At 52.7% G+C, this 56,855-nt stretch carries 54 protein-coding genes and 3 pseudogenes (1 of these 57 running past the window's edge); 30 read left to right on the top strand and 27 right to left on the bottom strand.

Annotated features, from left to right (window positions below; genetic code table 11):
• Both zwf and BL249_RS04070 read left to right on the top strand, forming a co-directional pair.
• Window positions 1-989 carry the 3' portion of a glucose-6-phosphate dehydrogenase gene (zwf, locus tag BL249_RS04075; RefSeq protein ID WP_099705360.1) on the top strand. Its footprint begins 487 nt before the window's first position, so only the last 989 of its 1,476 coding nucleotides appear in the window; its start codon lies off the left edge, out of view; it ends in the stop codon at window positions 987-989.
• 323 nt (window positions 990-1,312) lie between these two features.
• Window positions 1,313-1,954: a bifunctional 4-hydroxy-2-oxoglutarate aldolase/2-dehydro-3-deoxy-phosphogluconate aldolase gene (locus BL249_RS04070; RefSeq protein WP_099705359.1), complete on the top strand. Its 642-nt coding sequence runs from the start codon at window positions 1,313-1,315 to the stop codon at window positions 1,952-1,954.
• Between the two features lie 32 nt (window positions 1,955-1,986).
• Here the strand turns inward: BL249_RS04070 and purT are convergent, their stop codons facing one another.
• Window positions 1,987-3,165 (bottom strand): formate-dependent phosphoribosylglycinamide formyltransferase, encoded by a 1,179-nt coding sequence (purT, locus tag BL249_RS04065; RefSeq protein WP_099705358.1) that lies wholly within the window; start codon window positions 3,163-3,165, stop codon window positions 1,987-1,989.
• Between the two features lie 134 nt (window positions 3,166-3,299).
• On the opposite strand from purT, the gene BL249_RS04060 reads away from it, so the two are divergent.
• On the top strand, window positions 3,300-3,623 hold the full coding sequence (locus BL249_RS04060; protein WP_099705357.1) for a YebG family protein: 324 nt from the start codon (window positions 3,300-3,302) through the stop codon (window positions 3,621-3,623).
• Window positions 3,624-3,716: 93 nt separating this feature from the next.
• On the opposite strand, the gene exoX is transcribed toward BL249_RS04060, so the two are convergent.
• The 3 genes from exoX to BL249_RS04045 all read right to left on the bottom strand — a co-directional run bounded on the left by exoX (window position 3,717) and on the right by BL249_RS04045 (window position 5,470).
• Window positions 3,717-4,400: an exodeoxyribonuclease X gene (gene exoX / locus BL249_RS04055; protein WP_099705356.1), complete on the bottom strand. Its 684-nt coding sequence runs from the start codon at window positions 4,398-4,400 to the stop codon at window positions 3,717-3,719.
• A gap of 1 nt (window position 4,401) precedes the next feature.
• Window positions 4,402-5,160: a carbon-nitrogen hydrolase family protein gene (locus tag BL249_RS04050; RefSeq protein WP_099705355.1), complete on the bottom strand. Its 759-nt coding sequence runs from the start codon at window positions 5,158-5,160 to the stop codon at window positions 4,402-4,404.
• Between the two features lie 79 nt (window positions 5,161-5,239).
• The gene (locus BL249_RS04045; protein WP_099705354.1) at window positions 5,240-5,470 is read right to left on the bottom strand and encodes a DNA polymerase III subunit theta; all 231 of its coding nucleotides are present in this window, start codon (window positions 5,468-5,470) and stop codon (window positions 5,240-5,242) included.
• Window positions 5,471-5,640: 170 nt separating this feature from the next.
• Between BL249_RS04045 and copD the strand changes: the two genes are divergently transcribed.
• The 3 genes from copD to BL249_RS04030 all read left to right on the top strand — a co-directional run bounded on the left by copD (window position 5,641) and on the right by BL249_RS04030 (window position 7,893).
• Window positions 5,641-6,519, top strand: coding sequence for a copper homeostasis membrane protein CopD (gene copD / locus BL249_RS04040; RefSeq protein ID WP_099705374.1), 879 nt, complete (start codon window positions 5,641-5,643; stop codon window positions 6,517-6,519).
• A 43-nt stretch (window positions 6,520-6,562) separates the two neighbouring features.
• Entirely contained in the window at window positions 6,563-6,907 is a 345-nt protein-coding gene (locus BL249_RS04035) for a YebY family protein (RefSeq protein ID WP_099705373.1), read from the top strand.
• 62 nt (window positions 6,908-6,969) lie between these two features.
• Window positions 6,970-7,893 (top strand): alpha/beta hydrolase, encoded by a 924-nt coding sequence (locus BL249_RS04030; RefSeq protein WP_342633893.1) that lies wholly within the window; start codon window positions 6,970-6,972, stop codon window positions 7,891-7,893.
• A gap of 586 nt (window positions 7,894-8,479) precedes the next feature.
• Here the strand turns inward: BL249_RS04030 and rsmF are convergent.
• From rsmF to yebS, 3 genes and pseudogenes are all read right to left on the bottom strand, one after another.
• Window positions 8,480-9,931 carry a 16S rRNA (cytosine(1407)-C(5))-methyltransferase RsmF gene (gene rsmF / locus BL249_RS04025; RefSeq protein WP_099705352.1) on the bottom strand — a complete coding sequence of 484 codons (1,452 nt, stop codon included), beginning with the start codon at window positions 9,929-9,931 and terminating at the stop codon, window positions 8,480-8,482.
• A 91-nt stretch (window positions 9,932-10,022) separates the two neighbouring features.
• Window positions 10,023-12,656, bottom strand: coding sequence for a PqiB family protein (locus BL249_RS04020; RefSeq protein ID WP_099705351.1), 2,634 nt, complete (start codon window positions 12,654-12,656; stop codon window positions 10,023-10,025).
• A pseudogene (gene yebS / locus BL249_RS04015) lies at window positions 12,625-13,869 on the bottom strand (membrane integrity lipid transport subunit YebS). The gene BL249_RS04020 and the pseudogene yebS overlap by 32 nt, the downstream one beginning before the upstream one ends.
• 195 nt (window positions 13,870-14,064) lie before the next feature.
• On the opposite strand from yebS, the gene BL249_RS04010 reads away from it, so the two are divergent.
• From BL249_RS04010 to htpX, 4 genes are all read left to right on the top strand, one after another.
• Window positions 14,065-14,565 (top strand): GAF domain-containing protein, encoded by a 501-nt coding sequence (locus BL249_RS04010; RefSeq protein ID WP_099705350.1) that lies wholly within the window; start codon window positions 14,065-14,067, stop codon window positions 14,563-14,565.
• A 96-nt stretch (window positions 14,566-14,661) separates the two neighbouring features.
• Window positions 14,662-15,348 carry an RNA chaperone ProQ gene (proQ, locus tag BL249_RS04005; protein ID WP_099705349.1) on the top strand — a complete coding sequence of 229 codons (687 nt, stop codon included), beginning with the start codon at window positions 14,662-14,664 and terminating at the stop codon, window positions 15,346-15,348.
• Between the two features lie 20 nt (window positions 15,349-15,368).
• On the top strand, window positions 15,369-17,423 hold the full coding sequence (prc, locus tag BL249_RS04000; RefSeq protein ID WP_099705348.1) for a carboxy terminal-processing peptidase: 2,055 nt from the start codon (window positions 15,369-15,371) through the stop codon (window positions 17,421-17,423).
• Between the two features lie 250 nt (window positions 17,424-17,673).
• Entirely contained in the window at window positions 17,674-18,555 is an 882-nt protein-coding gene (htpX, locus tag BL249_RS03995; RefSeq protein WP_099705347.1) for a protease HtpX, read from the top strand.
• A 40-nt stretch (window positions 18,556-18,595) separates the two neighbouring features.
• On the opposite strand, the gene BL249_RS03990 is transcribed toward htpX, so the two are convergent.
• Complete coding sequence (locus tag BL249_RS03990; protein ID WP_099705346.1) at window positions 18,596-19,972, bottom strand: MFS transporter; 1,377 nt, start codon at window positions 19,970-19,972, stop codon at window positions 18,596-18,598.
• 188 nt (window positions 19,973-20,160) lie between these two features.
• On the opposite strand from BL249_RS03990, the gene kdgR reads away from it, so the two are divergent.
• Window positions 20,161-20,952: a DNA-binding transcriptional regulator KdgR gene (gene kdgR / locus BL249_RS03985; RefSeq protein ID WP_099705345.1), complete on the top strand. Its 792-nt coding sequence runs from the start codon at window positions 20,161-20,163 to the stop codon at window positions 20,950-20,952.
• A gap of 40 nt (window positions 20,953-20,992) precedes the next feature.
• On the opposite strand, the gene BL249_RS03980 is transcribed toward kdgR, so the two are convergent.
• Window positions 20,993-21,232: a YobH family protein gene (locus tag BL249_RS03980; protein WP_099705344.1), complete on the bottom strand. Its 240-nt coding sequence runs from the start codon at window positions 21,230-21,232 to the stop codon at window positions 20,993-20,995.
• Between the two features lie 260 nt (window positions 21,233-21,492).
• Here BL249_RS03980 and BL249_RS03975 point away from each other — a divergent pair, with 260 nt between their 5' ends.
• From BL249_RS03975 to rlmA, 5 genes are all read left to right on the top strand, one after another.
• Entirely contained in the window at window positions 21,493-21,762 is a 270-nt protein-coding gene (locus tag BL249_RS03975; protein WP_099705343.1) for a YebO family protein, read from the top strand.
• A 27-nt stretch (window positions 21,763-21,789) separates the two neighbouring features.
• Complete coding sequence (locus BL249_RS03970) at window positions 21,790-22,785, top strand: MBL fold metallo-hydrolase (RefSeq protein ID WP_099705342.1); 996 nt, start codon at window positions 21,790-21,792, stop codon at window positions 22,783-22,785.
• Between the two features lie 470 nt (window positions 22,786-23,255).
• Complete coding sequence (locus BL249_RS03965; protein ID WP_241898832.1) at window positions 23,256-23,369, top strand: DUF2627 domain-containing protein; 114 nt, start codon at window positions 23,256-23,258, stop codon at window positions 23,367-23,369.
• Between the two features lie 82 nt (window positions 23,370-23,451).
• Entirely contained in the window at window positions 23,452-23,661 is a 210-nt protein-coding gene (gene cspE, locus BL249_RS03960; RefSeq protein WP_001062678.1) for a transcription antiterminator/RNA stability regulator CspE, read from the top strand.
• Between the two features lie 126 nt (window positions 23,662-23,787).
• Window positions 23,788-24,609, top strand: coding sequence for a 23S rRNA (guanine(745)-N(1))-methyltransferase (gene rlmA / locus BL249_RS03955; protein WP_099705341.1), 822 nt, complete (start codon window positions 23,788-23,790; stop codon window positions 24,607-24,609).
• On the opposite strand, the gene BL249_RS03950 is transcribed toward rlmA, so the two are convergent.
• From BL249_RS03950 to manX, 4 genes are all read right to left on the bottom strand, one after another.
• A complete protein-coding gene (locus BL249_RS03950) occupies window positions 24,600-25,076 on the bottom strand; it encodes a DUF986 family protein (RefSeq protein WP_099705340.1) in 477 nt (158 codons plus the stop codon). The two genes, rlmA and BL249_RS03950, sit on opposite strands and share 10 nt — an antisense overlap.
• 91 nt (window positions 25,077-25,167) lie before the next feature.
• Window positions 25,168-26,013: a PTS mannose transporter subunit IID gene (locus BL249_RS03945; RefSeq protein ID WP_099705339.1), complete on the bottom strand. Its 846-nt coding sequence runs from the start codon at window positions 26,011-26,013 to the stop codon at window positions 25,168-25,170.
• Window positions 26,014-26,028: 15 nt separating this feature from the next.
• Complete coding sequence (locus BL249_RS03940) at window positions 26,029-26,832, bottom strand: PTS mannose/fructose/sorbose transporter subunit IIC (protein WP_099705338.1); 804 nt, start codon at window positions 26,830-26,832, stop codon at window positions 26,029-26,031.
• A 68-nt stretch (window positions 26,833-26,900) separates the two neighbouring features.
• Window positions 26,901-27,863, bottom strand: coding sequence for a PTS mannose transporter subunit IIAB (gene manX / locus BL249_RS03935; RefSeq protein WP_099705337.1), 963 nt, complete (start codon window positions 27,861-27,863; stop codon window positions 26,901-26,903).
• 516 nt (window positions 27,864-28,379) lie between these two features.
• Here manX and BL249_RS03930 point away from each other — a divergent pair.
• A complete protein-coding gene (locus BL249_RS03930) occupies window positions 28,380-29,957 on the top strand; it encodes a TerC family protein (protein ID WP_099705336.1) in 1,578 nt (525 codons plus the stop codon).
• Between the two features lie 45 nt (window positions 29,958-30,002).
• On the opposite strand, the pseudogene BL249_RS03925 reads toward BL249_RS03930, so the two are convergent.
• The 4 genes and pseudogenes from BL249_RS03925 to pabB all read right to left on the bottom strand — a co-directional run bounded on the left by BL249_RS03925 (window position 30,003) and on the right by pabB (window position 35,212).
• Window positions 30,003-31,569, bottom strand: a pseudogene (locus BL249_RS03925) (EAL domain-containing protein).
• Between the two features lie 211 nt (window positions 31,570-31,780).
• Complete coding sequence (locus tag BL249_RS03920) at window positions 31,781-33,145, bottom strand: L-serine ammonia-lyase (protein WP_099705335.1); 1,365 nt, start codon at window positions 33,143-33,145, stop codon at window positions 31,781-31,783.
• A 122-nt stretch (window positions 33,146-33,267) separates the two neighbouring features.
• Window positions 33,268-33,852 (bottom strand): CoA pyrophosphatase, encoded by a 585-nt coding sequence (locus tag BL249_RS03915; RefSeq protein WP_099705334.1) that lies wholly within the window; start codon window positions 33,850-33,852, stop codon window positions 33,268-33,270.
• A complete protein-coding gene (gene pabB, locus BL249_RS03910; RefSeq protein ID WP_099705333.1) occupies window positions 33,842-35,212 on the bottom strand; it encodes an aminodeoxychorismate synthase component 1 in 1,371 nt (456 codons plus the stop codon). The genes BL249_RS03915 and pabB overlap by 11 nt, the downstream gene beginning before the upstream one ends.
• Window positions 35,213-35,327: 115 nt before the next feature.
• Here pabB and BL249_RS03905 point away from each other — a divergent pair, with 115 nt between their 5' ends.
• Window positions 35,328-35,510, top strand: coding sequence for a YoaH family protein (locus BL249_RS03905; protein WP_099705332.1), 183 nt, complete (start codon window positions 35,328-35,330; stop codon window positions 35,508-35,510).
• A 42-nt stretch (window positions 35,511-35,552) separates the two neighbouring features.
• On the opposite strand, the gene BL249_RS03900 is transcribed toward BL249_RS03905, so the two are convergent.
• Window positions 35,553-35,897 carry a RidA family protein gene (locus tag BL249_RS03900; protein ID WP_099705331.1) on the bottom strand — a complete coding sequence of 115 codons (345 nt, stop codon included), beginning with the start codon at window positions 35,895-35,897 and terminating at the stop codon, window positions 35,553-35,555.
• Between the two features lie 166 nt (window positions 35,898-36,063).
• On the opposite strand from BL249_RS03900, the gene BL249_RS03895 reads away from it, so the two are divergent.
• From BL249_RS03895 to rnd, 5 genes are all read left to right on the top strand, one after another.
• Window positions 36,064-37,971 (top strand): ATP-dependent DNA helicase, encoded by a 1,908-nt coding sequence (locus tag BL249_RS03895; protein WP_099705372.1) that lies wholly within the window; start codon window positions 36,064-36,066, stop codon window positions 37,969-37,971.
• Window positions 37,972-38,023: 52 nt separating this feature from the next.
• Complete coding sequence (gene tsaB / locus BL249_RS03890; protein WP_099705330.1) at window positions 38,024-38,725, top strand: tRNA (adenosine(37)-N6)-threonylcarbamoyltransferase complex dimerization subunit type 1 TsaB; 702 nt, start codon at window positions 38,024-38,026, stop codon at window positions 38,723-38,725.
• 56 nt (window positions 38,726-38,781) lie between these two features.
• A complete protein-coding gene (locus BL249_RS03885) occupies window positions 38,782-39,372 on the top strand; it encodes a Slp family lipoprotein (RefSeq protein ID WP_099705329.1) in 591 nt (196 codons plus the stop codon).
• Window positions 39,373-39,572: 200 nt separating this feature from the next.
• Window positions 39,573-41,258, top strand: a complete 1,686-nt coding sequence (gene fadD, locus BL249_RS03880) for a long-chain-fatty-acid--CoA ligase FadD (RefSeq protein ID WP_143354779.1) — start codon at window positions 39,573-39,575, stop codon at window positions 41,256-41,258.
• 105 nt (window positions 41,259-41,363) lie between these two features.
• Entirely contained in the window at window positions 41,364-42,479 is a 1,116-nt protein-coding gene (rnd, locus tag BL249_RS03875; RefSeq protein WP_099705371.1) for a ribonuclease D, read from the top strand.
• A gap of 51 nt (window positions 42,480-42,530) precedes the next feature.
• Here rnd and minE read toward each other — a convergent pair whose 3' ends face one another.
• Genes minE through minC form a run of 3 tightly spaced genes read right to left on the bottom strand, consistent with a single transcriptional unit; the run spans window position 42,531 to window position 44,350 of the window.
• The gene (gene minE / locus BL249_RS03870; protein ID WP_099705327.1) at window positions 42,531-42,800 is read right to left on the bottom strand and encodes a cell division topological specificity factor MinE; all 270 of its coding nucleotides are present in this window, start codon (window positions 42,798-42,800) and stop codon (window positions 42,531-42,533) included.
• A 3-nt stretch (window positions 42,801-42,803) separates the two neighbouring features.
• A complete protein-coding gene (minD, locus tag BL249_RS03865) occupies window positions 42,804-43,616 on the bottom strand; it encodes a septum site-determining protein MinD (RefSeq protein WP_099705326.1) in 813 nt (270 codons plus the stop codon).
• Between the two features lie 38 nt (window positions 43,617-43,654).
• The gene (gene minC, locus BL249_RS03860) at window positions 43,655-44,350 is read right to left on the bottom strand and encodes a septum site-determining protein MinC (protein WP_099705325.1); all 696 of its coding nucleotides are present in this window, start codon (window positions 44,348-44,350) and stop codon (window positions 43,655-43,657) included.
• Window positions 44,351-44,507: 157 nt separating this feature from the next.
• On the opposite strand from minC, the gene BL249_RS03855 reads away from it, so the two are divergent.
• The 4 genes from BL249_RS03855 (at window position 44,508) to BL249_RS03840 (ending at window position 47,139) form a co-directional block, all read left to right on the top strand.
• A complete protein-coding gene (locus BL249_RS03855; protein WP_099705324.1) occupies window positions 44,508-44,786 on the top strand; it encodes a YcgL domain-containing protein in 279 nt (92 codons plus the stop codon).
• An 83-nt stretch (window positions 44,787-44,869) separates the two neighbouring features.
• A complete protein-coding gene (locus BL249_RS03850; RefSeq protein WP_099705323.1) occupies window positions 44,870-45,955 on the top strand; it encodes a lytic murein transglycosylase in 1,086 nt (361 codons plus the stop codon).
• A 15-nt stretch (window positions 45,956-45,970) separates the two neighbouring features.
• Window positions 45,971-46,630: a fumarylacetoacetate hydrolase family protein gene (locus BL249_RS03845; RefSeq protein WP_099705322.1), complete on the top strand. Its 660-nt coding sequence runs from the start codon at window positions 45,971-45,973 to the stop codon at window positions 46,628-46,630.
• 71 nt (window positions 46,631-46,701) lie between these two features.
• Window positions 46,702-47,139 (top strand): YcgN family cysteine cluster protein, encoded by a 438-nt coding sequence (locus tag BL249_RS03840; RefSeq protein ID WP_099705321.1) that lies wholly within the window; start codon window positions 46,702-46,704, stop codon window positions 47,137-47,139.
• Window positions 47,140-47,182: 43 nt separating this feature from the next.
• Here BL249_RS03840 and BL249_RS18930 read toward each other — a convergent pair whose 3' ends face one another.
• The gene (locus BL249_RS18930; protein ID WP_158233065.1) at window positions 47,183-47,359 is read right to left on the bottom strand and encodes a lipoprotein; all 177 of its coding nucleotides are present in this window, start codon (window positions 47,357-47,359) and stop codon (window positions 47,183-47,185) included.
• A 101-nt stretch (window positions 47,360-47,460) separates the two neighbouring features.
• Window positions 47,461-47,991, bottom strand: coding sequence for a disulfide bond formation protein DsbB (dsbB, locus tag BL249_RS03835; protein ID WP_099705320.1), 531 nt, complete (start codon window positions 47,989-47,991; stop codon window positions 47,461-47,463).
• A 279-nt stretch (window positions 47,992-48,270) separates the two neighbouring features.
• Between dsbB and fadR the strand changes: the two genes are divergently transcribed.
• Entirely contained in the window at window positions 48,271-48,996 is a 726-nt protein-coding gene (fadR, locus tag BL249_RS03830) for a fatty acid metabolism transcriptional regulator FadR (protein WP_099705319.1), read from the top strand.
• A gap of 84 nt (window positions 48,997-49,080) precedes the next feature.
• Here fadR and BL249_RS03825 read toward each other — a convergent pair whose 3' ends face one another.
• A complete protein-coding gene (locus tag BL249_RS03825; RefSeq protein WP_099705370.1) occupies window positions 49,081-50,604 on the bottom strand; it encodes a SpoVR family protein in 1,524 nt (507 codons plus the stop codon).
• A gap of 508 nt (window positions 50,605-51,112) precedes the next feature.
• On the opposite strand from BL249_RS03825, the gene BL249_RS03820 reads away from it, so the two are divergent.
• Together BL249_RS03820 and dadX are read left to right on the top strand one after the other, a co-directional pair.
• Window positions 51,113-52,417: a D-amino acid dehydrogenase gene (locus tag BL249_RS03820; RefSeq protein ID WP_099705318.1), complete on the top strand. Its 1,305-nt coding sequence runs from the start codon at window positions 51,113-51,115 to the stop codon at window positions 52,415-52,417.
• A gap of 29 nt (window positions 52,418-52,446) precedes the next feature.
• The gene (gene dadX, locus BL249_RS03815) at window positions 52,447-53,520 is read left to right on the top strand and encodes a catabolic alanine racemase DadX (RefSeq protein ID WP_099705317.1); all 1,074 of its coding nucleotides are present in this window, start codon (window positions 52,447-52,449) and stop codon (window positions 53,518-53,520) included.
• 3 nt (window positions 53,521-53,523) lie between these two features.
• Here the strand turns inward: dadX and BL249_RS03810 are convergent, their stop codons facing one another.
• The 3 genes and pseudogenes from BL249_RS03810 to BL249_RS03800 all read right to left on the bottom strand — a co-directional run.
• Window positions 53,524-54,714 (bottom strand): multidrug effflux MFS transporter, encoded by a 1,191-nt coding sequence (locus BL249_RS03810; protein ID WP_099705316.1) that lies wholly within the window; start codon window positions 54,712-54,714, stop codon window positions 53,524-53,526.
• Window positions 54,715-54,829: 115 nt separating this feature from the next.
• Window positions 54,830-56,296: pseudogene (gene wbaP, locus BL249_RS03805) on the bottom strand (undecaprenyl-phosphate galactose phosphotransferase WbaP).
• Between the two features lie 395 nt (window positions 56,297-56,691).
• Window positions 56,692-56,855, bottom strand: a 164-nt coding sequence (locus tag BL249_RS03800; protein ID WP_241898819.1) for an IS1 family transposase, incomplete at its 5' end; no start/stop codon positions are given.

Below are 56,855 nucleotides of genomic sequence, written 5' to 3'. Positions count from 1 at the left end.
TTGGGGAGTACTTTGATGAAAGTCAGGTATTCCGCATTGACCATTATCTGGGTAAAGAAACGGTGCTTAACCTGCTGGCGCTGCGTTTCGCCAATTCACTGTTTGCCAATAACTGGGACAATCGCACCATCGATCACGTGCAGATAACCGTAGCCGAAGAGGTGGGAATAGAAGGTCGCTGGGGCTATTTCGATAAAGCAGGCCAGATGCGCGATATGATCCAGAATCACCTGTTGCAGGTGCTGACCATGATTGCCATGTCGCCACCGGCGGATTTAAGTGCTGATAGCATCCGTGATGAAAAAGTGCGGGTGCTGCGGTCACTGCGTATGATTGATCATGCCAATGTGCGGGAAAAAACCGTTCGCGGTCAGTATACCGCAGGCTTCGTGCAGGGTAAAAAGGTACCGGGATATCTGGAAGAAGAGGGGGCAAATAAACATAGCAATACCGAGACCTTCGTGGCTATAAGAGTGGATATCGACAACTGGCGTTGGGCCGGCGTGCCGTTTTATCTGCGTACCGGCAAGCGCTTACCCACCAAATGCTCTGAGGTAGTGGTTTATTTCAAGAACCCGGAAATGAACCTGTTTAAAGAATCCTGGCAGGAACTGCCACAGAACAAATTAACCATCCGCCTGCAGCCAGACGAGGGGGTGGATATTGAAATCCTCAATAAGGTGCCCGGGTTAGATCATAAACATAATCTGCAAACAACAAAGCTCGACCTCAGCTATTCAGAAACCTTTAATCAGTCACATCTGGCCGATGCTTATGAGCGTCTGCTGCTGGAAGCGATGCGGGGTATTCAGGCGCTGTTTGTTCGTCGTGACGAAGTAGAAGCCGCCTGGAAATGGGTGGATTCCATTATCGACGCTTGGTCGGCGGATAAGGAATCACCGAAACCTTATCAGGCAGGGACCTGGGGACCGGTTGCTTCAGTGGCAATGATTACCCGTGACGGTCGTTCCTGGAACGAGTTTGAATAAGCCGTTGACTGACACCTGCCGCTAGCGCTGCGATCGCGACCTGCAGAATAAGGCGCTTTCAGGCGCTGAACCGCCAGCTGTTCACCTGCATGGTGTACAGTTGGCGGTTGTTATGATGTCGGTATTATCCGGTTATAGCCGTGATGGCGACCGTTAAAATACGCGCCAGCCGGTTGCTAAATCCCCCTCAGCGTAATTTTTGAAACCCTGTTTTAAAATTCATCTTTTCTTGTAGACCGGTGGTCGGATACTACGTTAAGGTAAACCTTCGTTTGCGTTTCATCCGCGCCACAGAATTTGAATGGCGTCAGGAGTCCGACAGAATGAAAAACTGGAATAACAGCGCTGAAAAGATTCTTACCACCGGCCCGGTTGTACCGGTGATTGTGGTGAACAAACTGGAGCATGCCGTGCCGATGGCACAGGCACTGGTGGCAGGAGGTATCAGGGTACTGGAGGTGACGCTGCGCACACCCTGTGCGCTGGAAGCCATTAAGGCGATTATTAAAGCGGTGCCGGATGCCATTGTGGGGGCCGGCACGGTGATCAATGTCCAGCAGTTGCAGGAGGTCACCCGCGCCGGGGTGCAGTTTATGATCAGTCCGGGTATCAGTGAAAATCTTCTGAAGGCGGCTACAGCGGGTTCTGTGCCGCTAATCCCCGGCATCAGTACCGTCTCTGAACTGATGCTGGGGCTGGAATATGGTCTGGGTGAATTCAAATTTTTCCCGGCAGAGGCCAATGGTGGGGTAAAAGCCTTACAGGCGATTGCCGGGCCTTTTCCACAGGTGCGATTCTGTCCTACCGGCGGCATCACCGTGGAGAATTACCGTGATTATCTGGCACTAAACAGCGTGCATTGTATTGGGGGTAGCTGGCTGGTGCCGGCCGCCGCGCTGGAAAGCGGTGACTACGCACGGATTACCCGTCTGGCCAGGGAAGCGCTGGCCACCTTGCACGGCTGACTGACCGTCAGCGGCCAGCGCAGTATTAAGGCTTAGCCGCTGACAATCACGCCGCTGGCACAGGTTACCGCACGACTGATGGCTTCCTCAACCGTGTGACCCGTTGCCAGCGCGACGCCGAGACGACGCTGCCCGTCAATTTGCGGTTTGCCGAACAACCGCAGCTGAAGGCCGCTGCCCAGTGCCGCCGCAAGGTTACTGAAGGTAACGTTGTGGCTGGTGAGCTGCGGTAAAATTACCGCTGAGGCGGCCGGACCGAACTGGCGAATTTCGCCAACAGGCAAGCCGAGAAAGGCGCGTACATGCAGCGCGAATTCTGACAGATCCTGCGAGATAAGCGTCACCATGCCGGTATCATGCGGACGTGGCGAAACTTCGCTGAAAAATACATCATCACCACATATAAACAGTTCGACGCCAAACAGACCGTAGCCGCCCAGCGCACGCACGACTTTCTCTGCTATCTGTTGCGCCCGTTGCTGTGCCAGCTGGCTCATCTGCTGGGGCTGCCAGGATTCACGGTAATCGCCATTTTGCTGGCGATGCCCCACCGGTTGACAATAATGAATGCCATCCACCGCACTGACGGTTAGCAGAGTAATTTCAAAATCAAAGCGGATAACGCCTTCAACAATCACCCGGCCGGCACCGGCACGTCCACCCTGCTGCGCATATTGCCAGGCGTTATCAAGGTCAGCCTCACTGGCTATAAAGCTTTGTCCTTTGCCTGATGAACTCATCACTGGTTTGACAATACAGGGAAAGCCAATTTCATTAGCGGCCTGAACAAAGGCTTGCTGGTTGTCAGCAAAGCGATATGGCGAAGTGGGTAAACCCAGGGTTTCGGCGGCCAGCCGGCGAATTCCCTCGCGATTCATCGTCAGTTGCGCCGCCTGAGCACAGGGCACTACGCGCTGCCCCTGCTTTTCAAGAGTCACCAGCACTGCGGTGGCAATGGCTTCAATTTCCGGCACGACATAATCGGGTTTTTCTTCCGCTATCAGCGCTTGCAGTGCCAGTGGGTCAAGCATATTAATCACGTGACTGCGGTGGGCCACCTGCATGGCCGGCGCATTGGCATAGCGGTCGACGGCTATGACTTCCACCCCCAGACGCTGACATTCGATGGCGACTTCTTTTCCAAGTTCACCAGAGCCTAATAACATTACCCGCGTGGCGGCGGGGCACAGGGCAGTGCCAAGCGTGATCATTATGCAGAATCCTGTATGAGTAAAAACGCGCGCAGTATAAACGAAAACGTTTGCGCTGGCATCTGATTTGACCGTTTGCCAGCGCGGAAAGAGTGTTATATACTGTATATAAATACAGTATCAGGAGGTGCGCAATGGCAGTTGAAATGATCTATGTAGTAAAACGCAATGGTGAGGAAAAAATGACATTTACCAGTAAAAAGGCAGCGGATGCGCATGACAGAATGCTGGATATGGCAGACGCCTTTGCCGACTGGCTGCGGGCCGGTGACCTGGTGCTGGATGACAGCCAGCGTGAAGCCATTGGCCTGCATTTTGCGATGCACAAAGAAACGGTTTCACATATCCTGCGTACCAGTAAATTACCTGAAACGACAACAGGGCAACAGACATCGAGTGACGAAGAAGGGCGCAATATTGAAAAGCACGCGCTGATCCGGGCGGTGGATGCCGCCTGAACAATGGGGCAGCGTCATTGTTAACGGTTATGGTTAACGGTTATGATGCCAGTGAACGGCGGCTATCTGCGGTATCCTTTTCCGGAGCGGTGTTCAGGATACCGGCTGCAGCGCGTCAATCACCGCTTGTCGTAAGGCTGGCTTTAAGTCACGGATATTTTCCAGCATCCAGCGTAAATATGCCGGATTTTTTTGTGCGACCTCGGTGATGGATTGACCACGATATTTACCAAAGGGTAACACGCCTTGCTGTTCACTGCGGGGCGCTATTCGTGCTGCCATCGTCGGCGCGTCCCAGCCGGATTCCTGCATAATGCGCAATAATAGTGCTGCGGTAACGTAACAATCGTACAGTGCACGGTGAGCGTGAAGGTGGTCGGGCGGCGTGACGTCCAGCTGCAGCGAGTCCTTCAGCGCCTGGTTGCCATATTTACGACCAGGCCAAAGCTGACGGGCCAGTTTCATGGTACACAGCCAGTTGCCTGTCATTGCAGGCAGTACGCGTTGATCAAAGCTGGCGTTATGGGCGACGTACCACTGGCAGCCCTGATAACGCGGGATCACCTCTTCAACCGGCGGCATACCCCTGACCATGGCCGGGGTAATGCGATGAATAGCCATGGCCTGGCGACCAATTGGTCGATCGGGCTGCACCAGGTCGCTCATTGGATTAACGATTTCCCCTGCAACCACATCAACGGAAGCAATCTCAACCACGCCGCCATCAAGGCCGCAGGTTTCAGTATCTATGACGCGAAAGCGTGTTGGTTCTGACACCTTATAATACCGCCGGAGCAATGAACGCAATGCTATTTCCGCGCCAGTGACCCTGATCGCGTTCAGCGATCACCAGCTGCTCACCTTCAGCACCCACAACGATCTGTTTACCATGCTGATCCCAGAACGCACTTTTACCGGCGCTGGCTAATCCGCCGGTGGCAAAAGCGTGATTCGCCATCAGCACTGCCATATTGAAATTCTGTGCCCAGCGCTGCAGATAACCGGTATCAACATCATAGCCGGATTTGCTTACCAGCACGCTGGCAGCGTAGAGATTAGCCCCGCGCTGTGCGGCGTCGCGTGCATAGTCTTCAACGGTAATATCGGCACAAACCGCCAGTGTGACATAACGATGATCGTAGCCAAATAACGGCAGGCCATCCCCTGGAGTGAAAAATCGGCTTTCATCGCCATGCAGCTTGCGCTTAGCATAGGCGATGCGGGTGCCTTCCGGTAAAAATGCCAGGGCGGCTAAACGCGGTTTGCCTTCGTGCAGCAGCGGCAGCCCGATGATGATACTCATCTGATGCTGATGGGCTGCTTCACTGAAAGCACTCAGACGTGGATCGTCAATATCCAGAGCCTGATGGCTGGCATGCGCCAGATCGTAGCCGGTCAGAGACAGCTCCGGAAACAGCAGCAGATCGACGTTTAACGCTGCTGCCTGAGTAATAAAAGCCAGGTGGTGGGCGATGTTCCATTCAGTATCGCCAGATTTTGAACCGGATTGAGCAGCTGCAATACGCCAGAAAGACATGATCACTCCCGATAGTGATATTTCAGCAAGCTATCTGAAACCAGGCGACAAAAGAAAACAACAAAAATGTTAACAATGCTTATTTTTGCTTAGGTTCCCAGGGTAACCGGCTCAGAGTCAGTGATGTCTGACGATGATGTTGCAGACGTTCACGAAACCAGGCACGTAACGCTTCAGGCTGTTCTTTTTCAACCAGTTCAGCCACAACCGGCATATTATAGCGCTCTTTATATGCGACGCCAGCGGCGGCAAGATCGGTATTGATCCGGTCCTTATCCTGCTGATTCAGCACTGCCAGATTGTAAGACATCTCTCTCTCCTGTTAGCTGAGCAGAAAGTACCTTAGTCATCGCTGACTGGCAAGTCCCCCTAAGAACGCGTCAGCGGTGTGCGGCTCGACACCTCAGGAGAGGCAGAGTATGCTGACGCCGGGTTTTGACTTGTCTGCAGCAAGCCACCACAAACCAAATCATGGACATTATGTCACTGGATATTATTTATCTGTTCAGCCGCTGGACGCATTTTACACTGTTGTTCATCTATACGGGTTGCTGTTTTTACAGCGCGCTGCTGGCACCCGCTAGCTGGCGTAGCGAGCTATGCCGGCGCCTGTCACCGCTTACGCTGTTTAGCGCGCTGGGGTGTGGTATTTCCGCCTGGCTGTTACTGGCGATTCAGGTGGGGCTGATGGGCGATGGCTGGCAGGATATCCTGCATGTCAGTGTCTGGCAGGCGGTGTTTACTACTGCCTTTGGCCGCATGTGGCATCTGCAACTCTGGCTGCCGTTGCTGAGCGTTGCCGCGCTATTTATTCCGCGCCAGGCAGGGCGCAATATGGCTTTAGTGACCGCGCTTGCACAGCTGTGTGGTCTGGCGCTGGTAGGGCATGCTGCAATGTATGATGGGGTGGCCGGTACACTACAGCGAATAAACCAGTGTGTGCATCTTACGGCTGCTGCATTCTGGAGTGGCGGGTTGGTGCCGCTGGTGATGATTATGCTGGCAAGCCGGCGCCAGCGGATGCCGGCCGAAGCGATAAGCACCCTGATGCGTTTTTCGTTATATGGACATCTGGCGGTGGCACTGGTACTGCTCAGTGGCATTATTGATGGCTGGCTGTTGCTTGACTGGCCGTTATGGCATTTTCAGCGCTACAGTCAGCTGCTGGCAGTAAAAATATTGCTGGTCTTGCTGATGGTGGCACTTGCTGTGTACAACCGTTACTGGCTGGTACCCCGTTTTGGCCGGGTAGCCAGCCGGGTTCAACGATATTTTGTGATGGTGACTTTGCTTGAACTGCTGCTGGCGGCCAGCGTGCTGATGCTGGTGGCGATTTTTGCAACATTGCCACCAGGTTAGCGGGTAACCTGCAGGCGCATAGTTTGTCTTAAAGAGGTTAATGATGAAAAAATGGTGCACGATTCTGCTGTTGACGGGTTTTTGTCACAGCGCCCTGGCCGCGTCACAGATTGTAACCGTCAGCCGGTTTGAAATAGGGAAAGATAAGTGGGCATTTAACCGGGAAGAAGTCATGCTCAGTTGTGAAAAAGGGGGCGCATTGTTTGCGATTAATCCCAGTACACTGCTGGAATATCCGCTGAATGATAAAGCAGAAGCAATGATGAAAGCCGGTCAGGTTCAGGCAAAACCTATTTCTGTTATTCAGCTTGATGATCCGGCCAATCCCGGCCAGAAAAAGGATCTGCAACCTTTTATCGAACGTGCACAACGGCTCTGTGTAAAATAACGTTGCCGGCTCTCTCTTTTTTTTCATTTTTCTGCAGCAGACTGTCCACTTTAGCCGGGGGAATGATGCAGCGACGCCAGTTTATTCGGGCTACTTTTGCCAGCGGGTTGTCATTGATATTCGCCGACGGTTATGCCGCCATTGCGCCGCATCAAGCAGCAGGGATTGATATACCGCTCTGGCCGGGTCTGCCGCCGGGCGGCGGCGGCCCTGTTGGTGCTGCCCGTTATTCCTCCACAGGGGCATTATCCCATATAGCCCGCCCCGGGTTAACGCTGCTCCCTGCCAGTGGTGCTGACGGTAAAGCGGTGTTGATTGCCGCCGGCGGCGGCTATAAACGAATTAGCCTGGCGCGTGAAGCCTGGCCGGCAGCCTGCTGGCTGCAGCAACAAGGCTACAATGCATATATTCTCTGCTATCGTTTGCCCGGCGAGGGTTGGCATGACGGTGCCAGTGTGGCATTACAGGATGCCAGACGTGCACTCAGGGTTATCGCCAGCCGTGAAAAGCGGCTAAGCGTACTGGGTTTTTCAGCCGGTGGTCATCTGATGGGAATGGCCATTACCGCTAATGGGCTCGGCGATTATCCGCCACAGGACGCGCTTGATGACACCAGCGTCAGTGTTGATGGCGCTGCGCTGATCTATCCGGTGGTGACCTTAGAACGGCCGTGGAGCCATACTTCCACCCATCGAATGCTGGTAGGGCCGCAGGCCAGCGACCAACAAAATGCACGCTGGTCTGTACAACGCCATGTTACGCCGGCGACACCGCCGGTTTTTCTGGTACAGGCGGAGGACGATACCCTTGCCAGTCCGCATAACAGTATTGTCATGGCGGAAGCCTGTCAGCGGGCACAGGTACCGGTCGAGCTGCACTTGTATCGTAATGGTGGCCACGGTTTCGCACTGGGAAAAGCCGGGACAGCAACGGTGGCCTGGCCTGCGGCTTACCGCCTGTGGTTAAAGCGGATCATGGCAGAATAGCGCATAACCCTGAGATGCGTGCAGGGTACAAGGTGGGCATAAACGGCTGGCTATATAACCCCGACCCCTGGCGTGGGCATAAACACTCGCCGCGATGCACAGTGTAGCGGCGACTGTTTATTGTTTTTAGTGACACTGTCACGTTAAATTTACCAGGACGGTAAGTGAAGGACGGTTGAGAAAACGGTAAAAAAAAGACCGAATACGATTCCTGTATTCGGTCCAGGGAAATGGCTCTTGCGGGAGAGCCTTGCGCTAAAAGTTGGCATTAATGCAGGCGTTGACCGCTTTGCCTTTTAACTGTAGACGTCATGTGTTTTTTTTCCAGCCAGCTGTAAACCAGTATGAATAAAGTTCTCTGCTTCGTGATCTGCGCGACATAAATAGCGAAAAGAAACCATCATTCCGATTTAAGTATCGCGGGATGTAACAGTATTGGCATGCCAGTCTGGCGGCAACGCCGCATCTGACCACGGCGTCTTCAGTGAAAGTAACGGTGCTGTTGCAACGTCAATCAACGTTACTGGCACCGATCGGTATCTGACAATTTGCGGAGTCTGATGCGGCTACAGCGAGCCGGGCCGGATCAGCGCTGGTGTTGATTAAAAAGTTTACCGTCACGCACCAGTTCACGCGGATAGCTGTTTTTCAGGCGGTTACCGACTTTTTTTGCCAGCCCCAGTACCTGTTGCTGAAATGTCACTATTACTTCCTGGGTCTTAATCTCTGCGCTGGGATAAATATCACGCCCGCGATACCACTCTTCGGCCTCTTCGCAGGTAAGCGCCAGCCGGTTGTGTGCCCCGGGATCAGCCAGAGCAATCACCGCTTCATGCTGCCAGCGATAGCCTTTGTTATGGGTTTCTGCCAGCCGCAAGCCAATACGTGAAAAGCGAATCTTGCCGAGAAGTGGTTCCACGGCCTGGGGAAAAAGCCACAGTTCATTGTCACGTTGCCACAGGCTAAGTGTCAGGTCATGCCAGCGCAGGCCAACCTGACCTGCGGCGGTAATGACCTGTTGGCTCTTAGCCGCAGAAAGGCGGCTAAAGGGTAATTTGCCTGGCTGATAGCTGGGGGCGGGCGGCGGCGTGACTGAGGCGGTTTTACGCAGCCGTGCGACAAAAAAACCTTCACTGTCAAAGCGCTGAGGAAAAACGTGGAGATCGCCGGCTGCGGTTGCCACGCGTTCGGCGCCGTCAAACAGTGTATTAAGCGGCAGCCGCTCTGCAGCCTGTGGCCACTGCGCGAGTAACCAGTCAATTACTTGCTGATTTTCTGTATGATTCAGGGTGCAGGTGGAGTAAACCAGCACGCCGCCAGGTTTCAGGGCATGGAAGGCGCTACGGATAAGTTCGCGCTGGGTGGCCGCTATTTTGATGTTACTGTCAGGAGACCAGTTTTTTAGCGCATCGGCATCTTTGCGCAATACCCCCTCACCGGAACAAGGCGCGTCGAGTAATATGGCGTCAAACTGCTCCGGCAGCGCGGCACCAAATACCCGACCGTCAAAATGGCTAAGTGCGACATGGCTGACCCCGCAGCGGCTGAGATTAGCATGCAATACTTTAAGGCGACTGGCGGCATATTCATTGGCAACAATTGCGCCATGTCGTTGCATTCTGGCGGCGATCTGGGTGGTTTTGGATCCTGGTGCGGCAGCCATATCCAGCACCCGTTCAGGCCGTTCGGTGGCGGCAAACAGGGCCGTCACCGGTAACATTGAGCTGGCTTCCTGAATATAAAATAAGCCGCTTAAATGCTCAGCGCTGCTGCCAAGGGGAAAATGATCTTCATCACGGCTTATCCAGAAGCCCTCGTCACACCAGGGGACCGGCGTCAGCTGCCAGCCATGGCGGGCCATCTGTTCAGTAAATTGTGTCACGCTGATTTTCAGCGTATTCACGCGCAGGCTACGGCGCAACGGCTGGTGGCTGATGTTGATGAACGCCTGAAAGTCATTGTCATCAGGCAGCAGTTCGCGCATCTGAGCAAGAAAGGCATCGGGAAGAAAAGGTGTCGCAGTGGTGCTCACAGGTATAATCCAGGCCGGAAAGGGGAAGAACCCCGGTGACGGTAAAACGCTATTATGCCTTGACCGGGCGCCGCTGTCGAAGGCGGCGCCCGGCTAATCAGGGCTGAGGGATGGCTGTTCCCCAGTCGTGCCAGCCTTTAGGTTCTTCATCTTCCAGCAGAAAATGTTTGCCTGGCGTAGCTTGTGGCGCCAGCGGCACCGTCGGCGGTGTGGCAAACGAAATGCCGCCCTGAATAAACTGCTGGAAGGTACCGGTTTTCACTACGCCGCCAACCAGGCCAAATTTCAGGTTATATCCGGATGACAGCCAGAAGACCGAGTTGTTACGCACCAGATGTTGATATTTGCTGCTGATACGCAGGAAAACCAGCACGCGGTCAGCCATCGGGCCCAGCGTGGTACCGGTCACCGTCCCCACCTCTACGCCGCGGAAAAAGACCGGCGTTCCTACCTGTAAGGTGCCGCCTTCACTGGTATCTACCACCACATTGAGGCCATCAAGATAACGGGCGTCAGTAATGGTGTTTTCCTGTAATTCAAAGCTGCGCGTTACCCGGCCTTTGCCCGGATCGACGTTGATATAGGGCTGTAGCAGCGTGTCGAGGTGGTTAACGCCTGCGGCAGAAATTTGTGGTGAAACCACCGAAAAGCGGCTGCCCCAGCGGGCAAATTGTTCTACATATTCCGGATAAAGAACTGCTTTAGCGATAACCTGGCGGTTATCCGGGCTGAGCGCCATGCTTTCCAGCTGACCGACGCTGATGCCAAGATAACGAATCGGCATGCCGGCGGCGAGTTTACTACCGTCGTAGGTGCGCAGGGTAATCTGACTGCCAACGGCACGCGCGGCGGTTTCTGAGGCGTAAAGTATACGCTTGTCTTTACTGCCGCCGGCATCGACGCCAGTCAGATTGTCGAAACTGATGGCCCCCTTGAGCGCGCGATTAAGCGGCGAGGCTTGCACCGTCAGGCCGCTACCGTTCCACTGTACTTTCGCACCGCCTTCTGCCCAGAAGACGCTACCGGGTGTTAGCAGTTTGCGATATTCTGGCCGGATATGGACCCCGATATCAAAACGATTGGCATAAGGCGTAACGGAAACGATCTCGCCGACCTGAAATTTTCGATATAGAACCACGGATCCGCTCTGGATATCCGGCAGGCTATTGGCGGTTAGCCGTAGCGTCACCGGGGGCTGGTCACCGGTAATGCCTTCTTCGGCTTTTGCCGCATCGGCATAAAGCGGATAGCGGCTGGTAGCGGCACCCTGACTGCCAGGTTCGAGGCGAATACCACCATCGACCCATTCACGGGCACTGGCCCCCAGGACCTGCATGCCATCAAGTCCGAATTTCACATCCAGACGGCTATTAACAATAAACTTGCTGTCAGCATGCACCAGATGGCGATAATCGGCATTAATGGCGAGGGTAAATGTGACCCCATTTTCCTGCAGGGTACGGCTGGCAATCTGACCAATTTTCATACCGTGCAATACCACCGGCTGGCCGGCATCAATACCATAGCTGTCTGCGGCGGTCAGTGTCAGCTTCAGTGCGTTGGGTTGTTGCAATGGAGCATCATTGACCGCGGCTACAACAAAGCGATCGACCGCTGTACCGTCACCCGGTACCAGTTCCAGCGTAGGACCGGTCAGCAGAGTACTGAGTGACGGGTCCGACAGACTGATTTTGGGGGTATGGAGTTCGATGCGGCTATGCTGGCGCATCATATCCACTACCGAAGGATCAATAATCAGTTCGCCTTTAACCCGACCGTTATCCTGCAGCTGTATGCTGCTGAGCGTACCGACCTGTAATCCCTGATACATCAGCGGGGTGGTATTTGCTTTCAGACCCTTACCATCCGGCAGATCCAGCGTAATATCGACGCCGCGCTGGCTGTGCTGCAAGTCGGGATAGAGCTGATAATTATCTTCCGATTTCGCCTGCGGGGAAGCGGCGGGGGAATCAAAGGCCACGGCACCGTTGACCAGCGCAGACAGGCTTTCCATTTCCAGTCGGGCTCCGGCAAGACCAACATCGGCTTTTACGCCGGAGACGTTCCAGAAACGACTATCTTTTTTGACCAGATTAGTGAAACGGCGCTCAATCAGTACGTCAATGGTGACGCCCTGACTGGCCGGGTTGACCGTATAGTCATAAACGCGGCCGACCGGGATTTTGCGAAAATAAACCAGTGAGCCGGTGCCGAGCGATCCGAGGTCCGCCGCGTGCAGGTGTATCAGCATTTCACCCGTGTTGACCCGGTATTTCGGCTGAGTGTCGAGTGCGACAAAGTCAGAACGGGGTTGGCCTTTGCCCGGCATCATACCGATATAGTTACCACCGACCAGTGCATCCAGACCAGAAACGCCGGCCAGTGAGGCTTTGGGCGTCACCAGCCAGAACTGGGTATTGTCGCGCAAAGCCGTTTTCATATCACTTTTGATGCTGGCTTTCACCCGGATAGTACGTAAATCATCGCTAAGATTAATTCCCTGCACCGTACCCACTTCAACCCCCTGGTAGCGGATGGGAGTACGACCGGGGACAATGCCGTCGGCAGACGTAAACACAATAGTGATGGTTGCACCGCGTTCCTGATAGTTCGTCCACAGAAGCCAGCCTGCAATCATTAACGCTATCAGCGGCAGTAGCCAGAAAGGCGAAATTTTTTGCCGTTTGCGAAGGCGCGCGTCAATCGGTGTATTCGGCGTTTGCTGTTGCATGTGCGTCCCAAAGTAAGCGACTGTCAAGCCATTCAACGGCAAGAATAGTCAAGATGACCGCCGTACCGAAATAAAATGCGGCGGGGCCCATGGTGAAAGCTAAAAGCTGGTCGCGGTTGACCAACGACATTGTGAGGGAAATAACAAATAAATCCAGCATCGACCAGCGACCAACCCAGGTGACGAGGCGCAGCAGGCGGATACGGGTTTTAAGTCCCTGCTCACAGCGAAAATGGATACTCAGCAGTAGCGTAAGTAGCACCAGTACTTTAGTGACCGGTACCAGGATACTGGCAATAAACACCACGGCGGCCACCGGTACGTTACCATTGGCAAGCGATAAAATGCCCGAAAGGATGGTATCTTCCTGGCGGGCGCCGTTAAGATAGATAATGGAAATTGGTAACGTATTGGCAGGAATAAGAAAAACGATAGAGGCCAGCAACGCTGCCCACGACTTTTGCAGGCTATGCCTGCGGCGAACGGGCAGCGGGGAATGACAGCGCGGGCAGCGTCCGCGACTATCGGGTGTCGCGGTAAAGTGACAATGCAGGCAGATGCGTAAAGAGGCAGCAGGCTGACTGACCTGCGGTTGCGGGTAAAAGCGCTGCCACAACTCTTCTTCATTGAGATGAATCAGCACCAGCAGGCTCAGCAGCGTCAAGGTGATAAAAGCAACCAGACCGGGACCGGCTTCAAGGGCAGCATAATCTTTAACTTTTATTGAGGCGACCGCGATACCAATCAGATAAATATCCAGCATTACCCACTCTTTTAGCCGGTGCAACATCAGCAACACCGGGCGCAGATTCATGCCGAGACGATGGCCAAACCAGAGATAAAGAAGGGCACTGACCAGGGTAACCGGGGTGCCAATAGTACAAAAAGCCACCATGGATGCCGCGATAACGTCGCCTTCGCGCGCCATCTGCATAATGCCACCGAGCAGACTGGCGCGAATATGGGTACCCAGTAATGACAGTGACATCAAGGGTTAGGAGAAAGCGAAGGGCAGCAATAATAACATGGTTACCGCAATGGCACACAGGCGGGTCATTGACCAGTCACGGCCATTAAGAATACGGGCATCACAGCGGGGACAATGAACCGACTGGACCGACTTCACTGCGGGTAAGGAAAAAAGGGTATCGCATTGGGGACAACGCTGATAACGTGCCTGTGGCAAAACATGGTGAATAGCGTAAATTTTCATGATGATAATCTTTGGGCCGTATGTGCATTTTGTGCGTACTGACGTTAGCGACCTGTCCATGTTTACCGGTCCGGCCCGACTAAGGGTATATTAACTAACGGAATGTTTCATCTTGTTGCGCCAAGCAATTCGTGCTTATTTTCCCTGCGGGCGTGATTGAACGTGCTTTTTATGCGAGTCGATTAGTGGTATCTGATGAATAAACAACAATTTTATGATGAGCTTAACCGTGATTTACAGGCTCTGGTCGAGGGTGAAACCAGTTTTCTGGCGTTAATGAGCAATTGTAGCGCATTGCTTTATCAGCGCCTGACGCAGGTAAACTGGGCAGGATTTTATCTGCTGAGTGAAAAAAACACCCTGGTACTCGGCCCGTTTCAGGGCAAAATTGCCTGCGTGCGGATACCCGTTGGTCGGGGCGTCTGCGGGAGTGCCGTCAGTGAAAAGGCCATTATGCGGGTTGGCGACGTGCATGCCTTTGCCGGCCACATTGCCTGTGATGCTGACAGCAATGCGGAAATCGTGTTACCTGTGAAAGTAAACGGTGAAATCATTGGTGTACTCGACATCGACAGCGTAGCGTATAATCGCTTTGATGCTGAGGATGAAGCGGGACTGAAAACGCTTAGCGACTGGCTGGGTGAAGCGCTTGCAGCAACCGATCTGCATCACTTTCTGCAGATCAATCGTCGCTAACGCGTTCAATCACGTGGCAATTGGCGTCACGGTCATTATAATGTCGCCTGTTCATGCCTGCGCTGGTTGGCAAACCCGTTGTAATCAGGAAATTTCATGGAAAATCAACCTAAGTTGAACAGTAGTAAAGAAGTTATCGCCTGGCTGGCCGAGCGTTTTCCGCAATGTTTTTCTGCCGAAGGTGAAGCACGTCCTCTCAAGATTGGTATTTTTCAGGACCTCGTTGACCGCGTTCAGGGCGAAATGAGTCTGAGCAAAACCCAGCTGCGTTCGGCACTGCGCCTGTACACTTCCAGCTGGCGCTACCTTTATGGTGTAAAGGCCGGGGCCATCCGGGTAGACCTTGACGGTAACCCCTGCGGCGAGCTGGAGGAACAGCACGTCGAACATGCGCGCAAACAGTTAGAAGAAGCCAAAGCGCGCGTACAGGCACAGCGTGAAAAGCAGCAGGACAAAAGGCGCGAAGCCATGGCGGGTGAGGAGAACGTGCGACGTCCTCGCAAACCGGCTGTACGAAAAAATGCCGCCCCAGCGGAAGAAGGCCGCCCGGCGCGTAGCAACAGTAAGCCACCCCGTGCTCCGGCGGCGAGCAGGCCAGTGGAAAGCAAACCCCGCCTGCCTGTTACCGATACCGCTGTACTGGCAATAGGGCAGAATATCAAGGTAAAAGCAGGCAAAAGTGCCATGGATGCCACGGTTCTTGAAATCACTAAAGACGGTGTTCGGGTAGAGCTCGCTTCCGGCCTGGCAATGATTGTGCGCGCAGAACATTTGCAGTTCTGAAACGGAGGCCGATTAGAGGCATGAACAATAAGTTTAAAATGACTATTCTGGTGGGTTTGCTGCTGGCAGGCCCGGTTTTGGCTAATGAAACCCCCGTGATTACCCGGGAAGATCAGATCCCGGTTCTTAAGCAGGCACCGCAGGATGCAACGGTCAGTGAACGTGTTACCGCGCGTTTCACTCATTCGCATTATCGTCAGTTCGATCTGGACAACGCGTTTTCTGCAAAAATTTTCGACCGTTATCTCAACATGCTGGACTACAGCCATAACGTGTTGCTGGCATCCGATGTTGCTGACTACGCCAGCAAAAAAAGCACACTGGGCGACGAGCTGCGTAATGGTCAGCTGACGGTATTCTACGATCTGTACAATCTGGCTCAGCGTCGGCGTTTTGAGCGCTATCAGTATGCGCTTAGTCTGCTGAACCGGCCGATGGATTTTACCGGCAATGACACCATTGCTATTGATCGCAGTAAGGCACCCTGGCCGAAATCGGTTGCTGAGCTTAATGCGCTATGGGACGCGAAAGTCAAATACGACCAGCTTAGCCTCAAGCTGGCAGGTAAAGACGAAAAAGAGATTCGCGATATCCTGACCAAACGCTATCAGTCCGCTATTCGCCGCCTGACGCAGAGCAACAGTGAAGATGTTTTTCAGCTGGCGATGAACAGCTTCGCCCATGAAATCGACCCGCACACCAACTATCTTTCACCGCGGAATACCGAGCAATTCAATAGTGAAATGAGCCTTTCTCTTGAAGGGATTGGTGCGGTATTGCAGATGGACGATGATTATACGGTGATCAACTCAATGGTGGTCGGCGGTCCGGCTGCCCGCAGCAAAATGCTCAGTGTGGGTGATCGTATTGTCGGTGTCGGCCAGCCCGGTAAAGCAATGGTCGATGTTATCGGCTGGCGACTGGATGACGTGGTTGCGCAGATCAAAGGTCCAAAAGGCAGTAAAGTCCGGCTGGAAATTCTGCCTTCCGGTAAGGGCACTAAAACCCGAATTGTCACCCTGACGCGTGAAAAAATCCGTCTGGAAGATCGTGCGGTAAAAATGTCGGTGAAAAACGTCGGTAAAGAAAAAGTCGGCGTACTGGACATTCCTGGGTTCTACGTTGGCCTGACGGACGATGTTAAAGCGCAGCTGCAAAAGCTGGAAAAACAGAAAGTGGATAGTATTGTTATCGACCTGCGCACTAACGGCGGCGGGGCGATAACCGAGGCGGTTTCCCTGTCTGGCTTGTTTATCCCTGGTGGCCCGGTAGTGCAGGTAAGGGATAATAATGGCAAGGTGCGGGAAGACAGTGATAACGATGGTGTCGTTTACTACAAAGGGCCTCTGGTCGTGCTGGTCGATCGTTTCAGTGCTTCGGCATCTGAAATTTTCGCTGCCGCCATGCAGGACTATGGCCGCGCGCTGATTGTTGGTGAACCCACCTTTGGCAAAGGTACTGTGCAACAGTATCGTTCGCTGAACCGGATTTATGATCAAATGCTGCGGCCGGAATGGCCGGCGCTGGGCTCGGTACAATACACTATTCAGAAGTTTTATCGCATTGACGGCGGCAGTACGCAACGTAAAGGCGTTACGCCGGATCTGATGATGCCGACGGGTGTTGAAGCCGTGGAAACAGGGGAAAAGTTTGAAGATAACGCACTCCCCTGGGACAGCATTAAACCCGCTACTTACGCCAGACTAGGAGATATCAAAGCGTATATTCCGGCACTGAAAAAATTGCATGATCAGCGTATTACGAACGATCGCGAGTTTCAGTACATCATTAAGGATATCGCCCGCTTTAATGCACTCAAAGACAAGCGCAATAATATCTCGCTGAATTATGCACAGCGTGAAAAAGAGAACCATGAGGACGATGTGCTGCGTCTGGAACGTATTAATGCCCGCTTTAGCGCAGAAGGAAAAAAACCGCTGAAGAGTCTGGACGATTTGCCGAAAGATTACAAAGAGCCGGATCCCTATCTGGATGAAACGGTGCATATCGCTAACGACCTGGCCCAGCTGGAGCTGAGTCAGAAGTCGGGTAGCGCAACTGCGCTGCAGCAATAACCGGTAAGGGCAGCGTCGCTGCCCTTATTTTTTTATCCTTTCTGTCTGAGATCAGACCGCCCGCCAGTAGCCTGTCACACTGCAGCTATCGCGTCAGTTATTGTGCTGAAATAAAGGCGAAAATGCGACAAAATGTAAAGTTATGTCGTTATTGCCATTTTATAGTCAGCGCCGCTTGAAATGCGCCGCGTAGCCCATAGGATAGAGCTCAAAACCAGCCTGTTTTGTTAACTAAGGAAAATAAAATTTTATGATGCGTATTGCGCTTTTCCTGCTCACCAACCTCGGCGTGATGGTGGTTTTTGGGTTGATACTCAGCCTGACAGGGATCCAGCGAAGCAGTATTCCGGCTTTGATGATTATGGCGGGACTGTTTGGCTTTGGCGGTGCGTTAGTCTCGCTGCTGATGTCAAAATGGATGGCACTGCGCTCAGTCGGCGGTGAAGTGATTGAACAGCCTCGCAATGACACCGAACGCTGGCTGCTGGAAACCATTTCCCGCCAGGCGCGGCAGGCTGGCATTGGTATGCCGCAGGTGGCGGTATACCACGCGCCGGATATCAACGCGTTTGCTACCGGTGCCCGCCGCGACGCGTCGCTGGTGGCCGTATCAACCGGTTTACTGCAAAACATGAGCCGTGATGAAGCTGAGGCGGTGCTGGCCCATGAAGTCAGCCACATTGCAAATGGTGATATGGTCACCATGACGCTTATTCAGGGCGTAGTGAATACCTTTGTTATTTTCCTGTCACGTATTATCGCTCAGGTGGCTGCCGGATTTATGTCCGGAAACCGTGACAATGAGGAAGGTAACAGTGGAAATCCGCTGGTGTATTTTGCGGTATCAATGGTACTTGAAATTGTGTTTGGTATTATTGCCAGCATCATCACCATGTGGTTTTCACGCCATCGTGAGTTTCACGCTGATGCCGGTTCAGCTAAGCTTGTGGGGCGTGAAAAAATGATAGCCGCGCTGCAGCGTTTGAAAACCAGCTATGAGCCACAGGAAGCCGGAAGCATGATGGCATTTTGCATAAACGGTAAATCAAAATCGTTCAGCGAAATGTTCATGTCACACCCACCGCTGGATAAGCGTATTGAAGCGCTGCGCAGCGGCGCTTATCTGAAATAATGCTTTTAGCCGGGCGCTGAAAAGGCGCCCGCGCCTGCCTTTATTGCCCGCCCGTGACCTGCCTGATACGCATCAGGCTGACTGCTGTTGCCAGTGTGGCAAACACGCCAGCCAGAATCAGCGCCGCATGGGTGCCCTGTTGACTGAAAAGATTAAACATCAGCGCCACCAGCGCTGCGCCAATGGTTTGCCCCATCAGACGGGCAGTGCCTAACATCCCGCTGGCACCCCCACTGCGGTTACGCGGTGCTGAACTGATAATGGTGTGGTTATTGGGCGACTGAAATAGTCCAAAGCCGGCACCGCACAATATCATGCGCCAGATAATGCTGGCATCATCCGGTGTGGCGGGCAGCAGGGCAAGAGAGAACAAGCCGGCGGCAAACACCGCCAGACCGATACCACCAAGCAGGCCAGCATGAACGCGTTCTATCAGTCGTCCGGACAACGGGGCCAGTACCATAGTGGCCAGCGGCCATGGCGTCAGCAGCAGGCCGGTAGCCACTTCACTGCGTCCAAGGGTATATTGCAGATAGAAGGGCAGTGACACCATCGCCAGCATCTGGGCGGCAAATGAACATACCGAGGTGCACAGTGAAAGCGCAAAAACCGGAATCCGCAGTAAATCAACCGGAAACAAAGGAATCGCCATCTGCAGCTGACGGCGGATAAAAAAAGTAGCAATAATCACCAGGAGTGCCAGCTGTGCCAGTACCCACTGCAGCGCAACACCCTGTGCATAGCCGCTTAATGCTGACAGTAACAGGCCAAAAGTCAGGGCATTCATTATTGCACTGGCTAAATCAAAACGTTGCTGACTGTTTTTTTGCTGATTATCCGGCAGATAACGCAGCGCCAGCCACAACGCGATAATACCGACCGGGACGTTAATCAGAAACAGCCACTTCCAGCTAGCCACTGACAGAATAGCCGCGGCGACCGTCGGACCGGCGGCGGTGGATACCGCGACTACCAGTGAATTGATGGCCATCCCACGTCCTAAAAAACGCTGCGGGTAAATAATGCGGATTAGCGCGGTATTCACGCTCATCAGCATGGCACCGCCAAACCCCTGTAAAATACGTGCCAGGGTAAGCATGCCCAGCGAGCCTGAAAGCGCACAGAATAATGAAGTACAGGTGAATAGCACCAGACCCCACTGATAAATTCGCCGGTAACCGAGCATATCGCCAAGAAAAGAAAGCGTCAGCAACGACACCACAATCGCCAGTTGGTAGGCATTAACAATCCAGACGGATTCAGCCGGACTGGATTGCAGCTCACGGGAAATGGTCGGCAGCGCCACATTGGCTATCGCACTGTCTAGCACGGCCATGGTAATGCCGAGGGCAATAGCGGCAATAGCGCCGTAGCGTACAGGCAGCGGCAGCACGTCTGCGGTTGCGGTGTTATCCATAGATGCGTATCAGCTGCTGGAGACAAAGAGAGAATATGCTAATGATTATTGACGCATAAAGCTATCGGCTGTGCGGCAGGCGGAATAATCTTCAGGGAAAACGTCGTGATAATTGCTGAAAATTAACCCCCTCAGTATACTAAAAAACCTGCAATCTTCTGACATCTCACCTTAACTGAGGAATGACTATGCCCGCACCGGATCATGACAAACAGCCGGATGCCGTCTCGTCCGTGGTCAAAGTGTTTGCCATCTTACAGGCACTGGGGGAAGCAGGTGCAACCGGTATTACCGAGCTGGCGCAGCGGGTGGGGATGTCAAAAAGTACCGTTTATCGGTTTGTGCAAACCATGAAGGCACAGGGCTATGTTTCGCAGCAAGGGGAAACGGAGAAATACCGCTTAACGCTCAAACTGTTTGAGCTGGGATCGGCATCGCTGCAACAGCTTGATCTTATCCGTCTGGCGGATGCTGAAATGCGCGAATTGTCGCGTTTAACACATGAAACGATTCACCTTGGTGCACTGGACCACGACAGCATTATTTATATTCATAAAATTGACTCGCTGTATAACCTGCAAATGTATTCACGAATTGGCCGGCGTAATCCGCTTTACAGTACCGCCATTGGCAAAGTATTACTGGCCTGGCGACCGAGGGGCGAAGTGACAACCTTGTTATCAGGCGTGACCTTTATTCGCCATACGCAACGTACCCTGACGGATACGGATGCCTTGCTGGCAGTACTGGAACAGGTGAATCGCCAGGGTTATGCCGAAGATAATGAAGAGCAGGAAAGAGGCATTCGTTGTCTGGCTGTACCGGTGTTTGACCGTTTTGACCGCGTGATAGCCGGTGTCAGTTTGTCATTTCCCTCGTTGCGTTTTGATCAACAACAGAAAGCCAGCTATATCAGCATGCTGCATAATGCAGGACGTAATCTTTCGGCACAGCTTGGTTGTCATCACTACCCGTGGTAACACCCGGCCAGCGGGACATTTGCCCCTGACCGGGCGCCCGTCAGTTGTTATCGATGACTTCACTGCTTTTTTTCAGCAGCGGACAGTCAGACACGCCCACCACGCCACTGTCAGTATGCAGGTACTGTGAGGAAACCATGCCCCGGGCCGTCAGGTACTGGCACTTCAGTCCCAGACCGGCGGCATTTTTACTGCTGCCCGTCAGAACGCCATAGCCGGTGACCAGCATAATCAGCCAGATAATCACCAGTATGGCAACAATACGTACAATAAATTTCATGATTTCTCCTTATGAAACCCGCCCGCTGTTGAGACAGGCAGAATAATAATAGCAGCATGCGGGGCAGTTAAAATGAAATCGATAAGAGGAGACTGAAATCAGGCGCTAATAATGGCTAAAGGCCGCCAGCTGCAGGGGTTTTTTGCTGTTGGCGGGTTATAAATTGGTGTCGGAGCAGGTAGAATTTGCCCGTAGCGTTAACCGCCGCTTAACGCGGCAGAGATAATTTGGTGTGTGGTTTGCACACCGGGGAACGAAAAATGAATGAACTGACAACTGGCCTGGCAGGCATCAGCTCGCTGATCACCATCACGGTACTTGTCGTTGCGGGTTTAATCGCCTGGTATTTTGTTAACCGGGCCAGCGTGAAAGCTAATCAGCAAATTCATCTGCTGGAAGCGCTGTTAGAAGAGCAAAAGCAGCAAAACCGCTTGTTGCGTCGTCTGACTGACCGTGTCGCCGGGCAGGAAGAGGCTGCCCAGCCGACGGAAGATGATAAAGATTTTACCCGGCTGATTCCGGAGCGCTAATTATCTGCTAACAGAGGAGAGCGGCAGGTGTGGAAAAATCCGTGGTACAACCCCGATCTTGAACACCACACGGCAGAAGGTTTCCGCAACCCTGAAGCGGAACTGCGCAAGCCTGGCGATATCAAAAAATGGCGAACTGAACGTAAAGCGGCCGGGTTACCGCGCCCGCCCGCTGAAGGCTATCCGGCGTTTATACGTCGCTGGTTTCAGCCTGCCGATCTGAGTGGTGAACAGAATGCGGTCTGGTGGCTAGGGCATGCCGCCGTCATGCTGCGGCTGCAAGGGCGTTATATTCTGATTGATCCGGCACTCTCCTCGCGGGCTTCACCGCTGAGCTTTTACGGCCCGCAGCGAAAAACCCCGGCGCCTGTTGAGATCAACGCGTTACCTGAGCTTAGCTACGTGGTGATTTCGCATAATCACTACGATCATCTCGACAGGGCAACAATAAAACAGATCATCCGTCGGTTTCCACAGGCAGAATTTATGGTTCCCTTGGGGCTGGTGGCCTGGTTTCAGCGCCTGGGTGCCAGTCGTGTTACCCAACTGGACTGGTGGCAGTCAGCACAACGTGATGACCTGACATTTCAGGCATTGCCTGCCCGTCACTGGTCGATGCGAACCCTGTGGGATCGCAATCGTTCACTCTGGTGCGGCTGGCGAATTGCGCAGCCGGGTTTCAATTTCTGGTTCAGCGGTGACAGTGGCAACGCCGATACGCTGCTGACGATAGTCCAACGTCTCGGGCCATTTACTCTGCTGGCGCTGCCGGTTGGCGCTTACGCACCAAAATGGTTCATGCAGGGCCAGCATATGGATCCGGCGCAAGCCGTTCGTCTGTTCGAAGCCGCCGGCTGCCCGCTGACCATACCCATTCACTGGGGGGTCTTCGAACTGGCCGATGAGTCGCTTGATGAGCCACCGCTGATACTCAGTCAGGCGCTGCAACAGGCCGGTTTACCGGCGCGCAATTTTCAGCCGTGGAAAATAGGCCAGCGTCAGCTTTTAACTCCGCCGGAGTAGCACGCTGATAAAGTTTGACAGCGTGATGAGTATAATAGTAACCGCAGCTTGTTTTTTCGGCTAATCACCAGCGTAAATATAAATGGTTGAAATTTGCTTTTTTTTGGGGCAATGAAAACGGCATTTCATCGATTTGGTGCAGAGATTACTTAGTATGTTGACAGGCGGTCAGCTGTTGAATTTTATCAGTAACATCTAATAGTGATGCTGGATTATTGGTGACGGAAAGCGCGCTTTGCCATATTAATGCAATCTTTTTGCAAAACAATATTTTGATTATCGCACAGCGGGTTATCTGGTGATAAAAACTAATTTCGGCTATTTACAACACCATGATTATGAAGATATTTTGTAATACTTATCATGACGTTATGATGTCTCTGCAATAGTCGATTAGTCAGCTATTGTCACTTTTATACGTATTATCTCATCGATTGTCTAAAAATGGCTTGCCATTATATTGTGGATATGTGATAACCCTGTTGGGTAAAACGAGGTACAGTTCTGTTTATGTATGGCATTTCAGTAAAGAAGTCTCGAGTACAGACGTTGACGTTGAATACCGCTTCCTTGCCGAACCTTAATTAGTGCCTCATTCAGTAATGTCTCTGGTTTCTCTATCAGTACAGCCTTCGGGCAAAAAATACACTCTAAGGAATTTGCAAAATGGCAAAAATTAAAGGTCAGGTTAAGTGGTTCAACGAGTCTAAAGGCTTCGGTTTCATTACGCCGGCTGACGGCAGCAAAGACGTTTTCGTTCACTTCTCTGCTATTCAGGGTAACGGCTTCAAAACCCTGGCTGAAGGTCAGAACGTAGAGTTCGAAATTCAGGATGGCCAGAAAGGTCCGGCTGCTGTGAACGTGACCGCAATCTGATGCGCTGACGCGCGGGTCTTAACCGGCCGGCGTGTGCGTCTCTGATAAAGAAAGTCCTGTCAGCATGGCAGGGCTTTTTTATTTGCAGTAAACTGCGCGCCGGAAAGTTCAGTGAGACCCTCTGTAATGTGTTACCAATGTCCCCTTTGTCACCAGCCATTGTTTGAAGAAGGCGCGGCCTGGCGCTGTGCTAACCGCCATCAGTTTGATCGGGCGCGCGAAGGCTATGTTAATCTGCTGCCGGTTCAGCATAAACGCTCAAAACAGCCGGGTGACAGTGCCGAAATGATGCAGGCCCGCAGACAATTTCTTAATGAGGGGCATTATCAGCCGTTGCAGCAGGCTGTCTGTCAGTTACTGGCCAGCGTACTCAACGCTAACCAGCCATACAGAATACTGGATGTCGGCTGCGGCGAAGGCTATTACACAGGAGCAATAGCCGCGACGTTTTCTTCATCAACAGACGTGCGCATAGCGGGACTTGATGTCTCGCGTGAGGCGATTCGCAGCGCCGCCCGGCGCTATCCCTCGGTGACGTTTTGCGTTGCTTCCAGCCAGCGCCTGCCTTTTATCACTGGCAGTATCAGCGCGGCGACACGTATCTATGCTCCGTGTAATCCTGAAGAACTGTCGCGGGTTATCCGCCCGGGGGGATATCTGCTGACCGTGACGCCCGGACCGCGTCATCTGCTGCAATTTAAGGCGCTCATTTATCAGGATGTCAGATTGCATGATAGCGCGGCCGAATCCCTGCCTGGCTGGACATTGTGCAGTGAAACTTCGCTGGCTTATCCGCTGGCGTTAAACAGCGACAGTGCAGCGACTCTGCTTCAGATGACCCCCTTTGCCTGGCGGGCGCGGCCGGAAGTCTGGGGGCGGCTTGCTACCGGCGGTGCTTTTGCCTGCGAGACTGATTTTATGGTGCGTCTCTGGCGGCATCAGGGCTGATCGCTGTCTGACTGGCCCTCGATAAGAAAATGGTAGATACGCTCCAGATCGTCAGGATCACGCACTTCAATCAGCAGGCGTCGCTGTTCCAGCTGAATAACCAGCACGCCATCTTCTGACAGATTCATGCTTTGAATGCGTGGGTAGCGAATAAAAACATTGGCATAGAAAAAGCCGTCTGCTTTAAAAACAATTTTTGGCTGGCGAAACCAGAAGATATACAGCGACATAAACGCCAGTATTAGCAGTAACGTACTGGTGATTTGCGGCCCATGGTGCTGAATATTTTGCCATAGCAAAATGGCCACCAGGCCGACAAAAATCAGGCTGTCGGTTCGGTTACGTCTTTTTAGGGCGATAGTCATGCCGCTTTTACCCCTGCGTCGCGGCATAATCAGTTCATCATAAACGGCATAGGCCAGAAACAGTGCGATAACCAGTATCAGCACCAGGTCGTTTATTGTCATAGTGACTCCTTAAAAAAAGATGCGCAACCGTTCAGGTGAGCGGTTGCGCATCGTTTTTGAACGCGGCGGGGAAGGTACCCCGCCGTAGGGTTTACAGTCCGAGCAAGCCAATCCAGTAGCCGAAAATCCCCAACACAAAGAATCCCATAATGATCCACAATGCGTTGATTTTACGGCGCAATAACCACATACAGCCAAAGGTCAGCAGTAGCGGTACCAGCCCTGGCATCAGCTGATCAAGGATAGTCTGAACCGTGGTCACCGTGGTTTTACCGGTTTGATCGGTAATTTTTGACACGAACACCGGTATATTAATGTGTGTCCATTTATTGACCAGCGCCCCCATGACAAACAAACCGAGAATAGAAGCCCCCTCGGTCAGTTTCTGCAGTAAGCCACCGCCCATGTCACCAACGATATCCACGCCTTTACGGTAGCCGTAAGCGACACCGTAATAGCGTACCAGCAGGCGAACAAGATTAAACAACACAAAGAATAAAATCGGTCCCAGTATGCTGCCACCCATTGCCAGTCCGGCACCTAGGGCGGCGAAAACCGGACGAACGGTACCCCAGAAAATCGGGTCACCCACGCCGGCCAGCGGGCCCATCAGACCAACTTTAATCCCGTTAATTGCCCCATCATCAATTTCTGCGCCATTAGCTCGCTGTTCTTCCATTGCCAGGGTGACACCCAGCACCGGAGCGGCGACATAAGGATGGGTGTTAAAAAATTCCAGATGACGTTTAATCGCTTGTTTACGATCATCATTGTTGATCGGATAGAGGCGACGAATAACTGGCACCATTGCGTAACAAAAGCCCAGTGACTGCATACGTTCGAAATTCCACGATCCCTGAAACAGATTGGAACGGAGAAACACACCACGTACGTCACCGTGCGTCAGTTTTTTGACCGGGTTTGTTGTATCCACCATGTGATATCCCCTTAATTAATCCAGTTCGTTATCGAGATCGTTATTACCCGGGCCTGCAGCAGGCGCCGCGCCCGGAGTACGGTTATATTTCGGTGCCAGCTGAATATACAGCACCGCCATGACGACGCCGATAACACCGAGCGCAACCAGGTTAAAGCTGGTAAAGGCCGCGGTGACGAACCCGAGGTAGAAGAAGGGCATCAGGTAGCCTGCACGCATCATATTGATCACCATTGCGTAACCGACAACCACGATCACGCCACCGGCGATGTTAAGACCATTGGTCACCACTTCCGGAATGGAACCGAGCAGTCCCTGGACTTCGCTGGTGCCGACAGAGACGGCAACAATCAGGGCCGGGATAGCGATACGCAAGGCTTGCAGAAATAATGCTGAGAAGTGAATCCAGGAAATTGCCGTCAGGTTACCCTTTGCTGCCGCTTTATCAGCCGCATGCTGGAAAGCCACGGTAATGGTACGCACGACGATAGTCAGTACCTGACCGGCAGCAGCCAGTGGAATAGCCAGCGCAATACCGGCGCCGGTGCTTTGACCGCCGGCAATAACCAGAATCGTTGAAATAATTGAGGCGAGGGCGGCATCAGGTGCCATTGCGGCGCCGATGTTCATCCAGCCAAGGGCGATCATTTCCAGTGAACCGCCGATAATAATCCCTTTTTGCACATCACCGAGAATAAGGCCAATGAGGGTACAGGCAACCAGCGGGCGATGAAACTGGAATTCATCGAGCGTTGAATCCATACCGGCAATACAGGACACAATAAAAATCAGTACAAGCTGAAGGATGGTAATCTCCATTGTACTTCTCCTCTGACATTCAGTAACTGAGTAAGCCGCCTGAGCGGATAAAATTCAAATCGTTGTGATTACACTTTTGCGATCAAATCCATCATTTTAAGTTGAGGATCGCTGGATACCTTACGTACTTCCAGTTCGATATGACGTTCATTCAGCTTGCGGAATGCTTCTATATCTTTCTCATCCACGGAAACGGCGTTATTCACCTGGGTTTTACCCTGGCGGAAGGCCATGCCGCCGACATTGACAGATTTGATATCAACACCATTTTCCACCAGGCGCAGCACGTCGGATGGATTAGTAAACAGCAGCATGACGCGGTCACGGGCATATTTGGGGTTATTCCAGACGCGCACCATTTTATCGACATCAACAACATGGGCCGTAACGCCGGGAGGGGCGACCTGAGTTAACAGCGTTTTGCGCACATTATCTTTAGCAACTTCATCACTGACCACGATAATGCGGCTGACGTTGGTCTCTTTCGTCCAGCGGGTGGCGACCTGACCATGAATTAAGCGATCGTCAATACGCGCCAGACCAATTTTCATATGATCGTTGGGCCCGGATGGCAGCTGCGGCGTAGCCGTCTTGCTTGCCGCCACAGGGGCCGGTGTAGCTGCAGTCGCTGCCGCTTTTGCTTTCAGCGCCTTGACACCTTCACGGCCGGTTTCAACGGCAAGCGCCACTAATTCGGCAAAAGTCGGGTTATCATCACGTGCCATAAGCGTTTCAACCAGCATCGGAATGTTAACCCCGGCTACCACTTCATGGTTCTCTTTGTCGACAACGAGTCGGCTGGCGGCGTTGAACGGACTGCCGCCCCAGGTATCAACCAGAAACAGTATCCCGCCGCTGGTATCCAGTCCGGCTAAGCGCGCCTGATATTTTTCCATCAGGGTGTCAGCGTTTTCGCCGGGAACGAAATCGATCCAGCCGATGTTTTGCTGTTCACCCAATAGCATTTCTGCGGTTTTTATCAGCTGTTCCGCTGCCCAACCGTGTGTGCCAACCATAATAGCAATGGTCACTTGCTACCTCCTTTCTCTGAGAAGCTAACGCTGTATAAATGCAGCGGTTCGCGTAAGTTTATTGATACAGGGTGCGAATCAGCGTCTTTGCTGGCACAACACTGCCTGTGGCAGGCCGGTTAATTGCAAACCTATACAATAGTCTTAAGATAATTCGTGCATTATTTTAGTGCGCAAAAAAATAAATTATGTGACTTTGCTCAGTAATTTAGAGGGCTGTCACACTCAATTTTCTCTATGATTAATTTTGCATCACTTGAAGTAACTTTACAGTTAAAAGCGATAATCTATTTTGTGACTTGGTGAGGCGCTGTTAAAGTAAAGATCCTTTTTAGAACAGGAGTAACGGGCACCAGCCCACCCTATGGACTGTCACCGACGTTGTTTCATCATGCCACCGGGTCATCCGGCTCATCTTTCTGCGCTCTGGCGCAATGTCTCTCATCTTTTTCGTGCGGCTTCCCTTAACGGGCTGTGGTCAGCGCTATCGTTTTTTTCATGTCTGCGGAGTAGGTAATGGAATTTTTTCTGGATCCCTCAATCTGGGCCGGTTTGCTTACGCTGATAGTGCTTGAAATTGTTCTGGGCATCGACAACCTGGTCTTTATTGCCATTCTTGCCGATAAGTTGCCGCCCAGACGGCGTGATAAAGCGCGTTTAATCGGTCTTTCGCTGGCGCTGCTAATGCGTCTGGCATTGCTTTCACTGGTTTCATGGCTGGTGACCCTGACTAAACCGTTATTCAGCGTGGCCGATTTTAGTTTTTCAGGACGCGACATTATTTTACTGCTAGGCGGCCTGTTTCTGTTGTTTAAAGCCACAATGGAGCTGCACGAACGTTTAGAGAATCATGAAGTTAACGGTGAAGTTAACCGTAACTACGCCAGCTTCTGGGCGGTGGTATTACAAATAGTGGTACTGGATGCGGTATTTTCGATCGATGCCGTGATTACGGCGGTGGGAATGGTGAATAATCTCGCCATTATGATGACCGCCGTGGTGATTGCGATGGCGGTGATGCTGCTGGCATCAAAACCATTGACGCTTTTTGTCAATGCACATCCGACGGTGGTGGTGCTCTGTCTGAGCTTCCTGTTAATGATCGGCCTGAGTCTGGTAGCGGAAGGCTTTGGTTTCCATATTCCGAAAGGTTACCTGTATGCGGCAATCGGCTTTTCAATCATCATTGAGTTGTTTAATCAGATTGCCCGGCGCAATTTTCTGCGCCATCAGGCAAGGCGGCCAATGCGCGAGCGAACCGCTGAAGCTATTTTGAAGATGATGGGTACACGTCAACAGCATCATCCACAGGAAGAACAGGTGGCTCCGGAATCGGCCACCAGGCAGCAGACGCTGCCGCAGGAGGCTTTTAAAGAGGAAGAGCGTTATATGATTAACGGCGTGCTCACTCTGGCCTCGCGCTCGGTGCGCAGTATTATGACTCCGCGCGGTGAAATATCCTGGGTTGATGCCACGCGGCCGATGGACGAGATTCGCATTCAGCTGCTGGATACTCCGCACAGTTTATTTCCGGTGTGCCGCGGCGAGCTGGATGAAATCATCGGCGTGGTGCGGGCTAAAGAGCTGTTGGTTGCGGTGGATCACGGCATGGATGTCGCCGCCTTTGCCGCTGCTCATATGCCCATTGTGGTACCTGACACGCTCGATCCGATTAACCTGCTGGGCGTATTGCGGCGGGCGAAAGGCAGCTTTGTTATCGTAACCAATGAGTTTGGCGTGGTACAGGGGCTGATCACCCCGCTCGACGTGCTGGAGGCGATTGCCGGAGAGTTTCCCGACGAGGATGAAACGCCGGATATCTTAGTCACGGAGGATGGCTGGCTGGTTAAAGGCGGCACCGATCTGCACTCGCTGCAACAGCGGCTGGATATTCATGGTCTGATCGATCCGCAGGAAGATTACGCGTCGCTGGCCGGTTTGTTAATTCATCAACACGGGCAGTTACCGCAGGTTAATGACGTCATTGTTTTGCAGGACTACCAGTTCCGCATTGTTGAAGCAACGGATTACCGAATTGATCTGGTAAAAGTGAGCCGGATTCCGCGTGCGGACGACGAAGACGATGCCGGATAGGTTTTATCACCACGCGTGATATCAGGCCCGCTACGGCGGGCTTTTTTACGCCGGCATCTGACTGTCCTGCTGCCAGCTATCCAGCCACAGCGGGAAATCGGTCAGCGGCATTGGCCGGGCATAAAAATACCCCTGCAAAGCATTAACGCCGCGATCGCGCATGTATGTTGCCTGCTGAGCCGTTTCCACCCCCTCGGCAACCAAAGCAATATTCAGCCGCTGTGCCAGTGAAATCACCATATCGGTGACGGTGGCATTAATGGCATCGTTGCCGATAGCCCCGGTAAAGATTTTGTCAATTTTCAGCACGTCAGGGTTGAGTGTTTTCAGGTAAGAGAGCGAACTATGGCCGGTACCGAAATCATCAATCGCCAGTTTTACGCCGCTTTTGTGCAGAAAAGCGACGGTGTGCAGATCGACAACCGGCAGGGCATCGCGCTCGGTCAGTTCAACAATCAGTTGTGGTTTGGGATCGGCTGGCCACCAAAGTTGCTGCAGATCTTTGATTATCTCCTGGCGGTGAAAATGGCTGGCGGAAACGTTAATGGCGATATGGAAGCCGTTATGCAGCGGCAGCAGAGGCAGCTGGCGCACGGTCTCGCTGAGAACAAAGCGGGTCAGCGGCGCAATTAAATTTTGCCGTTCCGCCAGCGGAATAAAAACATCGGGCGCAATCCAGCCCTGACGCCGGTTATGCCAGCGCAGCAGCAGTTCAATGCCCTCACAGCTGTGTGTTCGGGCATTAATTAACGGCTGGCAATACACGATAAACTCGCGGGCGTTAATGCCATAACTGATTTGCCAGAGAGGCTCATACGGTTCGCGGTGGCCAGCCAGACGACGTAGCCGATCAGCGCACTCAGTAACAGTGCCAGCGGCAGCTGGGCGGGCAATGACACAATCGCCAGCGCCGCCGGCTGCGGGCCGAACAGGGTAATGGAGTAGGGATAACGTAATGATGTTTGTTGATAGCTGACCTGATGGGGAGCCGGTTTCGCCGCTGCAATCACCGCATTGCCATATTCAAGACTTTTGCCCCCACGTTAATGACTGCCCGCTCCACCCAGGGTAATGTGGGTTCCAGTAAATAACTGGTCATCAGTTCAATATTGATCGCCTGCAGAATACCCGCCTGGTTATCAGGGGATTGCGGCGTCCACAGTAGCAATACCGCTGAACCTTTAAGTAACTGACGATCGTTTGTCAGCACCATGCGCTGATTATCAATAGCCAGATCGGGAAAATCGGCGCTGAAATCGCTGTTAATCGTGCCGTAAATGCTGGAGCAATATATCTGGTTATGATCCACCAGCAGGATAGTGCGGATAGTCTGCAGGGCGGCAAGTTTTTCTATCAGCGGAAAACGCACCTGTTCACAGGGCAGGCCAACCAGCCCCAGGGCATTGTTAGCGGCAAGGTCTAGTGGAGAAAACTGACGGTCAAAACGCTCAATTGCCCGATCTGCAAAATGACGAGATTGCCGCTCAATATCGTTTATTTCCTGGAAAAAACGAAAGGTCAGCGTTCCCACAAGGACCAGTATGGCAATTGTGACAGAAATAAGCAGACGCTTACGACGAAATTGCCCTAAAACCTCCTGGGAGATTGGCATTGACCACCACCCTTAAATCACGCATAACCACAGGCCAGAGCAACATTTATCGGAGGATATGGCGATAAATTTAGTCTGTATGTCTAAAAAATAAACAAATGTTTGCTAAAAATATTTATTTTACCAACGGCAGGGGCGTGACTGGCTGCTCAGGGTGCCCTCGCGGCAATGACGCGCTAAGCGAGGCGTGGCGGCATAATCGCGCCGTGGTTTAATCGCACTGTACTTTAATTGCCAGGCCTCCGCGCGAGGTTTCGCGATATTTGGCGTTCATGTCCTTACCGGTTTCGTACATCGTTTCAATAACTTTATCCAGAGAAACGCGTGCCTGGCTGGTACGACGTAATGCCATACGTGCAGCGTTGATCGCTTTCACCGCGGCGATAGCATTACGCTCAATACAGGGTACCTGCACCTGGCCGGCTACCGGATCGCAGGTCAGGCCAAGGTTATGCTCCATACCAATTTCAGCGGCAACACAGACCTGTTCAGGGCTGGCGCCAAACAGCTGAGCAAGACCGGCGGCGGCCATTGAACAGGCGACGCCAACTTCCCCCTGACAACCGACCTCCGCACCGGAAATCGACGCGTTCATTTTGTAGAGAATGCCAATTGCGCCGGCGGCCAGAAAGTAACGGATAAAAATATCGCTGGTGACCGGCTCGACGAAGCGGTCGTAATAGGCCAGTACCGCCGGTACGATACCGCAGGCCCCGTTAGTGGGTGCTGTAACGACCCGTCCGCCCGCGGCATTTTCTTCATTAACGGCCAGGGCAAACATATTAACCCAGTCAATAATATTCATCGGGTCGCTATTCTGCTTACCGGAAGCCATTAGCATCCGGTGTAACGCTGCGGCACGACGCGGGACCCGCAGCGGGCCAGGCAGCACACCTTCATGGCGTAGGCCGCGTGCAATACAATCGCGCATCGTCTGCCAGACAAGGCTGAAATAGTCTTCGATTGCTTCGCGGGGGTGGAGCGCAAGTTCGTTTTCCATCACTAAGGCCGACAGCGACAGTCCGGTCTCATGGCAGTGATCCAGCAAAGCGCTGGCGGAATGAAACGGATAGGGGACTGACACGGGAGTCAGTGCCGGCTGACCAAAATGGGCGTCGTCAACAATAAAGCCGCCGCCGGTTGAGTACCAGGTGTTGCTGTACAGTAGCTGGTCGTCATGCCAGGCATAAAAGATCATGCCATTTTCGTGACGGGGTAAATTTTCGCTGCAAAAAATCAGGCCGCCGGCGCGCGGAAAATCCACTTCGTGCTGACCGCCAGCCAGCGACAGACGCTGTCGCTGCTCTATGCTGCGCATTAGTGCAGGAATAGCACTGATATCCACGGTGTCCGGTTGCGCACCGGTCAGGCCAAGAATAATGGCCATATCGGTATGGTGTCCTTTTCCGGTCAGCGACAGCGAGCCGTATACTTCAACAGTCAGGCGGGTTGTACGTTGCAGTAGCCCTTTTTCCGCTAATTCCTCACTAAACCGTTTGCCGGCTTTCATCGGACCGACGGTATGGGAACTGGACGGGCCAATGCCGACTTTGAACATTTCAAAAACGCTTATCACACTCGTCACCCCTGTAACTGGAACTTTAGCGATAAAATGCCGGTTTATTTCAACAATAGTAAGTGCAGCATGTCTGAACTATGCGTTTTTTCACATGAAATAAACTAATGAGAGATTTCCAGTTAAAAGTCGCGAGTGGCGCTGACCTGCAGGCTGAGCTGGCGGATGATCCCTGCTGTCATGCCCCAAATCAGATGCTGGTCAAAGTATGAACACCATACCTGACGCAACTGGCCACGATGATGCACCGTCAGAGCGCCATAGCGAGCGGTATCAAGGGCCTGCTGTAAGGGAATTTCAAAAATAGCATCGACTTCCTGCTGGCTGGCATGCAGGGGCAGGTCGGGTGGAATAATTGCGAGAAAGGGCGTGACCAGAAAACCGCTGGCACTGGACACCGCGGGTAAGCAACCGATGATCCGCACCTGATGACGCATTAGGGCTATTTCTTCTTCGGCTTCGCGCAGTGCGGTGTCCAGCAAACCGGCGTCGCTGTCGTCCTGCATTCCGCCGGGAAAGGCGACCTGGCCGGCGTGCTGGCGCAGAGAGGTTGCTCGTCGGGTCAGCAGCAGCCCCGGCTGTGGCCGGTTAACGATGGGCACTAAGACGGCGGCATGACGTCCGCCCGACGGCGGGCAGCCTGCCAGTGGCATTTGCAGCTGAAACCGGGCAAGAAAATTATTCATCCCGGATGGTTTATTCATCATGGCATTGAGTTAAGTTATCCAGCGTGGAAAGAATACGTGACACCTTATCAAAGGTTTCCTGATATTCAGCGTCCAGTTGACTATCAGCAACAATACCGCCGCCGGCGGCACAGTACAGCTGCTGATTTTCAGCAATCAGCGTGCGAATGGTAATACTGCTGTCCATCGCGCCACAGGCACTGAAATAGCCGATACTGCCACACCAGGCATTGCGGCGCTGTGGCTCAAGTTGTTCAATGATCTCCATGGCCCGCACCTTGGGGGCGCCGGTAATAGAACCGCCCGGGAAGCAGGCGCGCAACAGGTCGCTGGCGTGCAGTTCCGGACGCAGGCGGGCAGTGATGGTACTGACCAGATGATAGACCGCCGGAAAGGCTTCAACGGCAAACAATGACGGTACTGAAACGCTGCCAGGCTGGGCGACCCGGCCGATGTCATTACGTAACAGGTCGACGATCATCAGGTTTTCTGCACGATCTTTTTCCGAGCTGGCCAGACGTTGTGCCTGCTGCTGATCGGCCTGTGGGTCGGCGAGGCGCGGAAGAGTACCTTTGATGGGGCGCGTCTGAATCAGACCGGATCGCAGGCGCAAAAAGCGCTCCGGCGAAAAGCTGAGGATCTGACCGGCAGGCAGCGTAAGCCAGGCGCTGAAGGGGGCCTGGTTGGCGGCCAGCAAATGTTCAAAGGCCTGCCACAGGCTGCCACGATAACCGGCAGTAAAACGCTGCGCCAGATTAACCTGATAGCAATCGCCGCTGACAATCCAGTGCTGAATTTGTGCGAAACAGCGGGCATACGCCTCCCGGCTGAGGCTGGACTGCCAGCCGCTGGTCAGCGCGAAGGGCTGAATATCGTCAGCATCCGCAAGGCCAGCCAGCCAGATCAGCCGATGCTGCAGATCGCCGTGGCAGACCAGCGTCAGACGCTGTTGCTGATGGTCGGCAATAATAGCCCAGTCGTAAATACCGATAGCCATATCAGGGGTCTGCAAGTCAGGCTGCGCCCGCTGTGGCAGTCGTTCAAAACGACGTCCGAGATCATAACCAAACAAGCCAACTGCCCCGCCAAGAAAAGGCAGCGTGTCATCGCTTTCAGTCTCTGGTAACAAGCGGCGCAGCAGTATTTTGCACAGGCTGAGCGGGTCCTGTTCACTTAATTGTACCTTGCCCGATTCGGTAATACGGGTGTGCTTACCTGCGGTTTCCAGGGTTGCCAGCGGGTCGGCCACCAGAATATCAAAACGGCTGTCAGGGTGAACGGCATCGCCGGAATGCAGCAACATTGACCAGTGGCGGGCTGCAATCGATGCAAACATTCTTTTCAGGGCATCGCGCTGATAGGTAAGTGAATGATATTTCATGGTATGACTAACGGCAGTGTTGACGATAACAGGGGTGCAAGCCTGACATATTTTTCTGCAGCTGGCATCTGTTTCTTGCCCGTGAAATAATGACGGCTCAGTGAAGGAGAAGACGATGTTTCAGGGTTTACCGGCGCTCAGCCATGCCGAACAACAGCAGGCGGTGGAGCGCATTCAGCAGCTTATGCAGTCGGGGATGAGCAGTGGCCAGGCCATTGCCCAGGTTGCCAGCGAAATCCGTCAGAATCATCGGGGCAGTAGTATTACCGCCCGTTTTGAGGACGATGATGAGGAGTGACCATCCCGTGCTACCGACTCAGGCAGCTTTACTGCCTGTTGTTCATTTTGCCGCAATAATTTTAATTTCAACCCGGTAGTGCGGATTCATTAGCTGGGCCTGTACCGTACAGCGTACCGGTGCATTGCCGGGGGAAACCCAGCGATCCCAGGCCCGATTCATTGCCGCGAAGTCCGCTTTATCGACCAAAAAAATAGTCGTATCCAGTATCTTACTTTTATCTGAACCCAGCCGGGTGAGTAGCGAATCGATAATTGCCAGCGCTTCGGCCGTCTGGCCTTCAGCATCTGCACTGAGGTTTTCCGGCACGCTGGTGTAATAAATGGTGTCGTTATGAATCACCGCTTCTGACATGCGTGCAGCCGGATCAATGCGTTCAATCGTCATTTTTTATTTTTCCTGTCTTTGAGCTCAGTATCAAAACAATACCGGGCTGACAGCCTGCCACAGCCATCGCCGGTTGTCATCTGTCGCTGGCCGGCCGCAGTGAGATTTGTTTCCCGGCGCTGATACTGTCATAATTCACAGTACTTTTGCAGGCCTGAGAGAATTTGTGACCGACGATTTTGCTGCCGACGGCGTGCTGGCGCAGGCCATTCCCGGTTTTAAACCCCGAGCACCACAGCGTGAAATGGCTGAGGCGGTGGCCAGTGCTATAGCCCGTCAGGGCGCGCTGGTCGTTGAGGCCGGTACCGGCACCGGTAAAACCTATGCATACCTGGCGCCGGCATTGCGCGCCAGCAAAAAAGTGATTATTTCAACCGGGTCTAAAGCGTTACAGGATCAGCTTTATAGTCGCGACTTACCCACCGTTGCCGCTGCGCTTAACTATCAGGGGACTCTCGCCTTACTTAAAGGACGCGCAAATTATCTCTGCCTGGAGCGGCTGGAACAGCATGCGATGGCCGGCGGCGAGCTGGCCGTGCAGACGATGAGTGATTTAGCGCATTTGCGCAGCTGGGCGTCTGTAACGGTTGAGGGCGACATCAGTAGCTGCGTGGCGGTGGCTGAAGACAGTCCGGTGTGGCCGCTGGTCACCAGCACTAACGACAACTGTCTGGGCAGCGATTGCCCGCTATATAAAGACTGCTTTGTGGTTAAAGCGCGGCGTAAAGCCATGGATGCCGATGTTGTGGTGGTCAATCATCATCTGTTTCTTGCCGATATGGTAGTAAAAGAGAGTGGTTTTGCTGAGCTGATCCCGCAGGCCGAGGTAATGATTTTCGATGAAGCGCATCAGCTGGCAGATATAGCCAGCCAGTATTTCGGCCAGCAACTTTCCAGCCGTCAGCTGCTGGATCTGGCAAAAGATATTACCATTGCCTATCGTACCGAACTGCGCGATGTACAACAGCTGCAAAAATCTGCCGATCGGCTGGCGCAAAGCGCACAGGATTTTCGTCTGGCGCTGGGTGAGCCAGGTTTTCGCGGCAATTTACGTCAGCTGCTGGATAATCCACCGGTGCAACGTGCGCTGGTGTTACTTGATGATGCGCTTGAACTCTGTTACGACGTAGCCCGGCTGTCACTCGGGCGTTCTGCTCTGCTTGACGCGGCGTTTGAACGCGCCATGCTTTATCGTGGCCGGCTAAAAAGGCTGAAGGATATCAGCCAGCCAGGTTTCAGTTACTGGTATGAATGTAGCGCCCGCCACTTTGTGCTGGCGCTGACGCCGCTTTCGGTCGCGGAACGGTTTCGTGAGGTGATGGACCAGCGTCCTGCCAGCTGGATATTTACCTCGGCAACCCTGGCGGTGAACGCGCAGATGACCCATTTTGTTGAACGGCTGGGGCTCGGCAGCGCCGACACGCTGATTCTTAACAGCCCTTTTGATTACAGCCAGCAGGCACTGTTATGTGTGCCACGTCAGTTACCGTCGCCAAACCAGCCTGGTGGCGCCGGCAGACTGGCCAGTATGATGGCACCAGTCATTGAAGCGAATCAGGGGCGCTGTTTTTTTCTCTGCACTTCACATCAGGTGATGCGTGAACTGGCGGCGGCGTTTCGCGCCAGCCTGACGTTGCCGGTCCTGCTGCAAGGTGAAACCAGCAAGTCACAGCTGCTCAGACAGTTTATTAGCGCCGGTAATGCTCTTCTGGTGGCCACCAGCAGCTTCTGGGAAGGGGTGGATGTGCGCGGTGATGTTCTCTCGCTGGTGATTATTGACAAACTGCCTTTCACTTCGCCAGACGATCCGCTGCTTAAGGCCAGGATGGAAGATTGTCAGTTGCGCGGCGGAGATCCGTTTAATGATGTGCAGCTACCGGATGCCGTTATCAGTCTGAAACAGGGCGTCGGCCGTTTGATCCGCGATGTTGATGACCGTGGTGTGCTGGTGATTTGTGACAACCGGCTGGTTATGCGCCCCTATGGCGCCGCTTTTCTGAATAGTCTGCCACCGACACCACGTACACGCGACCTTAAACGAGCGGTAGAATTCCTGCGGGCAGGGCGCACCTGATGATAAACTCTGTGATATGATGCGCGCCGAAAATTGTCACTCTGGAGTAGCTATGTCATCGCGTATTCTGGCGCTGGACACCGCCACCGAAGCCTGTTCCGTCGCCTTGCTGGATAATCATCAGGTGCTGGCCACATTTGAACACTGTGCCCGTGAACATACCCAGCGCATTTTACCCCTGGTGCAGCAACTACTGGCTGAAGCCGGGGTGACGTTGAATCAGCTTGATGCGCTGGCATTCGGTCGCGGTCCAGGCAGTTTCACCGGGGTACGAATTGGCATTGGCATTGCCCAGGGCCTGGCACTGGGTGCGGGTCTCCCTTTAATCGGGGTGTCAACGTTACAGACGATGGCACAGGGAGCCTGGCGGCGGCAGGGCGCCAGCCAGGTGCTGGCTGCAATAGACGCGCGTATGGGTGAGCTTTACTGGGCGCAATACCGGCGTGACAATCAGGGACGCTGGCTGGGCGAAACCAGCGAAGCGGTGGTTAAGCCCGAACGGGCCCAGGCTGATATCGCTACGCTTAGCGGGCACTGGACACCGGTTGGCACCGGCTGGCAGGCCTGGCCGCAGCTGGCTGAGTCCGACAGGGTCACGCTGAACGCTTGTGAAGTGACGTTACCCTCGGCTGAGGATATGTTGCCGTTGGCTGCCGATGCACTGGCACGCGGCGCCACGGTTGACGCTGAACATGCTGAGCCGGTCTATCTGCGAAACGAGGTGGCGTGGAAAAAATTGCCCGGCCGGGAGTAAGGCAGGCAACTATTTAACGCTGACTGAGTCTAATCAGCCGTATCCAGGAGAATTTTATGCGTAAATCAGCTTTATTCAGGGCCTCGCTTTTCGCAGGTGCATTACTGCTGACTGGCTGCGTCAGCGTGCCGGATTCCATTAAGGGTTCTTCACCCACGCCACAGCAGGATTTGGTCAGAGTGATGAATGCACCCAAACTCTACGTCGGCCAGGAATCACGCTTTGGTGGCAAAGTGGTGAAGGTCAGCAATGAAAATGGCTATACGCTGCTGGAAATTGCGGCAACCCGCCTTGATGATTCGGCCCGGCCGATTTTGGGTGCGGCCTCTGTTGGTCGCCTGTTTGCCCGTATCAACGGCTTTGTTGACCCGATAGATTTCAACAACCAGTGGGTGACGGTTGTCGGACCGATCACCGGAACCCGTCAGGGCAAAGTAGGTGACGCAAACTATAATTTTGTTACCGTGGACGTCACCGGTTATCAGCGCTGGCGTCTGGCCCAGCAAATTGTCTCTCCGCCCGCACCAATTAACCCGTGGATCTGGTATGGACCCGGACCTGGCCGCCACCGCGGCTACTGGGGACCACCGCCTTACGGCTGGTACAATCCAGGCCCCTCACATGTTGAGACCTTCCTGACCGAATAAATTTCAAATCACTTTCCCCTGCTATGCCATGGTGTGGCAGGGCAATTATTGCCTGTAAATCCTGTGGCGAATTTTAGTGATGGGCTTCGCAACCTGCACATCCCGAGGGTGGCAAACTGGTACGCTGAGTTAAAATAATGTTAATAAACAGCGTGTGAGACGTCGCGATGACAACCAATAATAGTTTCCGAGGTGTTGAGTTGAAAAAAGTCTGGCTGGATCGCTATCCTGCGGATGTTCCGGCGGAAATTGACGCCGACCGCTATACGTCGTTAGTTGACCTCTTTGAACAGGCTGTCGCGCGCTACGGCGATAAGACTGCGTATGTCAATATGGGGCGCAGTATGACTTTCCGTGAGCTGGAAGCCAGCAGTCGTGCCTTTGCGGCCTGGCTTCAGCAGGGCTTAGGGTTAAAAAAAGGTGACCGGGTGGCATTAATGATGCCCAACCTGCTGCAATACCCTATTGCGTTATTTGGTGTATTGCGGGCCGGTATGGTGGTGGTGAATGTTAACCCGCTTTATACCCCGCGGGAGCTGGAGCATCAGCTCAAAGACAGCGGTGCGCAGGCAATTCTTATTGTCTCCAACTTTGCGCATACGCTGGAAAAAGTGGTGGCAAAAACCGGGGTTCGTCATGTGATGCTCACCCGACTTGGCGATCAGCTGTCACCGGTGAAAGGCTCGCTGGTGAATTTTGTGGTCAAATATGTCAAGCGTCTGGTCCCGAAGTACAATCTGCCAGGGGCTATCTCATTTCGCAGTGCCTTGCAGCAGGGGGCGCGGATGAGTTATCAGCGTGAGGCGATTGGTAATGACGATTTAGCCTTTTTGCAGTACACCGGGGGTACCACTGGCGTGGCGAAAGGCGCAATGCTGACCCATCGTAATATGCAGGCCAATCTTGCCCAGACGAAAGCGACGTACGGTTCACTGCTGCGTGATGGTGATGAAACGGTAGTGACCGCCTTGCCGCTTTATCATATTTTTGCCCTGACGGTAAACTGCCTGCTGTTTACCGAACTCGGCGGGCGTAACCTGCTGATTACTAACCCGCGTGATATTCCCGGCCTGGTGAAAGAGATGAGCCGTTATCCGGTGACGGCGCTCACCGGGGTTAATACGCTGTTTAACGCGTTGCTTAACGATGCCAATTTTCACAACATCGATTTCTCGACGCTGCGTATGTCCGCTGGCGGTGGTATGGCGGTGCAAAAAGCGGTGGCTGAACGCTGGGAAAAACTCACCGGCTGTTTTTTGCTGGAAGGCTATGGCCTGACAGAATGTTCGCCGCTGGTTTCCGTCAATCCACACGACATTACTCATCATACCGGCAGCATTGGTCTGCCGGTCCCGTCCACAGACATTCGTCTGGTTGATGATGAGGAAAACGAGGTGGCACCAGGGGAACCTGGCGAACTCTGCATCCGCGGGCCACAAGTGATGCTGGGCTACTGGCAACGTCCTGATGCCACCGACGAAGTGATGAAAAATGGATGGCTTCACAGTGGTGATATTGTTACCGTGGATGAACAGGGCTTTTTACGCATCGTTGATCGTAAAAAAGATATGATTCTGGTCTCCGGTTTCAATGTTTATCCCAATGAAATTGAAGATGTGCTGATGCTGCATCCTAAAGTACGCGAAGCCGCAGCGATCGGGGTACCGAACGATGTTGCCGGTGAAATGGTTAAAGTCTGCGTAGTGAAAAAGGATGACTCACTCAGTAAAGAAGAACTGATTGCACATTGCAAGCTGCACCTTACCGGCTATAAAGTGCCTAAACTGGTGGAGTTTCGTCAGGAGTTGCCAAAAACTAACGTCGGAAAAATACTCCGGCGCCAGCTGCGTGATGAAGCGCCAGAGGCGACAAAGCAAACGCCCTGATTGCAGACAGGCAAAACCTTTCCTTAAGCGCCGGTATTACCGGCGTTTTTATGTGTGATATTCCCCGTACGGCGGGCAATAAGAGAAGATATGCTGAATTACACGATGATTAGCAGCAACGCTGCGCTGGCAGAGATTTGTGCTAGCGCCCGGCAGAAAAGCGCGCTGGCGCTGGATACCGAATTTGTACGTACCCGAACCTACTACCCCCGCCTTGGACTTATTCAGCTGTTTGATGGTGAGCAGTTAAGTCTGATTGACCCGACGACCATCAGTGACTGGCAACCGTTTATTGCGCTGCTACAGGACCAGCAGGTCACCAAATTTCTGCACGCCGGCAGTGAAGATCTTGAGGTGTTTCAGCATCAGTATGGGGTTATGCCGGTGCCGATGATTGATAGCCAGATATTGGCGGCTTTTTGTGGCAAAACCCTGTCGTTAGGCTTTGCCAGTCTGGTGGAAAATTATACCGGCGTGGCGCTGGATAAAAGCGAAGCGCGTACAGACTGGCTGGCGCGCCCACTCACCGCCAGACAGTGCCAGTATGCTGCCGCTGATGTCTGGTATCTGCTTCCCATAGCACTGACGCTGGTTGAAGAGACGCGTGCAGCGGGCTGGCTGCCGGCTGCAATCAATGAGTGTCAGTTGCTGTGCCAGCGCCGTCAGGTGGTTGCTGATCCGCAGCAGGCCTGGCGTGATATCACTAATAGCTGGCAACTGCAGCCACGCCAGCTGGCGGCGCTGAGATTACTGGCTGCCTGGCGACTGGAACAGGCGCGACAAAAAGACCTGGCGGTTAACTTTGTGCTGCGTGAAGAAAACCTGTGGAAGGTGGCAAGATATCTGCCGGGAACGTTAGGCGAACTGGACCACTTGGGTATTCCGGGTCAGGAAATTCGCTATCATGGTAAGCGCTTGCTGGAGCTGGTATCTGCTGCCCGGCAGCTGGATGAATCGGACCTGCCAGCACCGCTGAGCAATCTGATTGATATGCCGGACTATAAGCGGCTGTTTAAGGAAATTAAAGCACAGATTGCCGGTATTGCTCAGCAAACCGGATTAAGTCAGGAACTGCTGGCATCGCGGCGGCAGATAAATCAGTTACTGAGCTGGCACTGGCAGATTAAACCCGGCGGGCAAATGCCGGAACTGCTACACGGCTGGCGCGGTGATCTACTGAAAGAAAAACTGATGAATTTACTGGGGGCAGCGGCTTCCTGAATCACCTTCTCCTGCTGGTGGCCAGCAGGAGATATGTGAAAATCACGGGCATCATTTAGCCTCGTCTTCCGGTTCCGGCAGGGTGACATTCAGCTCCAGAATTGAGATATCGTCGTCATTCTGGTCCAGTTTCACCGTCAGCATCTCGGGATCGATTTTGACGTACTTACAAATGACTTCCAGTAAGTCCTTTTTCAGCTGGGGCAGATAGTGTGGTTCAACATCGCCACGCCGGCGCTCAGCAACAATAATCTGCAGCCGCTCCTTGGCGATATTGGCGGTATTTTTTTTCCGGGATAAAAAGAAATCAAGCAGTGCCATTGTTTATCCCCCAAACAGGCGTTTCAGGAAGCCCTTCTTTTCTTCTTCAACAAAGCGGAAGGGGCGTTCTTCGCCAAGCAGACGATCCACCGTATCAGCATAAGCCTTACCAGCGTCGGAGTCGGCAGCCAGAATAACCGGTTCACCCTGGTTGGACGCACTCAACACTGACTGGTCTTCCGGAATAACGCCGGCCAGAGGTATGCGCAGAATCTCCAGCACATCTTCCATGCTCAGCATATCGCCACGGTTAACCCGGCCTGGATTGTAACGGGTAAGCAACAGGTGCTCTTTGATCGGTTCCTGACCATTTTCCGCGCGGCGTGATTTTGAAGAGAGAATACCGAGGATACGGTCTGAATCACGCACCGACGACACTTCGGGGTTGGTGGTAATAATGGCTTCATCGGCAAAATAGAGTGCCATCAGCGCGCCCGTCTCAATACCCGCAGGTGAATCGCAGACGATAAAGTCAAAATTCATTGCGGCCAGATCGTTAAGGACTTTTTCCACACCTTCGCGTGTCAGCGCGTCTTTGTCACGGGTCTGGGAAGCCGGCAGGATATAAAGGTTATCGGTACGTTTATCTTTGATCAGCGCCTGGTTGAGGGTGGCATCACCCTGAATAACATTAACAAAGTCATACACGACGCGGCGTTCGCAGCCCATGATCAGGTCAAGATTACGCAGACCGATATCGAAATCGATCACCACGGTCTTTTTACCTTTTAAAGCCAGACCGGTTGCGATGGCAGCGCTGGAGGTGGTTTTTCCTACGCCCCCTTTGCCCGAAGTAACTACAATAATGCGTGCCATAAAGTGATTTCCTTACAAAATAGGGCTGTAGAGCCTGCTCAGTACAATTTCTGTATTGTCAGAGCGCCGTTCTGCAGACACAGTCGCGACGCTTTACCAAAAAAATCGGCAGGGATCTGATCCATTATCCAGTATTCGCCAGCAATAGAGACCAGTTCTGCAGATAAACTGCTACAAAAAATCTGGCACTGGCGATCGCCACTGGCACCGGCCAGCGCCCGGCCACGCATTGTGCCATAAATATGGATATTACCATCGGCAATCAATTCGGCACCGGCGCTGACGCTGCTGGTGACGATGAGATCGCTGTTTTTGGCATAGATTTGCTGCCCGGAACGCACCGGTGAGTCAATCAGCCGGGTCTTTGTCGCCTCGCTGGTTGCGGCGGCGACTGCTTTAACGGGAGTCTCGTCCTGCTGGCTCTTTGGCTTACCTTCATTGAGTAACGGCAGGCCGGCAGCACTAATCAGCCGTTTAAGCTGTTCATCTTTACAGCCGCTGACACCCACGATATGTAAACCGGTGGCCGTAATAGCCTGCTGCATTTGTTGCCAGTTAATTTCGCCATTCAGTCTGGAAACATTCAGCACCACGGGCGCATTTTTTAAAAAGGCCGGCGCCTGATCTACTTTCTCCTGCAATGCTTTGCCAACGACTTCCGGCTGCGGGTGAAGGAGGTGAACAACCGACAGGGTAAAACTACTGCCTTTAAGCTCAATGGGCGCTTGCGACATCGATACCAACTCAGTCCTGTTTTCGTCCCGACTTTGATTATGACTGTTTTTTGCACGGCGTAACCGCGTCAGGAGAATATTACGAAGTTATGCCAGCATGTTATAGTTAGAGCTATATTCAGGCAAGATATCTGCCAGGTTAATTCGGGTAAAAAATATGTTTTGTGTGATCTACCGAAGTCCGCTGCGCGATCAGACGTATTTGTATGTTGAAAAAAAAGAGGATTTTTCCCGGGTGCCGGAAGCGCTTTTACGCAACTTTGGTCGACCACAGTTTGTCATGATGTTTCCCCTTGATGGCCGTAAAAAACTGGCCAATGCAGCGTTAGATAAAGTGACCGCAGCCCTTAATGAACAGGGTTTTTATTTGCAGCTTCCACCTACGGTGGAAAGTTTGTTGAGTGCACATCTGGAAAACAATAAAAACACGGTTTAGGAATCATCTGTAAATCTTTTTAGGCCGGTTATCGTCATACAGCAATTGCCAACAGCGTAGAAAAATTTATCAGGAGCCAGCCGATGCCACTGAGCAGACAGCCTATTCTGGCAATGTCATGGTTGTTGTCACTGAGTATCGCCCTGCCACAACAAGCGGCTGCACATTCTGACAGCACAGTGGCTACGCTGACGAAGCCTGCCAGCCAGACTGTAACCCTGGCGCAGAGCGGGCGCGATCCGGCCGCATTCCCGGACTATGTCGCCCAGCTAAAGCACACTGCCCGCCAGGCGGGATTCAGCGAACAGACCATTGCCCGGGGTTTTAGTGGCATCCATTTTGTGGACCATGCAGTCAGTGCTGACCGCAGTCAGCCGGAAAAAAAACGCAGGCTTGATGATTATCTGTCGCGGGTAATCAACCCTGAATTGATTCGTCAGGGACGCGCTTATCGCCAGCAGTACCGCCAGCGTTTGCAGCGGGTTAGCGATCATTACGGTGTCACTTCTGACTATATTGTTGCCTTGTGGGCCATGGAGAGTCGTTACGGCACCATCCAGGGTAAAGAGGCGGTGATTTCAGCGCTGGCCACGCTGGCTTTTGAAGGGCGCCGCCGGGAGTTTTTTACCGAACAGCTGCTGGCGGCATTGAAAATTATTCAGCAGCAGCCGATTTCCGCTGGCGAACTGAAGGGGTCATGGGCCGGGGCCATGGGACAGACACAGTTTATGCCACAATCCTATCTGCGTTACGGTGCCGACGGTGACCGGGATGGCAAAATTGATATCTGGAATAACCCTGACGATGTTTTTGCTTCCACGGCAAACTATCTGGCTTCAAATGGCTGGCAGGCAGGAAAGCGCTGGGGGCAGCAGGTGAGGTTACCGGCTAATTTTGATCCTAAGCTGGCAGGAACGGCGCCCGGGCTGGCGCGTAGCGTGGCCGACTGGCAGGCGGCGGGTGTGACTCTCAGCGCGACACGGGTTTCACTGCGGCAACCGGCATGGATTATTCTGCCGGATGATAGCCGTGAGCGGGCTTATATGGTTTTTGATAATTTCCGCACGCTCATGCGCTGGAACCGATCTTATTATTTCGCTTTGAGCGTCGGTATGATGGCTGACGCACTGGCAAAACCCGCGTCGGTATCGGCCGATGCGCCTGATTAATCAGCGAGGAATCACATGTATCAGCATCACAACTGGCAGGGTACGCCGTTAGATTTTCCGGTGAATAAAGTGGTGTGTGTCGGCAGTAACTATGCCAGGCATATTAATGAGATGGGCAGTGTTACACCGAGCGAACCGGTGCTATTTATCAAGCCTGAAACCGCGCTATGCGATCTGCGGCAGCCGCTGTCTATTCCGCAAGGTAAGGGCGCGGTTCATCATGAGGTGGAACTGGCGATTTTAATTGGCTCAACGCTGAAACAGGCAACAGAAGATCATGTCAGGCAGGCCATTGCCGGTTATGGTGTGGCGCTGGATCTTACTCTGCGTGACCTCCAGGCTGGTTGTAAAAAAGCCGGACAGCCCTGGGAAAAGGCAAAAGGATTTGATAACGCCTGCCCGATTTCCGGATTTATTCCTGCTGCGGAATTTGCCGGCGATCCTCAGAACTGTGAACTGAAGCTGGTGGTTAATGGCGCGGTACGCCAGCATGGCAACACGGCAGATATGATTACCCCGATTGTGCCGCTTATTGCTTATATGAGTCAGTTTTTCACCCTGCGTGAAGGGGACATTATATTAACCGGTACGCCGGAAGGTGTCGGACCCATGCAGCCGGGGGACGCGCTGGAAGTGTCACTGGCAGGCTATGGTATCTCGACGCGGGTACTCTGAGTTGCACGGCGCTTGCATCTGGCGCCGCTAACCTTTATAAGGTGCAGCTTTCTGACTGAGCGGGAATGAGAATGAGCGAACGTCCTTTCTGGCAGTATAAAAGCCTTGATCAGATGAGCGATGCGGAATGGGAATCCCTGTGTGATGGCTGCGGTCAGTGCTGTCTGAATAAGCTTCAGGATGAAGAAACTGATGAAATTTACTTTACCAACGTGGCTTGTGACCAGCTGAATATTAAAACCTGTCGCTGCAACAATTATGCACGACGTTTTGAATATGAGCCTGACTGTATCAAGCTGACACGCAGCAATCTGCCAACCTTTTCATGGTTACCCTGGACCTGCGCGTACCGGTTGCTGGCCGAGGGAAAACCTTTGCCGGCCTGGCATCCGTTACGCAGCGGTTCGAAAGCTGCTATGCATGCTCAGCGTATTTCAGTGCGGCACATTGCCGTGCGTGAAAGTGAAGTGATTGACTGGGAAGATCATATAATTCGCCGACCGGTCTGAGGCTGATCGGCCCCGTCAGCAGACCGGAGCCGATCAGATATAATTAATGAAAAGAGGGTGTTACCGGTTTGGCGCAGTGACTGTCACTGCTGTTACAAGGCTGCGCTTTACTGTCGGTTGCCCTGGCCGCCTGATTGGGTTCAGGGTCCGCGCCGGGTGAAAAAACGGAACACCCGCTGACCAATGTCAGCATCACTGCGAGCATAACGATTTTTTTCATCACATCTCCTTATTATGACGTTTACTTTTTCATCATAGACTGCCATCACCCATTGTGAGTGGCGGGATGTGATATTTGTCGGCCGGAGCCTGCTTTGACCGTTAGTTTGAGAACATTTTACGATTACGCGCACGAAATGGCTGCGCAATCAGTACCAGCAGCGCCACCAGCAGATAGCAGGCAAAGGTGACTATCAGCCATTGCGGCATGCTAAGGTTAAACAGCGTCCAGCCGCGTTCTGAACAGTCACCGCTGGCAACAAACACCGCCGGCAGCCAGCGATCAAGCGGCAGCCAGTGCGGAAAACTGGCGGCAAAATCGCAGGTTGAAAAAGGATTAGGATGCAATTGCAGCATAGTATGTTGCCACGACAGACGCAGACCTTGCCAGCCACTGTATAACCAGATGAGCAGCGCCAGAATACGCAGCGGGCTGCGCGGGGCAATCAACCCGACAATGCCTGCGCCCAGAATGCCAAACAATGCACAGCGCTCGTAAATGCACATGACGCAGGGCATTAAACCTTGCACGTGCTGGAACCAGAGCGCGACCAATTCCAGCAACAAAGCTGACAGGGTCAGCAGCAGCCAGGCACCGCGTCCCTGAGAACATCGGTTAAGATACGTCAGCATATAATATTCCATGAATAATTGTTAAACGGGAAGTTTAACTGAAAAAAGTTGGGCTGCCAGCCCGTCTGTGAGTAAAAGATAGCCTGAAGAAATGATTTAAATTAAACAAGTTGTAAAAAGTAAACATTAGCAACAGCCATTTATCAATGCCGTCTCTACCAGTCACCTTTAGGATGATATATCTCCTGATCCCGCGTTAGCAGACTATATCGCACAGAATGCCTCTGGTATGATGAATTGTCATTTATAGCACTGTCCCTATAACGGAAAATAAACGCTATGGTTATTAAAGCGCAGAGCCCCGCTGGATTTGCTGAAGAGTATATTATTGAAAGCATCTGGAATAATCGTTTCCCGCCAGGATCCATTTTACCCGCAGAACGTGAACTCTCTGAGCTAATCGGTGTGACGCGTACCACCCTGCGTGAGGTGCTGCAGCGTCTGGCGCGTGACGGATGGCTGACTATCCAGCACGGTAAACCAACGCAGGTTAATAACTTCTGGGAAACTTCTGGTCTGAATATTCTCGAAACGCTGGCGCGTCTCGATCATGATAGTGTGCCGCAGTTAATTGATAATCTGTTGTCGGTGCGTACCAATATTGCCTCTATTTTTATCCGTTGTGCGGTACGCAATTTTCCGGAAAAAGCAGAAGCCGTATTGCGTGTGGCTGAAACGGTTGAAGACAAAGCAGAGGCGTATACCGACCTCGATTACGGCATTTTCCGCGGGCTGGCGTTTGCATCCGGTAACCCGATATATGGACTTATCCTTAATGGACTGAAAGGATTATACACCCGGGTTGGTCGCCACTATTTTTCTAACCCGGAGGCCCGCCAGCTGGCGCGTGATTTTTATCTGGAATTGTTGACCCTTTGTCAGCAACAGCGTGTCGATCAGGTCGTCGAAGCGGTGCGTGAATATGGCCGGCGTAGTGGTGAAATCTGGCATGCAATGCATTTCTCGATGCCACAGCAGGAAAACAACCGACTGAAAGGTATCTGAAAAGAAAAAACCGGTCGGCCGACCGGTTTTTTTATGATTGCGACAGGAATTGCCTGGCTGTCCTGCGATGCTAGCCCAGTTAGCTCAGCGGGGCGGGCAGTTTTCCAGTAATTCCACCGAGCCATCGGCATTCTGCTGTTCAAGATGTACATCAAAGCCCCACAGCCGGTGCACGTGTTTTAATACTTCGCGACGACTTTTATCCAGCGGCGTGCGATCCTGGGGAATGTAACGCAGGGTCAGCGAGCGGTCACCGCGCAGGTCTACATTGTAGATCTGGATATTGGGTTCAAGATTACTCAGATTATACTGTGCGGAAAGTTGCTGACGGATTGCCTGATAGCCGGCTTCGTCATGAATGGCCGCAATTTCCAGATAGTTATTGCGATCGTCATCCAGCACGGTAAACAGACGGAAATCGCGCATGACTTTGGGTGACAGGAACTGGCTGATAAAGCTTTCATCTTTAAATTCGCGCATAGCGAAATGCAGGGTATCGAGCCAGTTTGTGCCGGCAATGTCCGGGAACCAGTAGCGATCTTCCTCTGTTGGTGCTTCACAGATGCGTTTAATGTCCTGGAACATAGCAAAACCAAGCGCATAGGGGTTTATGCCGTTATACCACTGACTGTTATAGGCTGGCTGAAACACAACATTGGTGTGGCTGTGCAAAAACTCCATCATAAAGCGTTCGCTGACTTTACCTTCATCGTACAGATGGTTGAGGATGGTATAGTGCCAGAACGTCGCCCAGCCTTCGTTCATTACCTGAGTCTGTTTTTGCGGATAAAAATACTGGCTGACTTTACGCACAATGCGCAGTATTTCACGTTGCCAGGATTCCAGCAGCGGTGCATTTTTTTCCATAAAATAGAGCAGGTTTTCCTGTGGTTCTGAAGGAAAGCGCTGTTGTTGTGCCTGGGTTTCTTCACGCTCCCGGCGTGGTAAGGTTCGCCACAGACTATTGACCTGACTTTGCAGATATTCTTCGCGGCTTTTCTGCCGGGCTTTCTCTTCTTCCAGCGAAATTTTTTGCGGGCGTTTATAGCGGTCGACACCATAATTCATTAAGGCATGACAGGAATCGAGCAGCTTTTCCACTTCATCAACGCCATAGCGTTCTTCGCAGCGGGCAATGTAACCGCGGGCGAAAATCAGGTAATCAATTATTGAACTGGCATCGGTCCAGCTGCGAAACAGATAATTGTTTTTGAAGAAAGAGTTATGTCCGTAGCAGGCATGGGCCATCACCAGGGCCTGCATGGTCATAGTGTTCTCTTCCATAAGATAAGCAATACAGGGATTGGAATTAATCACGATTTCATAAGCCAGCCCCTGCTGACCATGCTTATAACGCTGCTCGGTTTCAATAAATTTTTTGCCGAATGACCAGTGGGCATAATTAATCGGCATGCCGACGCTGGAATAGGCGTCCATCATTTGTTCTGAGGTGATAACTTCGATTTGATGCGGGTAAGTTTCCAGCCGGTAATGCTTCGCCACGCGGTCTATTTCGTGTAAATAGACATCCAGTAGCTCGAATGTCCAGTCCGGGCCATCGCTCAGGCGTTTGCTGTCCTTGATGGGATCGTTAAAGATTGTTGTCATCGCGCACCCCTTAATAACAAGCGGCCGGACTGAAATGACCGGGCCGTTTATTTCATGATCTGACATAGCCGCTCCGCGCTGGTCAGATCCGGAATCACAACTGCATCTTCAATGATAGTTCACTCTCTCTTATCTCAGGGAGTAACACAATGGAAATGTTGCAAGGTAACGGCAATGCTGCCAGCCTGGATGATGTGTTGCGATGCTAAATGCTATATATGCAGTATTATTTAGCTGTTTGTACTAATTATATACCCTGTCAGGTGACCTGTTATTCTGCTGTTATATCGCCATAATGGCCTTTTTTGTGCAATTTACTGCTGCCGTAGCACAAATGATTATATGAAATGCTGAATTGATGATTTATGACGCTTTTTTGTTATCAAGTTACCCAAAAAGAGGTGAAATAGTAACAGCGGCAGTGGGGTTGGCCTGGCGTGCGGCGCAATTTACTGCTTTTCTGCCATTAAACCGGGATTTTATTCTTTTTATATAATGCGGAGCCGTTATGAGAGTGATCGTTCTTGGGGGCGGAGTAATAGGCGTGACCAGTGCGTGGTATCTGGCGCAGGCTGGTCATGAGGTTACCGTCATTGAGCGCCATGCGGACGCCGCAATGGAGACCAGCGCGGGCAATGCAGGCCAGATATCACCGGGTTATGCCGCGCCCTGGGCGGCGCCCGGTGTGCCACTGAAAGCGATTAAATGGCTATTCCAACGTCATGCACCGCTGGCTTTTCGTCCGGATGGCAGCTATTTTCAGCTGGCCTGGATGTGGCAGATGTTGCGTAATTGCGATATACACCATTATCAGCAAAATAAAAGCCGCATGGTGCGCCTGGCGGAATACAGTCGTGATTGTCTTAAACTATTGCGCCAGCAGACCGGCATCGCTTATGAAGCGCGGCAGGGCGGAACGCTGCAGCTGTTTCGTACTGCGCAACAGTTTGATAATGCCAGCAAAGATATCGCGGTATTACAACAGGCCGCTGTACCCTATGAATTGCTGTCGGCAGAGGAGCTGAAACGGGCGGAGCCAGCGCTGGCTGCCACCCAGCATAAGTTCAGCGGCGGCCTGCGGCTGCCTAACGATGAAACCGGCGACTGCCAGTTGTTCACCCAGCGTCTGACAGCAATGGCGCGAACCGCGGGCGTAAACTTCCTGTTCCGCCACAACGTTGAACAACTGATCCGCGAAGGTAACCGTATTACCGGGGTAAAATGCGCCACACAGACGCTGAATGCCGACGCATTTGTTATCGCGCTGGGCTGCTGGTCAACGGCCTTACTGAAAAACTGTATTGCGATTCCAGTGTATCCGCTGAAAGGCTATTCACTGACCATTCCGGTAATAAATAGCGAGGCGGCACCGGTTTCCACGGTACTGGATGAAAGTTATAAAGTGGCGGTAACGCGTTTTGATAACCGTATACGGGTCGGTGGTATGGCCGAAATTGTCGGCTATAACCGGCAGTTACTGGCAGCGCGTCGTAAAACGCTGGAGAAAGTCGTCAGCGATCTGTTCCCGCACGGCGGGGACCTCAGTCAGGCCAGTTTCTGGAGCGGACTACGTCCAATGACGCCCGATGGCACCCCGATAGTCGGGCGCACCCCGCTGGCAAACCTGTTTTTAAATACCGGACATGGAACGCTTGGCTGGACCATGGCCTGTGGTTCTGGCCAGCTGCTAGCGGATCTTGTATCTGATCGTGCGCCGGCTATTGCTGCCGACGATCTATCTGTACTACGGTATCTGCCTGGTTTTGACGGTAATCGCGCGACGATATTTCAGCATAACGGCACGGCCCCCTGATGCTAAACGTGGCGTGAAAAGGAGAAAATATGGCCCGACCACTGGTCGCAACGATTAAACGCAGCGCGTTGCGGCACAATCTTTCCGTTGTCCGCCAGGCAGCGGAAAACGCGCATATATGGTCTGTGGTGAAAGCGAACGGTTATGGCCATGGTCTTGAGCGTATCTGGCAAAGCCTCAGCGATACTGATGGCTTTGCGCTGCTTAATCTGGAAGAAGCGATCCTGCTGCGTGAAAAAGGATGGAAAAAGCCCATCCTGTTGTTAGAAGGCTTTTTTAGCGCGCAGGAGCTGAGCATACTTGATAAATACCGGTTAACCACCAGTGTTCACAGTAACTGGCAGATTCAGGCGCTGGCACAGGCAACGCTGTCGGCACCATTGGATATTTATCTTAAAATTAACAGCGGCATGAACCGGCTTGGTTTTGCGCCGGATCAGGTTTGTAACGCCTGGCAGAAACTGCGCACGCTGGATAACGTCGGCGAAATAACCCTGATGTCACACTTCGCCCGCGCCGAAGAGGATGCCGGCATTATTGAGCCATTGCGGCGTATTGAACAGGCGGTAAAAGAGATTCCCTTGCCACGTTCGCTGGCTAACTCTGCGGCGACGCTCTGGCACCCGCAAACGCACTATGACTGGGTCAGACCCGGTATCATTTTATACGGCGCCTCTCCCAGCGGTCGCTGGCAGGATATTGCCAGTACCGGATTGCGGCCGGCAATGGTGCTTGAAAGCGAAATTATTGCCATTCAAAATCTGCAGCAGGGTGAAGGGGTCGGATATGGTCACCGTTACCGGACAAGTGCTGAACAGCGTATCGGCGTTGTTGCCTGCGGCTATGCCGATGGTTACCCACGCCATGCACCGAGCGGCACACCGGTTTACGTAGACGGCGTGAAAACCTGCACTCTGGGGACGATTTCTATGGATATGTTAGCGATTGATTTGACGCCTTGTCCGGAAGCGCATATTGGTAGCCGTGTCGAGCTGTGGGGAGAGAACATCCGCATTGATGATGTTGCCGCCGCCGCCGGCACTGTGGGTTATGAGCTGATGTGTGCGCTGGCTCCCCGGGTGCCGGTGGTGGTGACTGACTGAATATTACAGCGCGGTAATATGACCGCGCATTTTTTTACTCATCCGCCATGCCAGCAAACACAGCAGGGCTGCCAGCGCCATCATCACCAGCAGCGCTACTTTTTCACTCAGTGGCAGTGCCATCACCAGCATGCCGACAGCGGCACCGCCTGCCATCTGAATAAACCCCATTAGTGCTGAGGCAACCCCCGCCTGCTGTGGCCAGGGCTCCAGTGCATAGCTGGTTGCCGGGCCAACCGTCCAGGCAAGGCCGGCGCAAGCGATCACCACCGGCAGCATATAACCAAACCAGGCATGCTGTATTGCTACGGGCAGTAGGGTGATTTCCGCCAGTAATAACAACGCAGCAACCAGCTGTGCCAGCGCACCGGCCAGCAGACAAGCGGGGCGGCCCACTTTGCGGATCATTTTATTGACCACCATGCTAAAGAGCATGATCCACAAACCGTTGGCACCAAAAGCGAAAGAAAACTGTAGCGGGGTGAGTTGAGCCTGGTTCATCAGCACTTCCGGCGCCAGCGAGACGTAGGTCAGTACCATGCCCATAACGCCGGCATTGGCTGCGGCAAACAGCAGGAAATCGGCCCGGCGTATAATCTGGCTATACTGGCGCAGGGGAATACCCCGTGAGCGCAGCGTGGTGGACGGACGGGTTTCTGGCAGAAAAAAAATCACCAGCAGGCCGATAATCAACGCGTAAAAACTGAGCAGCCAGAACGGTGCCCGCCAGCCTAAGCTGGCGCCCAGCAACCCACCCAGCAACGGCGCCAGCGCCGGAACAATATTCAGGGCACCGTTAAGAAAACTGTATGCGCGAGCGGCATCATCCCCCGCCAGCCGGTCACGCACGCCGCTGAAGGCGACGACGGCGGTACAGCACACCGCGCAGCCCTGAACCACCCGTGCGACAAAAAACAGCTGCCAGCCCGGCGCGCAGGCGGCGAGCGTGCTGCCTGCCAGGTAGAGGGCAATGCCGGTTAGAGCAACCGGCTTGCGACCAAGATTATCCACCAGCGGGCCGGCGACCAGCTGGCCCAGTCCCATAATCAGTAAAAACAGTGGAATAGTCAGCTGCATCAGGGATATAGGGGAATGAAGTCCGTTGGCGATGGCGGGCAATACCGGTAAGTAGAGATCGATACCCAATGGGCCAAATAGTACCAGGGTAAGTAATAACAGGGTGAATTTTTGCATAGCGACCAGACGGTAAAACAAAAACAGAGGCTAAGGGTAGAGGGTCACAGGTAAAAAGAAAAGGTCTGGTGGGCAGAAAAACCGCCTGCAGAGGCAGGCGGCGATAAGCTGAGCCTTAATAGGCACCGTCGCGACGCAATACCACTCCGGCAGTTTTAAACAAAATGGCGATATCGGTCCATAATGCCCAGTTTTTAACATACCAGGAGTCGAAATATACCCGCGTGTCATAATCGATATCATTACGCCCGCTGACCTGCCACAGACCGGTCATGCCCGGCTTGGCCATCAGGTAATAATCAACGTCACCGGCATAGCGTTCCAGTTCCGCCTCAATAACCGGACGGGGGCCAACCAGACTCATTTCTCCCCGGACCACGTTCCACAGCTGCGGCAGTTCATCCAGGCTGGTTTTACGCAGAAATCTGCCGATAGCGGTTACCCGCGGATCGTTTTTCAGCTTGAAGTCTTTCTCCCATTCTGCCCTGGCGTCGGCGTCGCTGGCCAGTAGCTGGGTCAGCACTTACTGAGAGTTAGTGACCATGGAGCGGAATTTCAGGCATTTAAACTTTTTGCCTTCGCGTCCGATCCGTTCATGACCATAGATCGGGCTGCCGCCATCGCGCGATACCAGCCAGCACAACAGGCCAAAAGCCGGTGCAAGGAACAGCAGTAACAACGCAGCAACCACCAGGTCAAAGCCACGCTTAACAATGCGGGAAGAGCGTTTGGCCAGGCTATTACTGACTCGCAGGATCATCACTTCATGGCTGAAAATAAAAGACATGTCGGTACCGTAGAGCGGCACGCCGCGCAGTGCCGGAACAACCGATATTGAACGGCAACGTTTTTTTGACAACAGTTGCAGCCATTTGTCAGTCAGGGCTTTTTGTTCGTATTCGGTGGCAACGATGAACTGAGTATTTTCCAGATCGATACGTTCCCAGGCGATTTCTTTGTGGGTAATCACCGGTACGCCATTAAGCAATTCCGGACGATTTTCACCACTGGTGGCGACGAAAGCTTTCACTTCATAGCCCAGCATTTCATCACTTTGTAATGCGGCATAGGCTTCGCGGGCATTGCGGCCTGAACCGATAATAATGGTTTGTTTATTCCACTGGCCAGCACGCAGAATCAGTTTTTTCACACAGGTACGCAGCAGTGGCATCAGAAATAGTGCAAAGCCCCAGGTAAAGATCCACAACATGCGCGAAAAATCCCATTTCGAGAAAGAGATCAGCGCCATATCAAGCAAAGAAAAAATGACCAGCGTTTTGATGATATCTTTCAGTTCGAACCAGAAGGGTTTGCGGTAAGTATAGTGGCGTAGCCGGGTCCAGAACCAGGCCGTGCAGACCAGGGACATAACAAACTGAGCAATAAAGCGAACTTTAATTTCCTCAGGGGGAATAAATATATCCAGATTTCCCCAAATGGCCTGAACGGTAGCGGTGGACAAAAAAAGTGCCAGATTAATTGAGACTAAATTTGAAAAGCTTAATGCTAATTTTTCAATAATATTTTTGCGGGTGCCGCTGAATGTCCGGCCACCCTCGTTCATTATCAGAGTACTTGCCATAATGCCTGCTCTCTTTTCATTAGGAACCCATGAACCTGACGAGGACCAAGCACGCTATCAGGAGTGTTTGCAGTGAACAGTCCTTTTATCAATGCACTGGGAGGCGCATCACGCCCTGTTTTTCTGCTGAATGCACAATGAACCGGCAGCTAAATCATTTAGCGCGGTATACCATTGTCAATTGTTCCTCAGGATTATGCAGCAGGCTGCAGCTGCCGTTAATACGGGTAATTCCTAAAAGATAAAATGCTTTCAGATGGAAAATAAAATAATAAACAGCATCGATAACAAAAAGCTATTATTATTCAGGCATAAGAATATGACGACAAAGTAACAATAAGAATACGATGAAATGAAACCATTTCATCGTTAAAGATAATCGGTGATGCCTCCAATTAGTAGAACATGTGTTTCTCGATAAACGCTCCAATGACTTTTTCGTGGATCTCAACTGAGCGCGAAAAGCAGATTGTTTTACGAGCCAACCGTTTAATGCGGGTGCGGAGCGTCAGGTTATTACGTTCAATGCGTTGGGTGAAAATTTTGCCCGTCAGATGCT

Origin of the sequence: Erwinia sp. OLFS4, from assembly GCF_002752165.1 — a bacterium.
In the GTDB taxonomy this organism is placed as follows: Bacteria; Pseudomonadota; Gammaproteobacteria; order Enterobacterales; family Enterobacteriaceae; genus Izhakiella.
The sequence above is the reverse complement of the archived record's forward strand: the minus strand, read 5'-3'. Positions and strand labels throughout refer to the sequence as shown.

What these genes read in the sequence shown, in the direction of transcription:
- BL249_RS04045 (WP_099705354.1), bottom strand. Translation starts at nt 5,470, where the DNA reads ATGTCTTACAATCTGGCAGTGCTGAATCAGCAGGATAAGGACCGGATC.
- BL249_RS03850 (WP_099705323.1), top strand. Translation starts at nt 44,870, where the DNA reads ATGCCACTGAGCAGACAGCCTATTCTGGCAATGTCATGGTTGTTGTCA.
- kdgR (WP_099705345.1), top strand. Translation starts at nt 20,161, where the DNA reads ATGCCCGCACCGGATCATGACAAACAGCCGGATGCCGTCTCGTCCGTG.
- pabB (WP_099705333.1), bottom strand. Translation starts at nt 35,212, where the DNA reads ATGAAATATCATTCACTTACCTATCAGCGCGATGCCCTGAAAAGAATG.
- BL249_RS03825 (WP_099705370.1), bottom strand. Translation starts at nt 50,604, where the DNA reads ATGACAACAATCTTTAACGATCCCATCAAGGACAGCAAACGCCTGAGC.
- fadR (WP_099705319.1), top strand. Translation starts at nt 48,271, where the DNA reads ATGGTTATTAAAGCGCAGAGCCCCGCTGGATTTGCTGAAGAGTATATT.
- rnd (WP_099705371.1), top strand. Translation starts at nt 41,364, where the DNA reads ATGATTAGCAGCAACGCTGCGCTGGCAGAGATTTGTGCTAGCGCCCGG.
- BL249_RS03980 (WP_099705344.1), bottom strand. Translation starts at nt 21,232, where the DNA reads ATGAAATTTATTGTACGTATTGTTGCCATACTGGTGATTATCTGGCTG.
- BL249_RS03940 (WP_099705338.1), bottom strand. Translation starts at nt 26,832, where the DNA reads ATGGAGATTACCATCCTTCAGCTTGTACTGATTTTTATTGTGTCCTGT.
- BL249_RS03845 (WP_099705322.1), top strand. Translation starts at nt 45,971, where the DNA reads ATGTATCAGCATCACAACTGGCAGGGTACGCCGTTAGATTTTCCGGTG.
- dsbB (WP_099705320.1), bottom strand. Translation starts at nt 47,991, where the DNA reads ATGCTGACGTATCTTAACCGATGTTCTCAGGGACGCGGTGCCTGGCTG.
- BL249_RS03945 (WP_099705339.1), bottom strand. Translation starts at nt 26,013, where the DNA reads ATGGTGGATACAACAAACCCGGTCAAAAAACTGACGCACGGTGACGTA.
- BL249_RS03950 (WP_099705340.1), bottom strand. Translation starts at nt 25,076, where the DNA reads ATGACAATAAACGACCTGGTGCTGATACTGGTTATCGCACTGTTTCTG.
- BL249_RS03840 (WP_099705321.1), top strand. Translation starts at nt 46,702, where the DNA reads ATGAGCGAACGTCCTTTCTGGCAGTATAAAAGCCTTGATCAGATGAGC.
- BL249_RS18930 (WP_158233065.1), bottom strand. Translation starts at nt 47,359, where the DNA reads ATGAAAAAAATCGTTATGCTCGCAGTGATGCTGACATTGGTCAGCGGG.
- cspE (WP_001062678.1), top strand. Translation starts at nt 23,452, where the DNA reads ATGGCAAAAATTAAAGGTCAGGTTAAGTGGTTCAACGAGTCTAAAGGC.
- BL249_RS03905 (WP_099705332.1), top strand. Translation starts at nt 35,328, where the DNA reads ATGTTTCAGGGTTTACCGGCGCTCAGCCATGCCGAACAACAGCAGGCG.
- BL249_RS03885 (WP_099705329.1), top strand. Translation starts at nt 38,782, where the DNA reads ATGCGTAAATCAGCTTTATTCAGGGCCTCGCTTTTCGCAGGTGCATTA.
- BL249_RS04030 (WP_342633893.1), top strand. Translation starts at nt 6,970, where the DNA reads ATGATGCAGCGACGCCAGTTTATTCGGGCTACTTTTGCCAGCGGGTTG.
- purT (WP_099705358.1), bottom strand. Translation starts at nt 3,165, where the DNA reads ATGATCACGCTTGGCACTGCCCTGTGCCCCGCCGCCACGCGGGTAATG.
- BL249_RS03990 (WP_099705346.1), bottom strand. Translation starts at nt 19,972, where the DNA reads ATGGATAACACCGCAACCGCAGACGTGCTGCCGCTGCCTGTACGCTAC.
- BL249_RS03975 (WP_099705343.1), top strand. Translation starts at nt 21,493, where the DNA reads ATGAATGAACTGACAACTGGCCTGGCAGGCATCAGCTCGCTGATCACC.
- BL249_RS04035 (WP_099705373.1), top strand. Translation starts at nt 6,563, where the DNA reads ATGAAAAAATGGTGCACGATTCTGCTGTTGACGGGTTTTTGTCACAGC.
- BL249_RS03820 (WP_099705318.1), top strand. Translation starts at nt 51,113, where the DNA reads ATGAGAGTGATCGTTCTTGGGGGCGGAGTAATAGGCGTGACCAGTGCG.
- minD (WP_099705326.1), bottom strand. Translation starts at nt 43,616, where the DNA reads ATGGCACGCATTATTGTAGTTACTTCGGGCAAAGGGGGCGTAGGAAAA.
- BL249_RS04060 (WP_099705357.1), top strand. Translation starts at nt 3,300, where the DNA reads ATGGCAGTTGAAATGATCTATGTAGTAAAACGCAATGGTGAGGAAAAA.
- prc (WP_099705348.1), top strand. Translation starts at nt 15,369, where the DNA reads ATGAACAATAAGTTTAAAATGACTATTCTGGTGGGTTTGCTGCTGGCA.
- minC (WP_099705325.1), bottom strand. Translation starts at nt 44,350, where the DNA reads ATGTCGCAAGCGCCCATTGAGCTTAAAGGCAGTAGTTTTACCCTGTCG.
- BL249_RS04020 (WP_099705351.1), bottom strand. Translation starts at nt 12,656, where the DNA reads ATGCAACAGCAAACGCCGAATACACCGATTGACGCGCGCCTTCGCAAA.
- BL249_RS04050 (WP_099705355.1), bottom strand. Translation starts at nt 5,160, where the DNA reads ATGTCTTTCTGGCGTATTGCAGCTGCTCAATCCGGTTCAAAATCTGGC.
- BL249_RS04070 (WP_099705359.1), top strand. Translation starts at nt 1,313, where the DNA reads ATGAAAAACTGGAATAACAGCGCTGAAAAGATTCTTACCACCGGCCCG.
- BL249_RS03900 (WP_099705331.1), bottom strand. Translation starts at nt 35,897, where the DNA reads ATGACGATTGAACGCATTGATCCGGCTGCACGCATGTCAGAAGCGGTG.
- proQ (WP_099705349.1), top strand. Translation starts at nt 14,662, where the DNA reads ATGGAAAATCAACCTAAGTTGAACAGTAGTAAAGAAGTTATCGCCTGG.
- BL249_RS03855 (WP_099705324.1), top strand. Translation starts at nt 44,508, where the DNA reads ATGTTTTGTGTGATCTACCGAAGTCCGCTGCGCGATCAGACGTATTTG.
- tsaB (WP_099705330.1), top strand. Translation starts at nt 38,024, where the DNA reads ATGTCATCGCGTATTCTGGCGCTGGACACCGCCACCGAAGCCTGTTCC.
- BL249_RS04010 (WP_099705350.1), top strand. Translation starts at nt 14,065, where the DNA reads ATGAATAAACAACAATTTTATGATGAGCTTAACCGTGATTTACAGGCT.
- minE (WP_099705327.1), bottom strand. Translation starts at nt 42,800, where the DNA reads ATGGCACTGCTTGATTTCTTTTTATCCCGGAAAAAAAATACCGCCAAT.
- rlmA (WP_099705341.1), top strand. Translation starts at nt 23,788, where the DNA reads ATGTGTTACCAATGTCCCCTTTGTCACCAGCCATTGTTTGAAGAAGGC.
- dadX (WP_099705317.1), top strand. Translation starts at nt 52,447, where the DNA reads ATGGCCCGACCACTGGTCGCAACGATTAAACGCAGCGCGTTGCGGCAC.
- BL249_RS03915 (WP_099705334.1), bottom strand. Translation starts at nt 33,852, where the DNA reads ATGATGAATAAACCATCCGGGATGAATAATTTTCTTGCCCGGTTTCAG.
- BL249_RS03810 (WP_099705316.1), bottom strand. Translation starts at nt 54,714, where the DNA reads ATGCAAAAATTCACCCTGTTATTACTTACCCTGGTACTATTTGGCCCA.
- htpX (WP_099705347.1), top strand. Translation starts at nt 17,674, where the DNA reads ATGATGCGTATTGCGCTTTTCCTGCTCACCAACCTCGGCGTGATGGTG.
- BL249_RS03930 (WP_099705336.1), top strand. Translation starts at nt 28,380, where the DNA reads ATGGAATTTTTTCTGGATCCCTCAATCTGGGCCGGTTTGCTTACGCTG.
- copD (WP_099705374.1), top strand. Translation starts at nt 5,641, where the DNA reads ATGTCACTGGATATTATTTATCTGTTCAGCCGCTGGACGCATTTTACA.